Genomic DNA, 57671 nt, shown 5'->3' on the forward strand with positions numbered 1-57671 from the left:
GGCCAACTGTCAGTACCGGCGGGGAAATTACAGGCTTTTCATCCGGACAGCCGTACACCGTTTCCGCAACAAGTACCGGCGGATGTACTTCGGAAATTTCGGCTCAGTTTACGGTTGAAGGCCCCCCGGATGCACCTTCTGCTCCAAACCTAAACCTTACACAGCCTACCTGTGATGTGCCAACCGGAACTATTATGATATCCTCACCAACAGGAGCAGGGTTCACTTACAGTATCAACGGTACAGACTTCCAATCCTCGGCAACATTCAGCGGGGTGGTTCCCGGGACTTATGATGTTATCGTAAAAAATGCAGATGAATGTGTTTCCACAGCAACACAGGCGGTTATAGAAGAACAGTTAGTACCAAATGCACCAACCATCAATGTTTCAAATGAATGCGGCCAAACAGTTTTAACTGCTTCAAATTATACTGGTTCTCTTGCATGGAGTACGGGAGAAACCACCGAAAGTATTATGGTAACAGAAGCCGGAGATTATTCAGTTACTCAAACTGTGGGTGATTGCACCAGCGACCCTGCTAATGCCACGGCTGCTCCCAAAGCTATACCTATCATATCAGTAGTAGAAAACGACCCATTGTTTTGTCTGTTACCGGGTTCACTTGATTTTACATTTATAAATGTACCAAACGGAATATCCTATACAATCAATTATGATGCAGGAAGTTTTTCACCAGTTCTTGTTCTGAATAACGAGGCCAGCGTAGTTACTTCTGCAGGAACATACAATAATTTAAGAATTACAATCGATGGGTGTACTTCTGCTAACGGTGTAAACGCAACATTAAATGATCCCAATGCTCCGAATGCACCAGAAATTGATATTACAGATGAATGCGGAGAGTCTTTGTTGACTGCAATAAATTATGAAGAAGGCGCAACATTGGAATGGAGTACAGGAGAAACAACAGAAAGTATTACTGTCAACGAATCAAAAACATATTCTTTAACGCAAGAATTAAATGGTTGTATTAGTGACGCGGCTACTGCGATGGCCGTTCCAAAAACAATACCTGCCAAACCTGATTTTTTAGTTACCAATAACTGCGACGGGACTTCAATTCTGGAAGCAATCGACTTTGATGAATCTGCTGATTTGAAATGGAGTACAAATGAAACAACAAACATCATAACAGTAAATGAAGCAAAAAATTATTCGCTAATCCAATTGATTGACGGATGTGCAAGTGATACTGCATTCCACAGTGCAGCGCCAAAAACAGCGCCCACTATTACGGCATTTGAAAATAATCCGGAGGAATGCGGAAGTTTTGGAAGCATTGATTTTCTTTTCACCGATGTGCCCGATGGAATTTATACCATCTCGTATGATGAAGGCATTTTTGAAAATGTAGAAATATCTGACGATACTGCTTCGGTTGAAACTTCTGCGGGCTCGTACAGTAACCTGACCATCACGGTTGACGATTGTATATCTGCTCTGGGAATTAGTGCTATTCTTTCAGAACCCAATGCGCCAGAAACTCCAGGTGTAGTTATAGACGACAGATGCGGTGAATCACTGCTGACTGTTACCACTTTCAATCCAAACGCCTCATTACTTTGGAGCACAGGCGATACTACACAAACGATCACAGTAGAAAATGCCGGAACCTATTCGGTTGTTCAGACACTTGCCGGATGCACAAGTGATGCTCGTTCAGTTACCGCGTTACCTAAACCGATTCCCGAAACTCCGAACTTTACCATAACAGATAACTGTGACGGGACTTCAACATTGTCTGTGACAGACTTTGCTAATAACACAACATTATTATGGAGTACAGGAGAAACAAGTGAATTGATAAGCGTCACCGAACCGGGAAATTATTCACTTACTCAGGTTTTAGATGGCTGTGAAAGTAATTCTGTAACCAAAACGGCTGCGCCCAAAACCGCTCCGACGATTGTAGCCGAAGCTATTTCTCCGGAAAATTGTGGAGGAAAAGGAAGTATTGCTTTTACTTTCACCGGCGTTCCGGATGGAATATACAATATTTTATATGACAATGGCAGCTTCCCCGACGTCACGATTTCAGGTAATAAAACGACGGTTGAAACCACCGTAGGAACCTACAACAATCTTAAAATTAGTATAAATGAATGCATCTCGGCTGAAGGTATTAATGTTACGCTGTCTGAGCCAAATGCACCTAATCCTCCAACCATAACTGTAGAAAACGACTGCAATAATTCTATATTAACAGTTTCCAACTATGACGAATCGGCTACATTACTTTGGAGTACCGGAAATACAACCCCTGTCCTGACTGTTTCCTCCCCCGGTACATATTCTGTTACACAAAAATTGAACGGATGTACAAGCGATGCAGCATCAGCTGTTGCTGAGCCCAAAATTACTAAAGGTGAACCAGAGATTGAAGTATACGACAATTGCGGAGAATCGATAATAAAAATGAATAATTTACCATCCGAGACGTGGTTTACCTGGCAATACAATAATGTTGCAGACAGCACCCGGGAAGATAGTATTATAGTAAATGAACCCGGAGAATATACGATATACCAGCAGGTCGGTCAATGTATTGGCGAAACTACTACAGTTTCGGCCAATCCAATGGAAATTCCTATTCCTCCGATTAGCCACGGTGATGTTTTGGTTTGTATGGAAGAAAACACCGAAGTAACTGCAGAAGCCAGTGTTGTTGATGAAAATACAATTTTAGTGTGGTACGATGCAGAAACAGGGGGCCAGATAGTACAATCGCCTGTGTTAAATTCATTCGGATCGGTAACCTATTATGCAGAATCTGAGAATATAAACACCGGATGTAAAAGTTTAAACAGAACGCCCGTTACTTTAACCGTCTTACAATCAGCCGAATCATTTATTTTGGACTCTGCCATTATTGGGAAACCGGAAAATAATGTTGCTGTACTCATATTTCCTGAAAATGTAGCCAGATACCAGTGGTATCTCAATAATACACAGATAGACGGAGCGACAGGGCAGTATTATTATGTTCCTGATTCTGAACGAAAAAATGAAAATATATTTTCAGTAGAAGTTGAGATATCAAATGGATGTAAAGCAAAATACAGTTACTCCTATGCTGATATTTTGAGCAGCGCAATACTTACCGGAACAAATGATTTTAAACATATAAACGCTCCGGCTTTTACCATTTATCCAAACCCGGCAAACGAAAAATTGCATATATCGCTCGATGTGTCAATGATAATAAACGAACCCAAAATAAAAGGTAAAATTTTCTCAGGCAACGGAATTTGTGTATCTGAATTTATCGTAAACAACCCAATTGAAACAATTAATACACAAAAACTTAGTCCTGGAATATATTCCGTCGTTTTGTATGGAGAACAAGGTAATTTTTATACCAAAAAGCTCATTGTTTCTCATTAATTGATTTACCCATTGTGGAAATATCGAAAACATATATAGTAGAAATTAAATGATTACATGTTCTGAAAAAATATTTATATGAAAAAAACAATAACTTTAATTTGGCTGTTGTTTGCTTATTTTGTTGCATTTCCCATAACGCCAGAGAAAAAAGAAAAAGAAAAACCAATTGAAATTTCCTCCAATCTGTCGCCGGGAGATTTAAGCTTGGATAACAGATTTATTTATCCTGCATGGGGATTTTATTTTGAGGCTTCCCCGGGCTTAACCAATATAAAAAACAACAATTTATCTTCTGAAATATGGGATTCAAAAAAAGGACTGGGGTATACATTTAACGTTGGATATTTCCAATCGCTTGGACCTTGGTTCAAAATAAAAACCGGTATTGGTATATCAAGTTATAATAATACATTAAACGCTAATGGCGATCTTCCCACGCAAACTTTAAGCGACATAGACAATGATACCTATACCGAAACACTTACCCTGACAAATGTTGAAAAAACAACAAATCCAATGTATTTATCTGTTCCGTTAATTTTTGAATTTGGAAATCCGAACATTGAAAGAATAGGATTTTATGCTGACCTTGGTTTGAAATACTCCTTTCTTTTAAACGAAAGCTACACTTCATCCGGCACTTATTCAACAAAAGGAAGATACGAACAGTGGGAAGTAACCCTGGAAAATGTTCCTGAGCTGGGATTTTATAACAACAAAAACCTGGCAACAAATGCTGCTTTAAAAAACAGTAATATATCAATAGTAGCCGGAGCAGGAATTTTTGTTCCCCTTTCAACTGTTGTCATCTTTAAAGGAGGAGTAGTTACCAATTTTGGGGTTGCTGATATTGGAAATAACAAAACTGAAAATACAAATTCGAACGTTATAAACAACCAGGTGCATGAATACCGATCGCCATACATAGACAACAGTTTGGCTGTTGTAAAAGGAAGCCGCACTTTTCATTTGGGTCTTGAATTTGGATTATACATAAGTCATCGTTTGAAATAATAAATTTTAAATGCAATAGTTTCATTTTTAATTGATTTACAAAAAATTTAAAATCTATTTTATACATTGCACATTACTAAATTAAATAGCATTAAGGGAATAGTAAGAATGAATAAAGTATTATATATCTTTTTGATTTTGTCTCTTTCTTTTCATTCACTAGTTTTAAAGGGAAAAGAAAAACCGGGTAAGTCAATTCTTTTTGAAAAAATAGCAATAAGCTCTTCAAAAACGGTTACCCAAAACATTCAACAAGAGGTGAAAGACAATGAATCAGACAATATTCTTTCAGAATTTAAAACATATACCATTGGAAAAGATGCACTGAAAGGGACAATAACGGTTGAAGATTCAATTGTAGAAATTATTGCCAGTGGAAAAGATATTTGGGGGACAGAAGACGAAGGATATTTTGTTTTTAAACAAATAAAAGGGGATTTTGAAGTAAGCGTCAGATTTCATAATCTCTCCCCCAGCGATTTGTACACTAAAGCGGGAATAATGGCACGAAACGATTTGAGTGACAATGCAAAACACGTATTTTTTCTTGTTTTTCCCGATAACCAGGAAAGAAATAATAACAACGGGGGATGCGAGTTTCAGTATCGGAAAAAAAGAGGACGTGAATCAAAAGCAATATATCCCAACCAGCAAACCGAGGGAGAAGCGTTCGACGTAAATTTTCCCGATACATGGATAAAGCTCAAACGGGAGAAAAATACGTTTTCCGCATTTATCAGCAGCAATGCAGAGAACTGGTATCAATATTCTTCATACGAACAGAAAATGCCCCGAAAACTGCTTATTGGATTAGCGGTTACGTCGCATAATCCGCAAGGGTATACCAGGGCCGAATTTTCTGAACTTCAAATTAAAACCTATTAGCTACATAAACCATATTTTCCAAAATTCATTTCTATCCTCTTATTTTTGTTAAGTTCCTCATGCTGGTAATTCATTCATTTTGTTGATAATCTGATATTTATTATACCAAATTATTTTTAATTTTGTAAAATAAGTAAAACTAAAAGCATTCAATTTCGACAAGCTTTGTGCTTGCTGTTTGAATATTGCTTATATCAACAACCATGTCAAAAGTTTTAATGCTCGGGTTTGCAATTTCTCTGTTATTCCTACCGGATATGCAGATAATCTTTGGACAGAAGTTTCTGGGAGTGGAAAATATGTCTGCCAAAACGTATCAAACTTATCTCGATTCAATCATGTCTGGAGATTGGGAAACTGCCCCCGAAAAAGAATATTATCAATGGCTGGAAGACAATAGTGAATCTATTCTGAACACTAAAAATATTTTTTTAAGATCGTTTTTTTGGGTTGAAAAAGCGATGGCTGCGGAAGCTACCAATAACGATTCTGTAGCCTATAAATGCGTCAACGAAGCTTTTACAGTATTATCCAAAACCAATCATCCAAACATCAAGCTTAGTATATTAAAAATAGGGGTATTACTATCAACCCGGGGGTTCGATTATTTTACAAAAATTCATTTTTTAAAAAAAATTGAAAACTCCGGAATCTTAATATCTGATTCGACTGAACTTACAGATATAATGCTTCAAATTGCAGATTTATACTGGCACTTGCATCAATACGACCACTCAATCGAGTATTGTAAAAAAGCGCTACACCTATCCGGATTACAAAATTACAAAAAGGGAAAAATCAGAGCCCTTCTTACAATGTATACAAACTCCCATTTTATTTCAACCGACAAATCGTATCAGTTTTATCTTGAGGAAGCACTCCGGAATGCACTTTCTTTAGGTGATTCGTCGCTGATTGCAGAAGTTTATTTTAATACCGGGCTTTCATTTTACAGAAATGAAAATCAGCAGGAAGCAATTAAATATTACCAGCTCTCGCGCTCGTTTGAAAAAGAAAGAGGTTCTCAGTCCGATTTATACACCTGTGCACATCTGCAATTGAGTTATACGATTGCAGATAGTATTGAAGCAGTCGGAAAAATTGCAGATTTTTTTATGCGTGAATCTGTCAAACAAAATTTTTATTCCTACCTGAGTAACGCATATCGGGGAAAAGCTTGGTATTTTGCCAAAACAGGCAAGCGTGACTCTTCTGTTTTTTATCTCGACAAGGCCTTTGAAAACAGGCAATCGCTTCCCGAAAAAAAAAATGCATCGCCGGGGTTTTACTACAATTTGTATGTTGTTGCTGATATGTTAAGTGATAAAAACAGAGGCTTAAAATACTTAAGCCTTGCTCATGAACAATATGTAAAGGCAAACAGGGAATCAAACAAAGAACAGTTAAACAGTATTCGGGCCAGTTTCGATTATGAACTTCAGGAAGAAAAGATAAACAACCTAAGCCTTCAGAATGAACTTACTAAGGAAAAAAATACCAGACAAAAAATATTTATCAGCGCCGTTACTGCTCTGCTCATTCTCACATTATCATTTATTGTTTATATGAGAAAAAAATACAGGCAATTGCGGGATTCATACAAAGAACTGATTCGAAAAAATCTGGAACTTGATAAACTCCACTCACGAATTTCTAAAACAGAGGAAAAAGTTAACCATCAAAAAAACGGAAATGGAATAAAAAACGAAGATGAAATCTACAAGCGTATAAAGGAACTATTTGAAAAAGAAAAAATTTATAAACAGGCAGACATTTCAATCATAAATCTGGCTAAAATATTAAATACAAATACTTCCTATTTATCTTCAATTATTAACAATCATTTTGAAGAACCTTTTAAAACCATAGTTAATAAATACAGGATAGATGAAGCGCGGAGGTTACTTGGCTCTTCAGAATACACAAATTACAGCATTGAAGGGATTGCTGAAGAAGTAGGATACAAATCAAGGTCAACATTTTATCAATCGTTTAAACAAATTACCGGATTAACTCCCACTCAATACATAGAAAATGTGCGGCTTCTTTCTGATTCAAATTCAAATAAGGACAAATCTGATTGAAGTAAAAAAAACAGTTTATGCTGTCCTGTTTTATAAAACAGTACAAGCAAATTTTGTTGAAAAAATACGATTGTACTTATTTTATTCTTAGCCAAAAACTATTTCTTTTATTCTTAACCAAAAACTATCTCTATGAAAACCTTTTTAGCGCTGTTACTGTCACTTATGCTGATAAACTCATCGTCAGCTCAGAAAATTAATCTTCCCTTTTTTGATGATTTTAGTAACAATTATGAAAATTGGATATCTTATTCTTTAACCGGCGACGAGCAATGGCATTTAAGTGGCGACGATGGGATTGATGGCGGAAAATGTGCCCGCTTTTATATCATGACTGATCCGCCACAAGCGAATGACGACTGGTTGGTTTCAAAAGCTTTCAACACGGAAGGCGTTTCAAATATTGCCATCGAATTCAAATTTTTATTTCATGGAGAAGGGATCAAACCAGAATTTTACTATTCAACTTCTTTTAACGGCGACGTTTCGGCAACTGACTGGACAGAACTTGACAATCATTTCTGGAAAAATGAATGGTCATGGAGCGATGCCAGAATAGAAATCGAAACCCCTGGAAATTCTTTAATATTTGCGATCCGATATCAGTCTGCTACTGAAAATTCAAACTATATTTTGATTGACAATTTCAGGATTAAAGCTTTTGAACCGGTTGTTGTTGAAAAAGCCGGCGAAACCAACCATTTTGAATTCTACAGCGACACCCCGGAAAATACTGATTACTGGATTGTGATAAAAGATGAGCTTGAAGAACAATATGAAAAATATGCCAGTTACTGGAATATTCCCGGGCTAAATGATTTTATCGCGGAGAATACAAAAACCAAAATTTATCTATTTGACCGGGAGAATATTAAACTCATCAATGAAGATACACCAGACTGGAAAATGGGGTTTTTTGACTATGAATCAAAAAGTATTTATCTCGACAATTCGATCATGCAGACTTTTTCTGCCGATAACAATCGGTATTATGACGGGCTTAAGGGATTAGCAATTCATTCTTACGCTGGTTATGCTATTCAGTTGCGACTGGATCGCGATGGTTCTGGGAATAGTTTACCGGATTATTTTGCTGAAGGATTTGGACTTTATGAACAAGGGTATCGTCCTAACCGTGATTCAATAATCGCATTTAAAGAAAAACATCCGGAACCGTTAAATGGCAATAAACTTTCAGCTTTTAACAGCCTTACAAATACATCGGAAAAAGATATATCTGTAGCGTATATCGAATATCAGATTCTTTTATGTGGAGGCTACCGCAATTGTAACATGTGGTACTACGGCCCGCTGTCAGATACATGGAAAAATTTCCTCATATACTTTTATACTACTGACAACGAAGATGTTCAAATAAAAAAGTACGATGAAAGTGAAAATTTCGATATTTATTGTTCTTCGCGGGATACAATGTTTATCGACAGTATGAAAATCTGGCTTGAAAGGACACGAACTTTTTATATTGATTCCTTTGAAATGGACATCAATGTGAAGTTTCCATTAGTTGTTGTTTATGACGAAAAAACCGGAATGGATTTAACGGGCTATGATGATTTTAACGGTGGCTCAGGGGGAATAAATATTTCTCCGCATCACTTTTGGGGCGGATTTGACGATGGCTACGATTGGCTTCTAGGGCATGAATTCGGGCATGTCTTTAACGAATTAATGTATTCTGCCATGCCTTCAGGGTTTTATCACGAAGGGATGGCAAATTTTTCCGGATATAATGTTGCAGGTGGCGAACATCTGGATGATCTGTGGAAAATTGAATATGTATTTAATTATTACCAGAATAATTACAAGCGAACACCTACGTTAGAAGAAATTATTACAAATCCGGACGTAGGGAAAACGGGACTTGAATATGGAATTGACTGTTACTTTTTTGGTTTTGAATTTTTCAGGTACCTAAAAAAGGAAGAAGGTTATCCGAAAATCAAGGAATTTTTTGCTAACGGAATGGACTTTTCCGTTTTTAATAATTCCTATGGCAACCTGGAAGAAGGATATATTGAGTACCTCAAATATCTGCATTCCTTAAGAGATTACAATGAACCATCGTTAACGGTAAATAACGGAATAAGTCTCGATCGCGGAGGTTCTTCTGTAATATACTCATCAAATCTGGATGCAACAGATCAGGAAGTTTCTGATGATAAATTATATTTCAAAATCACAACAAAACCAACCTACGGGCATCTTGAAAATATTGAAAATCCAGGTTTTGCTATTTCAAAATTTACCGAGAAGGATATTAAATCCGGCGTTATCAAATATACAAACGACAGTACTTTTGCCACGTCGGATTGTTTCATCTTCACCTTAACAGATGAAACATGGTTTGTCGACAATAAGCGGTTCAATATTACATTATCAACACCAACTGCAATAAATGAATTTCAATCAGATACACAAAACAAGTTCAGTATTTACCCAAATCCATTGACGAGCGAATCCGTCATTTCTTTCCAAACTAAAACCAGTGGAAAAGTAAACTTGTCAATTTTTGATTTACAGGGAAGAAAAATAGCCACTTTACTCAACAAAAACCTTAATTCAGGAATACACTTGGTTTCCGTTTCAAATTCGCTACCGGCCTGTGGCGTATATTTCTGTAAACTGCAAACGAAGGCAGGTATATTAACTGAAAAAGTAATTATTGGCATTAATAAAAACTAAAATGAGAAAATATTTACCTGTACTAATCGCATTTCTGCTTATAAATGTAATAAATGCGCAGGAACTTCCTTTTTCTGACAATTTTGAAAATGATATTGACGGCTGGACCTTACAAAATACAATTTCTAATACACAGTGGTACTGGAATAACGAAGAAGGTTTCGAAGGCACGAACAGTGCAAGTTTTACCTTAAATTTAATAAAACCATACGACGTTAATGATGCTTGGTTTGTGACATCTGAAATAAATACTGATGCAAGTTCACACGTAAAAATTAAATTCAAATATATGCGTTGGGGCGATTATTTAAGCCCTCAACTTTATTATACCTATAATTTTACCGGTGATGTGGAAACAACTGAATGGAATGAAATTCAGGGTATTCCATGGGGGACCGATGTGCTTGATTATTATGATATTCCGGCGCTGGAAATTGAGACGCCCGGAAACAAATTCTGGTTTGCCTTCCGATATCAGACAACTGAAGATAAGGCGGCAGCATTTTATGTCGATAATTTTAGCATTGGCAGTTACATTCCTCCGGCACCTTTCATTTTGGTGGGTGAAGCAGAACATTTTGAGTTTTACACAAATATTTCAGGTGAGGAAGATTTCTATTTAACGATTCAGGACAATCTTGAAGAACAATATGATAAGCTAAGTTCTCTTTGGAACAGGCCTGGTATTGAGGACATTTTTAAAGAATCTGACAAAATCAAGGTATATTATTCAGCAAAAAATGATATTTATTTAGCAGAAGAAGAAACTCCCGGTTGGAAAAGCGGTTTTCATAACCCCGAAAATCTTGAGCTCTTTTTATCGCCGTTAACAAATTCAAGTCAGTTAGATTATTACAGTACTCTTGCAGGTCTGGCTGTAAATGAATTTTCGCAATTAGCCGTATCAAAAAAACTTCTAAGAGATAATTGGTCAGACCTGCCCTCTTATTTTTTAGAAGGATTTGGGTTGTACGAAACAGGCTTTCGTCCACGAAGGGACTCGATTACAAAATACATCGACGAAAACCCAGCAACAAACTTTGATTTCGCAACAGATACTTCTGGTATAAGTAATACTCTCAAAAAGGATTTTATTGTCAGCTGTGTTGAGGGGCCCTTACTTTCAGGGGGGAGTTATCTGGGTATTGGTCCGGTGCATTCATCCTGGCTTCATAATCAACTTTCCATATACCTAAAATATTTTTATACCGAACCAGAGAATCAAAGAATAAAGTTACAGCTCACTACACCCGATTTCGATTTTTACGGTGCAACATCGGATTCCAGTCATTTTTCCGAGCTTGTATCTTATTTTGAAGATGCATATTCATTTTATATTACCAATTACAATTTTAAACCCAAACATCGTTTCAAAGTAGTCATTGTACCAACAGAACCAATTGGAATGGATATACTGAATTACGACGACTATTTTAACGGTGGCGTAGGTTGCGGAGGAGATTTAGTCATTCAGCTTTCTCCTAATTATAATTTCGATCAGGAAACATATGATAAGTATTACGCCAATACCAGTTCTCATGAGTTTTTTCATGTTTATTACAATCATTTTATGTGGGAAATCCCCGGTGGTTTTTGGGCTGAAGGAAGTGCTGATTTTAGTGCAAGACATGCTCTGGAGGCAGATATACACCGCGAGCGTTTTTGGATGATTGAATGGACATTCGATAAATATGCAAAAAAATACAATGTTGAACTCGATCTGGAACATATTAGTACAAATCCGAACCTTGAACTTGATATTTATTATTTAGGAGACTTGTTTTTTGAGTTTCTATACCAAAACTATGGAGGATATGAAAATATTAAAAAATTCTTTAATCAGGGAATGGATTATTCAGTTTTTGGCACTACTTATGAGGAAATCGATACCGGATATATTAACTATTTAAAATCGCTGGCCGGAATTGCAACAAAGACAGATTTAGCCAAAAATTCATCTTCAAACAATCTCAGCTTAATTTTAACAGATGAATTTCACCTATCCTTTCAAATCCCAACAAGTGGAAGGGTTAATCTCTCCGTTTTTGATATTCAGGGGCGAAAAATTTGTACTTTAATTGATAAAAAACTCAGTGCAGGAAAACATATCGTATCGCCCAACAACCCAATGATTGTCAATGGAACATATATATACAAACTAACAACTTCGAAAAACAGTTCGGTATTAAAATTTATAAAAAACTAACTTTTAACAAAAAGGCCCGGAACCATCTCTTTGGTTCCGGGCCTTTTGTTGGCATTAAGTACTATCCAATTATCGATCATTGCCAGATCTCCATGAACTTCCAGAGTGGCTATGACTATTATTATTCTTTTGGTCAGATTTCCATGGTCCCTTTGACCGTTGTTGATTTTGGTGGTAATACTGTTGCTGATAATTGTTACTGGTCCGCCCTCTTTTGGCAGAAGGGGAACAAGCCTGCGCTTTTTGACTATTCATTAAAATCATCATTGTTGTTGCAGACGCGGCAATTAATCCTGTTTTTTTGATGGCTTCCTTTCGAGAAATCTTTTTTCCCTCCAAAAGTTCGCCTTCATTTTCTACTAAACCTTCATTTTTCTCTTTCATAATTTTTACGTTTTTAAATTAACATTTATAAACTGATAATACTAAGTACGAAGTATTTTGATATATTTATATCGTTGCGAATTCCGTTAGAATCTCTGAGTTAACTCTTCTTTCTACTATAGAAGAAGCTATATTGCATCCAAAATATTTGTAATTAAACAAAACTGCGGTTTGTATCGGTCCACACCAAATAAAAATTCGCTGTTAAAAACTGATTGGGTTAGCTTGCATAAAAAAGGAAAAAATAGGATTGATGAGAGTAGAGGTATCCCCTTAGTCACCCACATAAATGTGACGATAACAGATTCTAAAATTCCAATGCCGAAAATTTACAAATAATTAAGTTTTCTCACAAAAGAAAAAGAAGTATATTTAACAATAATCAACAGGAGCCAATCATTTACAACGTCAAAATACTACTGTTTTACAACAACTTACCATTCAAAATAAAACATCTATTTTTTTAAACATATTCTCAATTTGAGAAAAATTTTCCACAAACAGGACAGTGTTTCTAAATAAAAAATTAATGGGAGATATTTTCAAAAAATATAAATAAAGCCACTGTGTTTTAAAAAAAAAGCCTCTAATCCGTTAAGTATTTCTGAAAAGTAAATGAAAAGTCCTAAAACGTCAACGAGCCATACAAACCATAAATAACTCCAAAATTCTAATTATAGAAATAGAAATAAATATTTTTCTGAAATGCACAAATATTCCATTTAAATTCTGTATACGAAATCAAACCCGGAATTCGACAGAACAAAAATACCGTCTTTCTGGTTTTATTTATTTAACAAAAGCCTTTGGCTAAATTAGGATCTGACAAATAATTTATATATTTAATAAATCTGTTTTTTGTAATTACTTAGAATACCTTCAATGACCAACGTTCAGTTTGTAAAAAAGAAAATCGGGACATCCTATCTTATATGGTTTAAAGAAAGCAACTTGTACTACCAATTTGAAGAACCGGTCTGGTATGTTTTTGAAAGGTTGGTAAAAAATAATACAACCCGGGAAATTGCAAGCGGATTCTCAGAACAATATGATTTAAACTTTGAAGAAAGTTTAACTTTTGTAAACGATGTGCAAACTAAAATCAGCGAACTCAACCAAAAAGATATTTCGCTGGAAAACAACTTACCCCTGCTGCCGAACTTAAACGGATTCAAATATAAAGCTTACGTAACACACAATTATATAATAGGAGATAAACCGCTTCGGTTTTCTTTCGAGACCGACTGGCTCGAAAATTATGTACACCCGCTAATAGAACATCTAAAAGAGGAAACAGGGGAAGCTTATTCGAATCATTTTGAACTTTTCACGTTCGACGACCGAGTTGTATTCCGTCACAATGGGATAGTAAAAGGAAATTGGAATGATAATGAAAGTCATTTAACAAAAGGAAAAGTTTTTATGACCTTGGTAAACACCATTTATGACAAAACGGATACTGACTGGCTAATGACAGTTCACGCATCAGCCCTGACCAATGGAAAAAAAACGATATTGTTTTCAGCACCTCCCAACAGTGGCAAAACTACGATAGCAGCCTTGCTGCATACAAGAGGTCTGAAGTTAATTTCTGACGATTTTGTTGCAGTAGACCGGGATTCCTTCAACGCATATCCATTTCCTTCGGCCATGTCCGTTAAAGAGAAATCAACCGATTTATTAAAACCCTTTTTCCCGTTGTTGGAAGACAAAAAACTCAACTATATTACCGAGGAAAAAAGTGTCAGGTATCTGCCACTGGAAAATAATACTTCGATGATATTTCCGGTAAAAGAATTTGTATTTGTGAAATACGACAAGGAAGTTGAATTCGAATGGAATAAAATGGATACACTGGATGCAATAAAACTGTTGCTTGAACAAACCTGGGTAGCTCCAACATTTCGAAATGCAGAAATACTTTTTGACAGGGTAGAAAAATCTTCTTTTTTTCAGCTTACATACAGTAACAATGAAAAAGCGCTTCAAACCATAAAACAACTATTTGATTATGAACAATAAAGAGTTGTTTTATTTTGCAGGACGATGTTTAGCTCTTGACAAAAATCCGGAATCGAGGCAATACATTATTAACAAATGCACCGATGAGCACTTCGACTGGCAGGCATTTATACATCTCTGCAGTGACCAATTAATACTTCCTCCTGTGTGGGTAAAGTTTCAAAATCATAAAATAATCGAATATGTACCTGATGAAGTAAAAGATCATCTTTTTGAGATTTATAAATTAAACAGGCTGCGGAATGAGAATATTATTCATCAAATTATAGAAATAACAAGGGTACTAAATGAAAACGGAATTCAACCTTTGTTTTTAAAAGGTGCAGCAAATTTACTCGATAACATTTACATGGATATTGGAGAACGGATTTTGGCTGACATTGATTTTTTAATTCATGAAAAAGAATTTCTAACCGCTGCAAAAATTTTGGAAGAGGCAGGTTACTCGATTGTAGAAGATACCACTGATTATTCAGAATATGAAGAAATTACCGAATTAAAACATTATCCCAAGCTTCTGCACCCGGATTTTGATGCTGTCATTGAAATCCATCGCATACCTGTTGAAGAAAAATATTCAGACTGGTTTAATTCCGGGATGATATTTAAAAAGAAAAAAAAGCAGGAAAGTGCAGCAGGTTATTTTGTACCTTCTGACGATCACAAAATCATACATAATTTTATCCACAGTCAACTTTCCGACGAAGGTTATTTGTACGGGATCATATCTCTTCGGGAAAGTTACGATTTACTCCTGCTCTCCAATAGATGTCCTGTTGATACTACTTTATCAGAAATAAAAAAGAAAAAAACCGCAACTGCGTATTTCACGATGGCTTTTATCATTCTGGGGATAAACCAATCATTTTCATTTCCCTCAAAAAGAGATATTGCATTTTGGTTACTTTGGTGTAAACACACCTTGAATCTAAAATCTGCAACATTCTACCATATTCTCAGAAGTTCCATTTTTATAGGCCAGAGAATATTTAAAGGTTATCTCGGCCGACCTGTCAGAGCAATATATAGTAAAAGTGAAAGAAAGGCTTTTACAAATCGTTTACGGAGTCCTCAATGGCTGCAAAATCATTTGTCGTTATACACCCATTTTTTTAAAATTGGGAAAAAAAATTCGAAGATCAACTAATACGCCCTGAAAACACCGTTTACCTAACTGTAATTTTATTCATTCTACAATTTCCATTTCTTCAAGCAGATAACCTGCTCCGGCAAATTTTTCGATAATAAAAAGTGCATAACGAATGTCAAGTGTAATGTTGCGACACATTTCCGGATCATACATAATATCACTCATTGTTCCCTCCCAGCAACGATCGAAATTTAAACCAATCAGCTCTCCCTTTGCATTAATAACAGGGCTTCCTGAATTTCCGCCTGATGTATGATTGGAAGCCGTAAAACAAACGGGCACATCGCCATTTACTTCGTATTTGCCAAAATCTTTCTCCCTAAATAATTCTTTTAGTCTCTCAGGGACATCGTAGTCATAAATCTCCGGATTATCTTTTTTCATAATCCCGGAAAGTGTTGTGCAATATTTGTATTTAACTCCATCGAAAGGTTCGTAACCTTCTACTTTTCCGTAAGTAACCCGCAATGTAAGATTAGCATCCGGATACAAAGGTTTGTTACTTTGCATTTCCATAATGCCAGCCATATAAATTTTCATATTCCTGTCGATGTTCTCCTTCAGCGTATCGACAATAGGTTTTATTTTGACATTATAATAAAAATTCAGCGTTCTTGCCATCGTTATCAGAGGGTCTTTCCGCAGTTTTAACAGCTGTTTTTCGTTTCCTGTGGCAAGTAACTCTGCCAACGTTTCCTTTTCAGTAAGTATTGATTTCCGGTATACCTTTTTAAGCAATTTTTCTTTGTCATTTTTATTCATCAATTTCTGAAAATCATAAGGCAGGAATTCCGGATCCAATTCGTCTTTTAAAAGTGGTAGTAATTCACTAAACAATTTTTCATCAACAGTCTGATTAAAATCTTTGAAAAAAGAATCGAGACTCTTCTCCATATCCAATTTCAAACTTTCAACACGTTCAGGTTGGTCACTTTCAATGTTATTAACAATAGCGTTTGCCATTGTTGCCAGTTTAAAAATGTCGGGACCGCGCAAAACAATTTCAGAATAATAATCCGACGCTTTTATAAACCGTTGATACTGATCATAAAGCACCTCGAAATCATTAAAAACAGGCTGATACATCGTTTGCCATGTTGAATTTTTCTCAGCCCAGTTTTTAAATTCTTCTTCAAATTCCATTTTTTTATGTACAGCATCCAAACGTTGCAGTCCTTTTATTTCTCCCTGCCATTTTTTCCATGCATTACTAATACCCTGATATTTGGCTGAATACTGAATTCGAACTTTGGGGTCCTTTTCCATGGCTGCCCCTATAATTTGCAGCTTTATATCTCTCAACTTTATTCGATCGGGGTCCCGCTGATTCATAATAATATCAACTTCCTGATGCGGAACGTATTGCTGCGTGCTTCCGGGATTTCCAAAAACCATGGTAAAATCACCGGGCTGAATTCCTTTTATCGAAATCGGCAAAAACTTTTTAGGCTTGAAAGGAACATTATCCTGAGAGTATTCTGCCGGTTCGTTGTTCGCGTCGGCATAAATCCGGAACACAGAAAAATCGCCGGTATGGCGAGGCCACATCCAATTGTCGGTATCACCTCCAAATTTGCCAATAGCCGAAGGTGGTGCGCCTACCAAACGAACATCAGTGTAAGTTTTGTATACGTACAAAAAATACTGATTGCCATAGAAAAGAGGTTTTACCTGTGCACGGTACTTGTTTTCCCCGGAAGCATCTGTTTCGATTCGGCCACAATTTCGCTGAATAACTTCAACTTTTTTTTCTTCAGAAAGGCCTTCTGTATTTTCTAATACTTCGTCAGTAACATCTTTCATATATTCCAGAAAACGAACAGTCAACCCAGGATTGGGCAGTTCTTCGCCTTTGTTCATAGCCCAAAAACCGTTGGTTAAAATATCATTTTCCACGGAACTGTGTGATTGAATTTGACGGTATCCGCAGTGATGATTGGTAATTAGCAAACCTTCCTCCGAGATTAATTCGCCAGTACAACCACTGCCAAAAATAACTACAGCATCTTTCATGCTGGCATGGTTCACATCGTATATATCCTGTGCAGTGAGTTTAAATCCCATTTGCTGCATTTCTTCAATATTGTACTTTCCGAGCAATGTAGGAATCCACATTCCTTCTTTTGCTGAACCAATCAGGGAGATAAAAAGAAATAAGAAAACAAAACCGAATAACTTCCTCATAAATAAAACTGTTGATTTTAACGGTTTACAAATTGAAAAAAATCCTAAATAATAAACTATGATTTTAAACAAGATCCTGAACCTTATTTTAAATAGGATGATGTCAGTTGATTAAATAACTCAATACTCCCCCACTCCTTATTTGGTTTTTGTCCCATTTCCAGTTTAAGCTCGCCGCCATTTACAACGTCATCATGAGTAATCCACGGACCTTCCAGTGGTTTTCCGTTTAACCACGCTTTTTGAATATAAATGTGGTTTTCAGCATAATTTTCGGTTACAACTTTGAAATCATTTCCATTATCGAGGTGGATGGTTACTTTCTCAAAAACGGGGCTGCCAATAGTATAAATAGGCAAACCGGGAACAACCGGATAAAATCCCATAAAAGAAAACACGACAAATGCGGTCATTCCACCACCATCTTCATCACCGGGAATTCCAAAAATATTGTCAGGATACCAGGCATTCAGCAACATTCGAATTTTTTTCTGGGTTTTCCAGGGTGAATCCGTAAAATTATAAAGGTACGGAATGTGAAAACTGGGTTCATTGCCCATGGAAAACTGACCTACAATTCCGGTAAAATCGGGAAATTTCGCCCAATTGGCGTATTTACTTCGCCCTAAATCTTCCCGAAAAAGCTGGTCGAGGCGAGCTTCAAATATTTCCCTTCCCCCCATTAAATTCATCAATCCATCTACGTCGTGTTGTACCTGCCACAAATAGGTCCAGCCATTGTTTTCATCGTAATAATCACGGCCGCCCATACCACCTGCCCATTTAGGGTCGATGTCAATCCATTTTCCGGAAGCATCTTTGGGCATAAAAAATCCTTTTTCTTCCCAATACAAATTTTTATAATTGTTGGCTTTTTCTGAAAACAACCTATAATCATCTTCCTTCCCCAACTCTTTTGCCAACTGGCCCAGTGCCCAGTCATCATAACTATGCCCCAGAGTAACAGCAACTGCCTGTCGTTTTTCAAAGGAATGAACCATGGGTTCCGTTTCTTCTTCGTCCGGGTGCAGGGCTGGATAATACCCGTTCTCGTGATAAAATGTATCCAGCGAACAGGCCGCACCATTTCGCCAGGGTAACATGGTTCCTTCCAAAGCATTTTTTTTCATCCCTTCATAGGCTTTTTCAAGGTCGAAATCCAGTACGTTTTTCCGAAAACCATCCAGGAAAGATACTGTTGAGTGAAAGCCATTCATACAGGGATTCTCTCCCCACAGCAAACAAAACTGAGGTAACCAGCCACTTTGCTCATACATTCTAACGTACGAACTCATCATATCATTTTCAATATCCGGGTCAAGCAAAGCACGCAAAGGATGATGTGCCAGATAAGTATCCCAAATCCAGTCGTCAATATAAAAAGCCTGCTCGTCCTCATGTACTTTACCGTCGTAATTGCTGTAATATTTCCCGTCTTCGGTGATATTAACCATACGTTCGTATGTGCGATAAAAAGCGGTATAAAAGGTTCTCTTTTGCGCTTCTGTTCCGCCTTCCACTTCTATCTGGCTTAAACTTTCCGCCCAGGCCAAACGAGCATTTTCTTTTAATTTGTCAAAATCCCAGGCTGCAATTTCATTCTGAAGATTCTTTTTTGCCTGCTCCAAACTGATATAGGAAATCGCATATTTAAAATTTAAAGATTGATTATTTTCCGAAAATGCAAGAACAAGCTGTTTTCCATCTTCCAAAGTTTCCGAGGAATTTATTTTAGCATTAAATTCTCCGTAAACAAAGGCACTCATTCCATTAAAAGATTCTACTCCGGAAACAGCATTTCCACCTTCAAGTTTGAATGTTCCATTGTTGGCTATTGTATAATTTATCTTTGCTATTTCTGAATCCGGAAATTTTATTCTGAAAAAACCTGCTTTGGCTCCCGGCACAAACTCAAGTGTTGTGTTGTAATCCATCAACCAAACCGAATAATAATAAGGAGTTGCAGTTTCGTTTTGTTTTCCCCATTCTGACACCGGATTTGTTGTTTCTCCGGTAAACGGCATCAACCTGAAAAGTTGCCCGTTCCGGTGAGAAATCATCGATAAAGGGAATGAAGTTATCTGGTCATCCAAATAATCTTCCCGGTTTGGATACATACGAATGGGCTGGTTTGGCAACTGCACGGTTGGCCGGGTTGGCTGTAAAATATGTCCTACTCCGCCAATATTCGGATCTACATATTTGACAGGATCAAAATGTTCTCCTGTTTGTTTTGTACACGAAAAAACAGAAAAAAGAATCATCAGAACAATTAAGAATTGTCCTGACTTAACATTCAATTGGTTCATTGTATTTTTAATTTATAAGCTTTCCAATTCAGGCCTATAAATCTAATACAAAAACATGAAATGATTCGGCTTCGATACTAATTTTCGGTGATTTTGAATCTAATGCAACTTCCTTTTCAACCGGTTTTACCAAAAACGGCTCGTCCAGTGTATTCTCATCATCAAGATTCGCTTTTAATGTAATCTGTTTTCCTTTTAAAACACTCGGTAGTTCTTTTAATTTGAAATCAAGTTCGACTTCCTTTTCCGATTTTCCCGTATTTGAAATTTTTAGAATGAGCTGGTCATTATCTTTATCAGTAACCACACTGGCATAAATTCCATCCTGGCCAACTACATTTTCTCCATTCATTTTTACGTTTTGTACCGTTGTACCTTTGTATTTGCTATACAACTGCTGGACATAATAATTGGCTGATTTTACCGAACGCAGATTATCAAACCAAATCATGTCGGGTTTCCATTGCCATGCATCAACATGTGCAAAAAGCGGAGCGTAAGTTGCTAAACGTACCACATCTGAATTTCTTTCAATTCCAGTTAAAAAGGAAGCTTCACAAAGCGCTGCATAGAATGAATTTTTCTTTTCGGGCTGAACATGGCAAGCATATTCCCCGGCAAAAACTTTTGGTCCTTTACGGCTATAATCATCATAGCGATCTGCGTTTTGCAAAAACCAGTCTGGGTCTTTATAGTAATGCTCATCTACCAAATCAACGTCCATTTTTTTCATTTCGCCCCATAAATAATCAAATTGCTCACCATCGGCAGAGGGCCCTGAAGAGCCAATAATTTGGATTTCCGGGTATTTCTCGTCCAATGCTTTTTGAAAAGCTTCAAGATGTTTTGGAAAAACCTCGCCCCATTGTTCATTTCCAATTCCGATGTATCTTAATCCGAAAGATTCCGGGTGTCCCATTTCTGCTCTCACTTTTCCCCATTTTGATGTTACCGGGCCATTGGCGAATTCGACTAAATCCAACGCGTCCTGAATATAAGGATCCAAATCGTCGACTGGGACACATTCATCGGTTATAAACTGGCATGCCATTCCGCAACTCACTACCGGAAGTGCATCGGCCCCAAAATCTTCGCAAAGCTGAAAATATTCAAAAAATCCCAAACCGTAAGACTGAAAATAATCAGGCGTAAAACGATGTTGAAATACGTAATTCCAACGATTTTCGTTCACCGGACGATTTTCAACCGGACCAACTGAATTTTTCCATTGATAACGGGTTTCCAGATTATTGCCTTCGATAATGCAACCCCCGGGAAACCGAAAAACTCCGGGTTTTAATTCGGCCAAAGCCTGTGCCAAATCCTTTCGCATACCATTTTCACGGTTCCTCCATGTTTCCGCCGGAAATAATGAAACATGTTCAATATCCAGTTCTCCCTGCGAAATCAAATCAACTCGCAGTTTAGCGTGTGCACATGTCTCCTTTGCTTGCAGTTCCAGTTTGTATTTTTCCCAGTTTCCTGAATTTATCTCTACTTCGCCACTTGCAATAATCTCATTGGCTGCTGAAATAATCTCGATTTTCAATTTATTTTCATCCTTATTCACATTTTTAGCGTATAAACTCAGGTTATATTTCTTGTTTTTCTCAACTCCAATTCCACGAAAACCTTCATTTAACAATCCTGTTCCGGTAAGCAAACCGTCATTCAATAAGCGTGCATAATGCGGATTGCGGGAAAAAGGAGCTCCTTCAGTTTGAACAGATACTTTTCCATAAGTGAGCCACCCCATAAAGGGTGAGTTTGGGAAATCGAACGAACGGTTTTTAATCAATTCGGCGTACAAACCTCCATCGGCAGCAAAATTTATATCTTCAAAGAAAATACCATACATATTCGGTGCAACCGTTGTTTCAGCCTTTTGTTGTTCGACTGTAATTTTTGCAGGTACCTGAGCAACCGACCAAATAGAAAAAAATAGAAAAGCAGGAATTAGGAATGATTTAGTTTTCATAATGAAATATTTTTTTTCTTCACTTTAAAGTCTGTTAAGTTAAAATGCTTTTTTCAAAAATATCGGATTATTTTTATTTTCCAACTGGTTTAATGTAAAAAGTACACTTTATATAAAACGATATTTAAAATCTCCAAGTATCATCGCTCTATTCGTAACAATCATTAGACAACTTTTAATCCACCTTCTACATAAATTGATTTGTAAGCGGTAAAATATTTTCGGTTAAAATTCATACGGATACAAAAAAGCGAAAAGAGTCCAAACTCTTTTCGCTAAATCTCAATCAATCAATTAAGCAATTTTGAAATCACTATCTTAAATTTTTATAAGGATCTTCCTTCATACACTCTTGAATTTTCTGCAGTAACAAGGTCTCCGTCGAAAGTTAATCGCCCCGAACGCAATCCGGTCAATCTTGCCAGAGTTCCTCCTGAAGGGCCGATTGTCATGTTAACGTCGTAAATACCGATTGGCGTCATAACGTTCATGCTTAGATAAAAAGCATTTCTCTTTTTATCTTCTTTTAAAACCCATTTGGTAATTTTTCCTTTTGCCGTTACACCACCAACTCCGTTTGGCCCGTAGCCCCAGGGCGAACCAATTTGTATAATTGCCGTTGAGGAATCCACTTTAACAAAATTCAAATTTGAACTAACAGGATAAGTCACGCCTCGTCTACTTTTCAGAAAATCCGATTCCAAAACAAAGTTCTTATTTTCAAGTAATTTTTTTGTCTCTTTGTACTGCTGCTCAGTTTTGGCTTTACGCTTTTCTTTTTTGGTCATTGTTGGCGCATCATTTTCAACCTGGGCAAAAACTAAATTTGAAAAAACCGCTAAAAAAACTATCAAAACATACTTTTTCATCTTTTTATCTCCTTTCAATAAAAAGATAACAAGTACTGTTCCATTTTTTATTTCAAAAGAACACTTTAAAATACATTAGCACGATTTAACAGATTTTAAATATACACCATAACAAAATGGCAACCAGATGCTTCTCCATTAATATCCGGGAGATGTTTGAAAAAAAGTAAAAAATTAACCGGTAAAATTTCCAATTAAAAACTAATTATAAACTACAGCACCCACAAACTAATAAGCCAAACTGCAGTTGCAGACATAATCCCCATGGCCAGTGTGCCAAGGGTTTGAAGCTTGTATCCCTGTCTGACATTCATCCCGGTCATTTGAGTAACAACCCAGAAGTAACTGTCGTTGGCATGACTGGCAATAATTGAACCGGCTCCGATTGCTGTAACAACCAGGGCTCTTGCTGTTGGAGAATCCATTCCCAGCGAAGCTAAAAGCGGCGCCATTAAACTGGCAGTTGTAATAATGGCAACGGTACTCGATCCCTGTGCTATTTTAAGCGACAAGGCGATTATTACCGGTAACCAAATTCCTAAAGTCTGTGCACCTGAAAGATTGTTTTGGATAACCTCAGCAATTCCGGATGCCTGCAAAACTTTACCAAACGCACCACCACTGCCGGTAACAATAATAATACTTGCGGCTGCAATTATCCCCTGTCCCAACCAACCGGTTGTTGACAGCATTTCTTTTGTAAGTTTTTTAGGAAGTAAAAAGGATAAGCCCACTCCTATGAGCAGGGCTACAGACGGCTGACCAATAAAATTTAAAATTTCAAACAAGTTCCCTTCTCCAAACGGAATTGAAGGCAAGATGCTGACGGACCGAATTACGATTAAAATAATGGGGACAAAAACCGGCAATAACGATTTTACCAGCGAAGGGCTGTTTTTATCATCAAATACTTGTTCTTTTTCGTCTTGTCCGCTATCCGTTTCTATTTGATGTTTTGAAGCTATTTTCAACGAAAACAGCCAGCCTGTGACTAACCCAATTAAACTAACCGGCAAACCGTAGAAAATAACCATTCCCAAATCGGCCTGTAAAATTCCAGCTGCTGCTACCGGACCGGGTGTAGGAGGAATCAACGAGTGAGTTACATACAAGCCCAGACTCAGGGCGATGGCAAGCATGGCAAGTGATATTTTTAATTTTTTTGAAATTGCTTTTGCCAGTGGAGAAAGAACAATAAACGCCGAATCGCAAAAAACCGGGATACTCACAATATAGCCTACAATACTCATTGCCAAAGGAACTTTTTTCTTTCCAACCAGTTTTAGTGCGCCACCCGCCAGCTTAAAGGCGCCCCCCGACATTTCCAAAAATTTTCCGATAATTGAGCCGGCCAGGATAACAATTCCGATGTAGCCAATTGTGCTTCCAAAACCATCATTTACTGTTTCAACAACTTCTGTTAATGTCATTTTCCCCGACAAAACTCCAAAGCCAAAAGCTACTAAAATCAGAGATAAAAACGGGTGCCATTTCAAAACGGAGGTTGAAATAATGATAAAAACAATAGACAAAAGCAAAAGAATAATCAGCCACATAACAAAGAAATTTGGTTTAGCAATTTTTGAACTGTTCAAATATACGTTAAACCAAAGGTTTTATGCTATCTTGACGAGACAAATACACTTCCAGATTACTAAAATGCTTCCCTGTTTTCATAAATTTTTGTAACGGCATTTACAATATCATCCATATCGTGTTTATTGCCAAGCAACATTCTCTGAGAAAAAATTACTGCCTCATCTGCCAGTTGGTCATTCCCGGGCAAAACATTTTCTTCCCGCCACTGTTTCAGTCGCTGTTCAGAGAACAAGCGTTTGTAGCCCTTTGAATTGAATGCTTCTTCAATGAGCCCGTCGTAATTTTGTCTGCCATAGCCCACTGAACAATGTACTCCCTCGGCACGTAATGCTTTAATAAATTGGTCGCGCGATACTTTTCCAAATTCTTCAGAAACAAAACGAAATGGATAAAGGTGATAAGCAGAACGGGCATCTTCAGTAACCAGTTTATACGGAACAATACCGGGAATTTCAGCCAGTCTCTCATCCAGATATTTTGCATTCTCCAGGCGGATGTCGGCATCTCTTTTAATACGTTTCATCTGCGACAATAACATCAATGCCTGAATTTGCTGCATTCTGCGATTACTACCCCGAATCGGATAATCGGAAGTACGTTCCACTCGTCCAAATGGTCGTCCACAGTTGTGGAATGAATAACACCGATCCATAATTTCATCGTCGTTTCCAACAATGGCACCACCTTCTCCGGTGGGTAGATTTTTAGAATTTTGAAAACTAAAGCAGCCTAAATCACCTAAAGTCCCTAGTTTTTTTCCTTTATACTCTCCCAGCCAGGCCTGGCACGCGTCTTCTATTACCTTTAAATCGTTTTTTTGAGCCACTTTATTTACTTCATCCATGTCAACCGGCAAACCATAGATATGAACCGGTAGAATGGCAGAAGTTCGATCAGTTATCTTCTCCTCAATCTTCGAAGGGTCTATCAGGAAAGTTTGCGGATCGGTGTCAACAAATACCGGAAGTGCTTTATTCATAAAAATAACATTATACGTGGCAATAAAAGTATAAGGAGAAACAAGCACTTCATCTCCGGCATCTACACCCAAAACATGGGTAGCTACTAAAAGTGCTGTGGTACCACTTGCTGTAGCCAAACAACGTTTTGTCCCCATCATCTGGGCATATTTTTGTTCAAACTCCTCAACATGTTCGCCACTACCGCGCCACCAACGCCCGCTTCGCAACATCTCGACGATACCATCTTCAGCAGTTTTATCCCATACGGGCCACTCCGACCAGGCTCCTTTTCTTGCTTTTTCTCCGCCATACAGCGCAAGCTTCTTTGAACTTTCAAAACCATAAGAAGAAAATGGAGCCGACAACATTCCCAGCGTGCCGGCAGATGCTGTTACTATCGCTTTCCGGCGGCTAATTCTGTAGTTTTTCATAAGGCTCGATTATTGAGATTCCTATTTTTCTCAAGTTACGGAAAATTTAGGATCAAGCAAATGCGAGAAAAAAACAAACCTTAGTATTTCCAAACTACATTTATTTTCAAACAAATAAATCTAATTTACATAAATAGAGAAACAACCACCAGGATTTGTATTTCAAGGTAAATAATAAGAAATTTAAAAAGAAAAAACAGTGATGAATAATTGGTGCGACCAGAAAAAAACAAAATTTTTTCCATTGTTGATTTTTGCAGCTTCTATGGGATTTTTAGAGGCAATTGTAGTGGTTTACCTGAGGGAGTTATATTACCCGGATGGTTTCAAATTTCCTTTACAAATTTTTCCTCAATGGCTGATGGGAGTCGAAATTGTGCGCGAGTTCAGTACCCTTTTTATGCTTTTTGCTTTAGCCTGGGTAGCTGGCAAAAACTTTTTACAGCGACTTTCTGTATTTCTTTTTATTTTTGGAATTTGGGATATCTTTTATTACGTGGCGTTAAAATTATTTCTTAACTGGCCTGAATCATTGCTAACCTGGGATATACTTTTTTTAATTCCGATAACCTGGCTCGGACCTGTACTTGCGCCAGTTATTTGTTCGACAACAATGATTTTAATGACCTTTATTTTTGAATATTTCAGGCTGAAAAATAATTCGCACAAAATTAACCGGAGTGAATTGGGATTGATGATTGCAGGGGCGACAATTATTTTTTTCACTTTTATATATGACCTTGGAAAAATAATTTTAAAGGATGATTATTTTCATTCTTTATTAAACGTAACAAAAAATGAAAATTTTATTCAAGAATTTTCAGAATATGTCCCGGTCAATTTCCTATGGGGCATTTTTACTGCCGGATTACTGGTTATTTTTGCAGGAATATTTATATATATAAAACGAAATTTATACGCTAAATATTAAGGATTCGAAGGTAATACCAAACGAATATTAAAGAATCGAATTATATCGATATATATAACTTCCAAATTATTAACACAAATTAAACAAGGCATTTTTATTTTTCTGCTAAATTTGCATCTTACTGAATAAGTCGGACGAAGTTGTGCGTTATTTTTAAGTGATGGTTTATCATTTTACAATAGACAGTTTAATTGAATTTATGACTGCTGTAGCAGCAGTGATTGCAATAATATTTCTTTGGGAAAAACGCAAATCACAAGAAGTAAAATATATCATATTACTTGAAATATTAGTTGCGGTCTGGGCCATTACTTATGCTTTTGAATTTGCAACCTACGATCTTCAAACCAAAATTATGTGGTCGAAATTATCGTATTTTGGCATTGCATTTCTACCTGTGTTGTATTTTTTATTCACGACAGCGTTTAGCCAAAAAACAAAAATAATTACCAAACGGAACATTTTTCTTTTGTCGATAATACCTGCCATTACAATCGGATTAATTCTGACCAACGATACCCACAAATTAGTCTGGACCGATGTAACCCAGGATCCGATTTTAAATGTAGCCCACTATCACCATGGAGTCTGGTTTTGGATATACTGGGGTTATGCGATGCTACTATTTGTGTCAGGACTTTATAATTTGGTATATTCTATTTACAAGTTTACAGCATATTACAAGTCTCAAATCACTGTGCTTCTCCTGGCATCTGTTATTCCCATTTTGGGGAACCTGATGTATGTTACCGGTATAAATCCTTTCCCGGGCTTTGACTGGACTCCTGTTTCTTTTGTACTTACCGGCTTAATTATTGCTTTTGGTATAGCAAGATATAAAATGTTTGATCTGGTCCCCTTTGCCCGGAATAAACTCATCGATACAATGGATGACGGCGCCATTGTTGTTAATCCTGATGGTTATATAGAAGATTGTAATTCTTCGGTTTACAAGATTTTTTCGCTCAATAAAACTTCAATAATCAACAAAAGTTTTAAAGACATTTTTTTCGACTATAAAACGCTTTCTTTAGCATTGTACAGCAAGGGAGTAGAAAGAGTTCAGGTTGAAATTGACAAAAGATATTATCAGGTGCAAATTTCTCCCATTTATTATAGAAAAAGAGATTACTCAGGAAGTCTTTTATTGTTACATGATATTACCAGTATTAAACATGCAGAGGACGAGTTAAAGGAAGCAAACAAAAAATTAATGGCTGAAATTGAGATTCGTGAGAAACTAATTGAAGATTTGGATTCGTTTGCACATACGGTTGCTCATGATTTAAAAAATACTCTTGGCACGATCGTCGCTTCAAGCGAAATTCTGGAAGAAAGTGTAAATATTAAAGACACAAAACATTCTGCAAGACTGGCCTCTTTAATAAAAAATTCAGCAGACAAATCAATGCGAATTACGCAGGAGCTTCTAATCCTGGCTCGTTCAAGCCGAACTGATATTGAAAAAAGCAGCCTGGATATGAAAACTATTTTTGCTGAAGCCACCGAACAACTAAACGAACTGATTCAAAAGGAAAAGGCTGAAATTAAATTTCCTTCTAAGTGGCTAACTTCCAGCGGATATGCCCCTTGGGTGGAAGAAGTTTGGGTAAATTATCTCAGCAATGCGATTAAATATGGTGGCCATCCGCCCAAAATTGAAGTTGGTTCGGAACTAACCGAGGAAAATATGGTAAAATACTGGATAAAAGATAATGGCAAAGGACTAACAGAAGAAGAACAATCACAACTATTTCACAAATACGTACGCCTTTCTTCAGGAAGTATTGATGGACAAGGGCTTGGCCTTAGTATTGTAAAACGGATTATTGATAAGCTGGGAGGCAATGTTGGCGTTGAGCCCGCAAAGAACTTCAACGAAGGCTCTGTTTTCTATTTTACATTACCGGCAATTTAAACTTCTGGAATAATTACAATCCCGCCATCTTTTGCGGATCTACCCATTTTTCAAAATCTTCAGCCGTCAAAAACCCAAGAGAAACTCCCGCCTCTTTAAGTGTTATATTTTCGGCATAGGCTTTTTTAGCAATTTCAGCCGCTTTGTTATATCCGATATGTGCATTCAGGCTCGTAACCAGCATCAATGAATTTTCAAGATGCTTTTGAATCACCTGAATATTGGGTTCTATACCTGCCAGACAATTGGTACTAAAACTAAAACAAGCATCACCAATCAACTGTGCACTTTGTAAAATATTGGCAGCTATTAGCGGTTTAAAAACATTCAGTTCAAACTGACCGTTGCTGCCCCCTACTCCAACCGCAACATCATTTCCCATAACCTGTGCCGCTACCATTGTCAGTGCTTCAGCTTGCGTAGGATTTACTTTACCCGGCATAATACTTGAACCAGGTTCGTTTGCAGGTAATTTCAACTCGCCAATTCCGCACCGAGGCCCACTGCCCAGCATACGAATATCGTTACCAATTTTCATCAGGCTAACCGCCACACGTCTAAAGGCGCCACTAAGTTCAACCATTGCATCGTGAGCTGCCAGCGCCTCAAATTTATTCGGTGCTGAAATAAAAGGAAAACCAGTTAATTTGGCAATTTTTTGAGCAACGGCTTTTGAATATCCTTTGGGACTGTTTAGCCCGGTGCCTACTGCTGTTCCTCCTAAAGCAATTTCCCCTACTCCTTTTAACGCATTTTTTATGGCAAAAATTCCTTTATCAAGTTGTTGCACATAAGCACTAAATTCCTGACCAAGTGTCAGCGGCGTAGCATCCATAAAATGAGTCCGGCCTGTTTTTACAATGTTTTCGAATTTATTTGCTTTTTCGGAAAGTGTATCCCTTAATCCAGTTATTCCCGGAATGGTAATTTCCATCGTCATCTTAAAAGCGGCGATGTGCATCGCTGTGGGGAATGTATCGTTACTACTTTGGCTTTTGTTCACATCATCATTCGGATGAAGATTTTTTTTTTCATCCTTTAAACTACCGCCCTTTAACTCATGAGCCCGGTTGGTAATTACTTCGTTTATATTCATATTACTTTGCGTACCACTACCGGTTTGCCACACAACCAGCGGAAACTGGTTGTCGTGCCTGCCGGTGAGAATCTCATCGCAAACAGTGGCAATTAATTCGGCTTTTTCTTTTTCAAGCACACCCAAATCGTAATTGGTGAGTGCTGCCGCTTTTTTCAAAATAGCAAAAGCATGAATAATTTCGATGGGCATACTTGCCTGTGGCCCAATTTTAAAATTATTACGGCTGCGTTCGGTTTGGGCCCCCCAGTATTTATCGGCAGGGACTTTTATTTCGCCCATGGTATCTTTTTCGATCCGGAATTCCATAGTTCGTTATTTAAATCTGCAAAATCAACTGTTCTATAATCGATAACAAAATCAAGGAAAATTTGATTAAGAAAATTCGTATAACTTATCTTCAATCTAAATTTCTATATTTATAATTCTACAAAAGTTTATTTTAGCAAAAACGAAATTTATGGAAACTATTCTAACTAAAACAATCATTTCCGGCGTTCTCTTTTTACTGTTAATTATTAGCGGAGTTTGGCTAAGGAAGAATGGCGAGCCTTATAGAACAGCGATTTTCACCATTCATAAATTCACAATTGTTGCCCTGACAATTTTTGTGATGTTAATTTATATCAACCATTTAAAAACATTCAGTTTTAACAGAACGGGCTTTATTCTTTTTATCACTTCCGACGTTATTTTCCTTGTAGCATTTATTAGCGGAGCTCTGCTAAGCTTTGAAAAAATAGTTTCCTATCAGTTAAAAATTGTTCACAGGCTTGTATCCTGGATAACCATTTTGTTTGTTCCCACTATTTGGTTGGTCTGCCATTAAAAGGTGAAAATGATTTCAAATTTTTTTAATTCGATTTTTTCCTACCTTTATGAGCCTGCTAAATCAACAAAAAATTACGAACGAATGAAAAATAGTTTTACCATTTTATTTATATTCTTATTTGCCGGAAGTATAGGTGCGCAAAACTCATACAGACCAGGCCTCTTTTTTCGTGAAGACTGGAAAGAAACACCGGCTGAAATACCACTTTCGCAAAAACACGTTGACAATTCTGATTTGATTGTGCAATTATACGGACCGGGACAGGACAGTCTGAAAAAAAGTAACCACGAGCAACCGGTTGATGATCCGTATTATGTATGGTCAGGACTGTGTCTTGAAAACTGGATGGTAACCTTAAAACACAAAACGCAGAATGTGGATTTAACCGGATTTGCAAAAATTCGGTGGCGTACAAAACAGTATGGATTCAGGTTGTTACGCATCACTTTAAAACTCGCCGATGAAACCTGGCTGGTAAGCAACCTGTTTGACGGGCCATCCAACGACTGGCGAATAAAAGAATTCAACCTGCAGGATATTGAATGGCATATTTTGGATGCTCAACGAATCGCAGAAGTTGGCGTGGCAAAAAATCCTGACCTTTCAAATGTGGAAGAAATTGGTTTTACCGATTTAATGCCAGGTGGAAAATCAGCTGCTTGCTCCCGGCTCGACTGGATTGAAGTGGACGGAAAGCCTGTAATACGTTAAAAAAAAATACTACCGGGAATTAAATTTCCGATGTGTTAGGGTACGACAACCTCGCTTGTTTCTTCAAGCCCAAACAAATCAAATGGCGGTTGAACAAATGTGTCGTTAAATAAAATTACAGTTAAAACAATAAAACCCACAAATGCCAGAACTACCAACAATTGGGAAAATGAAGTCTTCTGGATGTCGTGTCTTGATTTTACGTCGCATACCTCGCCAGGGCAATATTGTACTTTATCTTTAAAAAACAAAGGGTAGAACTTACAACCGAGGCAAATTCCAAAAGCCGATTCAAAGAATAGAAAAATCAGGCAAACAAAACATATTAAACCGGTTACAGGACTATATGAATTGACCACGACAACAAGTGTAAACATTGTTATAGCGAGGGCAAAACCAATTTTCCATGCAAACTTTTTTTGCCGTGCACCAACATACTCGGGTGTTTGGTTGCGCACAACCAAACGTCCTAAAATAAGTGTTGGTGCAAACTTTGGATTGATAAAAACACGAATGGAGATATCGGTTAAAAAAACGATAATGGCATATTTCAACAAGGTAAAATCACCCTTCATTATTACCGTTAAAATGGCAGTAAACATAAAAAGAAAAAGCATTCCTGCCGCTGCTCTGATTTCACGTTCGTTTAAAACAGGAATTGTATAACCCTCAACGTCTTCCCCAAATTTTACTATTTTGCTCATTGTTTAATAGTTTTTATAATGATTTTTTTGATAAAGAAATAACAATAAAAAGCGGTGCCGGTTTACACAAAATTGTTAAATATTTCAATTTTACGGTCAGGACTTTCTTTTCTTTTTTGCCGCTACATTAACTGGTTCATATGAAAATACATCTTGTAAAGGCGTATGAAACACCAAAGCAATTTTAAAAGCGAGTTCAAGCGAAGGTGAATAGTTTCCTTTTTCAATAGCAACAATGGTTTGCCGTGAAACTCCAACTTTGTCTGCCAATTGTTGCTGGGTCATTTCATCCGCGTCAAAACGTAATCTTCTTATGTTGTTCTGAATATTTCTGGTTGGCATTTTAAACTCCTTTCCGGTAATAATAAATTTGCGAACCGTTATCAATCAGCTCCGAAACAACACCGCTAACAACAAATACAATAAAAATGGAATAACTTGGTAATCCAACTGCCAGTGCAATTATAGCAAGCATAAAACCGCCCACAAACGAATAATGGGAATTCCTAAGCGCTTTCAATTTAATGAGTTTGTCCCTTTCATCTTCCGGAGGGATTTCTCTGTTATGGGTTGCTTCTGTATTATGCGTTACAATGGCATTAATAATGTGAAAAACGATGTAAATAATGATACGGGCTACAACAGAAATTCCAGCATAAACCAAAAACAGTTTTCCCCAGGCCTGGAAGTCATCGACTAAATCGATTCTTCCTTCAAGGTGGCGTTGATAAACAAACCAGGCATAAATTGCAGTGATTATCAAACCACTAAAGATGTTAATAATGTTTTCTTTTTCTCTGTACGACATGACTTCTTAGTTTTTGTATAAATAATTTTACAATTAGTTAAAAATACATGACACAAAGATAATTATTTTTTACACAATGTAAAATATTTTTTACATCAAGTGTGTTTTTTTTTACTAAATAGTTTAACCAGGTATATTAAACTCATTGATTTTAGAGGTAACGCAAAAAGATTTACATTTGAAATATTATTGCAGTTGGAAAACTAAATTTTATGGAAACAGCTTCACTCAGCGAAATTAAAAAGGAACTAAAAGTACTTTCCCCTCAGCAATTGCAGGAAATTCTTTTACGATTGGCCAAATACAAAAAAGAAAATAAGGAATTGCTGAGTTACCTTCTTTTTGAGGCGTTTAATCAGCAAGCATATATTGAAAATGTGAAAGGGGAAATTGATGAACAATTTAAAAACCTTAACCAAAGCAGTTTTTACCTCGCTAAAAAAACATTACGAAAAGTCCTTCGCACAACAAAAAAGTATATTCGTTTTTCAGGTTCAAAGGAAGTTGAAATTGAATTGCTGATTTATTTCTGCCTGAAAATACGAAAATCCGGACTTCGAATAAATTCGAGTCGTGTAGTTATGAATATGTATATCAATCAGGTAAAACGAATCAGAAAAGTGCTGTCCATGCTGCATGAGGATATCCGGCTTGACTACGAAGAGGCGCTGAACAGATTGTAATTGGTTTCGCTCAATAAAAAATACATCAAAATTTATTATTTTCACTTTTCGTTCTATCGACCAGCGCAAAAAACTGATAATAATGAATTTAGTTGAAAAAATAAAAAAGTTTTACAAGCTCACGGAAAAAGAATTGGAGGCATCGGCACATGCTTTTAAACCGGCTGCCATTCCGGCAAAAACCTATTTTATGGAAGAAGGGAAAGTGGCCAACCATGTTGGTTTTATTGAACGCGGTTTATTTCGCTCTTTTTTCTACGACGACAATGCCAATGACATAACAACCCATTTTTTTCAGCCCGGAACGGTACTTATTTCCATGAAAAGTTTTAATGACCAGGTTCCGGCCCGGGAAAACATCGTCGCTTTGGAAGATTCAGAAATTTATGTAATCAACCACGAAGAAATGATGGAGCTATATAAAAGAGTACCTGCCTGGCGTCAAATTACAAAGGATGTAGACGAGATGAAATACAACGATTTAATGAATCGGTCCATTCAGCTCCAGACTTTAACTGCAAAAGAAAGATACGAATTGTTTTGCCAAAATTATCCTGAGATTATCAAAAGGGTTGCCCTGCGTCATATTGCCTCTTACCTGGGCATTGACATTGCCACATTAAGCAGAATAAGAAAAAAATTGTAGTTCTTTTTTTGACTTTTGTCAAACAATCCAATCGGAGGATTGATTCATATTTGCATCAGAAACAACAGTCAAAAACTAATTCAATGAAAGTAATAGCAATTATAGGCAGTGCAAGAAAAAAGCACACTTATGAAAGCACCGAAGGATTTCTAAAAAAACTTCAGGCCTGTGGAAATATTGACTACGAAATGGTCAGATTGAGTGAATATCAACTCGGTGTTTGTAATGGCTGCAAACTTTGCCTGGATAAAGGTGAAGAATTGTGCCCGATAAAAGACGACAGAAACCTGTTGCTGGAAAAAATTAAAAATTCAGATGGTGTTGTTTTTGCATCACCTAATTATTCCTTTCATGTTTCGGCGCTGATGAAACAATTCCTCGATCGTTTGGCTTTTATTTTTCACCGCCCGCAATTCTTTGGAAAAACCTGTACATGTATTGTAACACAAGGTGTTTACGGCGGAGCCAAAATTGTAAAATATTTCAATTTTATCGGCAAGGCGCTCGGTTTTAACGTAGTTAAAGGCATTTGTGTTACCAACCTGGAGCCGGTTTCTGAAAAAGCTGTGGCAAAAAACGAACAGAAAATCGAAAAGCTTGCCGACAGGTTTTACAAACAGCTCATAAAAAATGAGTTACCGCAACCTTCGTTGTTTGATTTGTTTATTTTCAGAATGTCGAGAACCAGTATGAAAATGAAACTGGATGAAAATTTTAAAGATTTTAAATATTATACTCAAAAAGGCTGGTTCAACTCCGACTTTTTCTACCCGGTAAAATTATCTCCTGCGAAAAAAATTCTGGGCAGATTATTTGACAAACTGGCCATAAAAACAGTTTGAACCAACTCTCCGAACTTTATTCAATTTAAGCCGATTACCGGATTATTGTATTAAACAGCAATTTAAAAGTAGCGTCGGTTTGGTTTCGGTGTTGTGTACGAAAACCGATCAGCACAACTTCACCCTCGCCGTATTTGACACTCAGCATGGCCTGTTTTTTTGCTACAGTCTTCTCCCCGATCAACCATCCGCTTTTCAGCAAACTTTTATCTTTATAGCGCACAATGGTAGTATAATCATCATTATGTCTTCCGGGAACTACTTCAAATGCCGGACTTGAGAAATTAAGAACCACTCCTTCATCGGGCATTCCATATGCCAGAGGCTGCGTATTATCAAAATCTACTTTTAAAGTTGAGCCAGGGCAAAACCACTCTATTGATTTTAAACCGTTTGTAACATCCGTAACTTTTAAATTAAACGCGTCAGCGGCAAACTCAAACGAATTCCCAAAAGCAACAAGAGTTCCTCCGTTTTTTACATACTCCTTCAAAGCCTCGGTACCTTCTTTATCAATTCCGCTTCTGTATTTTTCGGGATATTCCTCTGCCTCCTGTTTATTTTGTCCTTTCAAATCTCCGGTAATGGCTTCTGCCCTGTCGTTGGGCAAAACAATTACATCGTACTTTTTATTCAGGCTACCTTCTTTAATCTCTTCGCTCATCAATGTTGTGTAGTCAAACCCAAAATTTTCAAAACACAAACGGGTCCAGCCTTCATCCATATTTCCGCCGTAATAACGTTGAAATAAGCCTGTTCTTCCCCGCTTCACCGTATGTATCTTTTCCTGTTCAATTTTGTTAAGCGGTAAAAAGCTAAGACCTGCTTTTTCTGCTATTTCATTTAATTTTTCTGCGGGTGCTTTTTCAATAATAAAATCTCCGGGATGCAATCCTTCAAATGCTTTATCTACTCTTTTTATCTGAATTTTTTCGTTTTGTAATAAGTTAACTACCAGAAAAGCCGCATTTTGTTTCCCGTCAATCCAGTATCCTGAATTTCCTTTTTCCACTGTCCCAGGAACATTTTCCAGTTCCTGCAAAATGGGAAAATCTGATATTAAATCGGAATGCAAGCCCTCTACATTTACCCCCATAAATTCGTACATGGTATGTGTGGCCAAATCGTATGGCCGGTAAGGAACTCCATTTTCACTTCGTGTCCATGAGTTATCAGCGTAATGTGTTTCGGTCAACAGATTTTTGATAAGTCCCATCTTTGGTTGTGCCAGTGAAATAACATAAGATCCCGCTCCAAAAACACGATTTTCGGCTACAAATTGTTTGTTTGCCTTTTTTATCTCCAAACCGGATTGTAGCAATTTGTTGATCATTTTCGTTGCCGTCAGATAATCATGTTGTTCAGCCGGAATCACCAGGGTTTTGACATTATCTTCAGCCCCTCGTTTTGTTTGATTCTGCGCTTTTATAACTGCCGTTTTTAATACGGTTTCTTTGTTTCTCGCCGCTAAATCAAGAATAGACCAGGCCGATGATTTTTGTTGCGCAACAATATTACGCAAATGCCACCAGCCACCGGGCCATGGGTTTGGAAAAGTAGACTGGGCTTCATATTCAGGGAATCCGCGTGTATTGGCTCTCAACTGCTCAGGATGCACATAAACAGGTGTAGCATAATTTGCTGTCGCCGATTCAGTAAGCATTCCGGCGATATTATGAAACGGAGTTATCCAGTGCCAGCCAAAATGTCCCCAGCCTGCGTACTGTGCAGCGTTCAACACTCCCTGAAAACCATCCTCTTCCAGTTTGTAAGCAATGTGCGCGCCATACCAGCTTAATTCCCTCCAAACCAGCGGATCAGCATAAGGACGAATCGGGTCGCAATAAGGCGGCACATAAAACCGTGCCCCGTATGAACCCATATGATGATGATCCACATATGCCTGCGGTTGCCAGTCGACATACATAGCCTTTGCCATATACCTTGATTCCTGCAGGTTTAAATAGTCTCCGTCGCGGTTATTATCATGGCCGCAATATTTGTGATAAAGATAAGGCATACTCAACCCTTCATACTCCGTTCCCACGGTTTCATTGTACCAGTCGGTAATCATCACCTGTCCGTCGGGGTTAAAACAGGGAACCATAAAAAACAACACATTATCTAAAATCCGTTGGGTTTCTTCATCATCCTTTGTAAGCAAATCATAAGCCAGTTCAGGACTCATTTGCGTCCCTCCCACTTCGCTGGCATGTAAACTCATCGATTCAAAAATAACAGCCTTCCCTTCTTTTATATATGTTTTCAGCGAATCCTCAGAAACACCTCGCGGATCGCTTATCTTTTTGTTGATGGTTTGCAGTCTGTCAAGGTTTGTCATGTTTTTAGATGAAGAGATCAGCAAAAGTAAAAACGGGTGTCCTTCGGAAGATGGCCCTAGATTTGTCACTTTTATTTTGTCGCTCTGTTTCTCCAGCTCGTAAAAATAATTCACAATTTTATCCCAACGGGCCAGCTTATAATCAGCTCCCATCTGAAAGCCAAAAAATTCCTCTGGCGAAGTAATTTTATTTTGCGCAATTGCACTAAAAGTATTCAGCACAAAAACAAAAATTAGAAATAAAAAGACTGGCGTTTTTAAATGATTTTTCATAATGATGGATTTTAGAGAAGCTGATTTGGTATAAAAATAAACATATTTCTGAAAACCTTGTAAAATCCTTTCTTTCTTTAATAAGCTGTTAACATCGTTTAAAATCAATATTCAGCTTCGAAAAAAAATCGTAACTTACTGACAACTAATAAAAATACAATGAAGAGTATTTTCCTAACATTTTATATCCTATCCATTTATTCAATATCTGTTTGCGGTCAACAATCCCGCAACAATTCCGGAAAAACCTTTAATAACACGGTCAACTCAAGCTATAACGGAATTAATGATTCGGTCAACTATAAATCGGCTCATTTTAAAAATAACAGCTATTTTACTTCAACAAAATTCAATGCCCCTGTAGATTTCTCTTTTTCTAATTTTGATTCAATCGCAAATTTTGAAAAAGCTGAATTTTATTCACCTGTAACTTTTCGTAGCATTGACTTTCACTCAATCGTCAAATTCAATCAGGCCAAATTTTATAAAACAACGGCTGAATTCACCTTTTCAGATTTTAGGAAAACGGCTTATTTTACGGGTGTCACATTCAATTCTCCTGCTAAATTTAGCAGTGCAATATTTCATTCTGATGTCCATTTTGATTACACTGATTTTAATTCAACAGCTGATTTTTCTGATACAAAATTCGACTCAACCCTAAATTTTATTAACGTCAACTTTGATTCAATTGCAAATTTTAATCAGGCCGTTTTTGGCTCAGTCGTCAATTTTTCAAATGCAAGGTTACCATCAATGCTGTATTTAAATGATGTAAAATATATAAATGATGAAATTGATTTAACCTATTCATTAACCAACAACAAATTTAAGGTCTGCAAAATATGCCTGAATAACTCGGACATAGATAAAATCAAATTCAGGTATTCGAGATTTGAACTCTACTTTCCCGACACTACTGATGTTGACATCAAAACCAGTGTTTATGAAAAACTCCTGGCGAAACAAAAAAAAGAAGGATTTATTTCAAGCGTGGAAAAACTAGATAAGGAATATATGGAATTCAAATATTTAAAAAATGGTGATTACAGTAAAATTTGGGGGTATTTTTTAAACTTCATTGACAAAATTTGGTGGGGATATGGCTATAACAAGGAATATATTATTAGAAACACCTTGGCAGTTTTTTTATTTTTCCTGCTACTTAACGGACTACTGATTAAATACTTAAGCACACACATATATATAATCGACAAACTTGAGCCATTAAAAGCCAGAGGCAAAATCTTCTATTTCTATTTCACCGTTCTTTACACCGGCCTTATATTTTTTGGTTTAAAAATATCGTTACAAAACTTGCAACTGAAAGATATGCCAGCATCCAGAGTATTTGGTTTTATTTATTTCTTTCTAATGTATTTATCAGGATTGATTTGTCTGGCATACTCGGCCAATTATATAATAACAAATTAAGCGTCTTTAATTGATATTTCGTCCTCTTTTTGTTTAGTACCCCAAATGATTTTTAAGGCAGCACCCTTAAGCTGCTACTCCCACTATTTTAGATTCCGCTTACCTTCATCAATAGAGTCAGTTTACTTGCCGGCTGATTAACAGTAAGTATATATACGCCGTTGTATTATATTACATTCTGTAAGCTTATATTTCTTAGTATATCATAAATCTGTAGTATTTTTGCAAAAAAATAAAACACTTTACAAATGAACGACGATAAAAAGATTATTTTTTCAATGTATAAGGTGAGTAAAATTTACCCACCCAACAAAACTGTTATAAAAGATATCTCCCTTTCATTTTTTCTGGGTGCCAAAATTGGCATCATCGGGTTAAACGGTTCAGGTAAATCAACGCTGTTACGAATTATTGCCGGACAAGACAAAGCCTTTAACGGTGAACTGGTTTTTGCTCCCGGCTATTCGGTAGGTCTGCTGGAACAAGAGCCCAGGTTGGATGAATCAAAAACCGTAATTGATGTGGTAAAAGAAGGAATGCAGGAAACGGTGGATGTTCTGAACCGCTACGAGGAAATCAACCAGCTTTTTGGCTTACCGGAGGTATACGAAAATCCGGATGAAATGGATAAGTTGATGGGAGAACAGGCACAACTTCAGGAAAAAATTGACCAGTTGGATGCCTGGAACCTCGACAGCAAACTGGAACGCGCTATGGATGCATTGCAATGTCCTCCGGATGATCAGCCCATAGGCGAACTTTCCGGTGGAGAACGTCGGCGGGTAGCGCTGTGCCGGTTGTTGCTGAAAGAACCTGATGTATTGCTCCTCGATGAACCCACTAACCACCTGGATGCCGAGAGTATTCAGTGGCTGGAAATGCACCTTGCACAATATTCAGGAACAGTGATCTGCATCACCCACGATCGGTATTTTCTGGATAATGTAGCCGGATGGATACTCGAACTCGACCGCGGACAGGGAATTCCATGGAAAGGAAATTATACTTCGTGGCTGGAACAAAAATCAAAACGTTTGGAACAGGAAGAAAAGGGCAGCCAAAAACGAAAAAAGACGCTGGAACGTGAACTGGAATGGGTACGCATGGCACCGAAGGCACGTCATGCAAAATCAAAAGCCCGTTTAAGTGCTTATGATAAAATGTTAAATGAAGATGTAAAACAAAAAGAGGAAAAGCTTGAAATCTTTATTCCCAACGGGCCACGACTGGGAGATAAAGTTATTGAAATGGAAGGCGTAAAAAAAGGTTATGGCAACCGCATTTTGTTTGACGATCTGAATTTCAAACTGCCGCCTGCAGGAATTATCGGAATAATTGGGCCCAATGGAGCGGGAAAAACTACGCTGTTTAAACTGATTATGAAACAACTGGAAGCCGATGCCGGAAAAATTGAGATTGGCGACACCGTCAAAATCAGCTATGTAGACCAGACACATGCAGCCATTGATCCAAACAAATCGGTTTTTGAAGTTATCTCCGGAGGAACTGAAACCATGATGCTGGGGACCCGGCAGGTCAATTCACGGGCCTATGTTGCACGCTTCAATTTTACAGGTTCCGACCAGGAAAAAAAATGCGGTGTACTTTCCGGTGGAGAAAGAAACCGACTGCATCTGGCTCTGGCGCTTAAAGCCGAAGGAAATGTGCTGCTGCTTGACGAACCAACCAACGATATTGATGTAAATACTTTGCGTGCACTGGAAGAAGGTTTGGATAATTTTGCAGGCTGTGCCGTTGTGGTTTCCCACGACCGCTGGTTTCTCGATAGAATTGCTACTCACATTCTGGCTTTTGAAGGGGATGGAAATGTGTATTATTTTGAAGGTTCATATACGGAATACGAAGAAAACCGCAAAAAACGCCTCGGCGATGAAGGCCCCAAACGGATAAAATATAAAAAACTAAAAGAGTAGTTAAAAAAAGCAGAGGAGTAGCTGAGAAAAGACTTTAAAATAAATAACTCACGATAGATTATAAAAATGCGTCTGGAAATATACATCTTCCGGGCACATTTTTACCAGCAACTTTTCATGATCGGTTCACTCCTCTGTACCACTAAATAGCGAGGTAATCAAAAACAAAAATTTTCTCTTTACAAAGAGAATCACGAATTATTCTTTCACTTAAATTTGCGCGTTATTTTTAACTCACATAAATGAATGTTTTAAGCAAAGTACGTGCTGTTGAAAGGTTATATAAAGTGCTTGAAAAAGATATTCGGGAACTGCAGGCACAAACAGGAATCAATTGCGTGGTAAACTGCATAAAATGTTGCACTACTTCGCATATTATGGCAACGGCTCTCGAATTTTATCCAATGGCCTATCATTTATACCAAACCGGTGAGGCCGATAATTTTCTGGAAAAAATAACGCAAATAAATAACTCAGGCATTTGCCCTGCATTAAACTATTTTAATACGGAGAATACTCGTCCTGGGTGCACACAATATCCATACAGAGGGCTCATTTGCCGTTTATTTACGTACAACTACAGTACTGATAAATACGGTGTACGAAGACTTGCTGCCTGCAAAACCATTCGGCTCACACAAGCCGAAGAGCTGGAAAAAGCAAACCACTTGTTAAAGTTAAAACCTATCGGTCCCAAAGCAACCGATTTTTACTCGCGTTTGCAGGTTATCGATTTTAACGAGGCACAACGGTTGTACCCCATCGGCGATGCCATTCGAATTGCTATCGAAACCATCATTACGAATCAGCATTACCGGGGAAAACGAGCCATGTAGTTTATTGCTTCATTAGAAAGTGGCAACTATTGTAAAGAATCAATTTCGATTATTTTTAATAATTTTCACAAATCAGTTTCTATTCTTTGCCCGATACACATATCTAAAATTCAATTATTTCGGCTGGTTTAAAGAACTGCAGTTACATACCATCATTTTTCACCTGTTTACATTTTCATTTATCTTTAAGGTGAAAATACCAAATACAACGTTTTAGATTATGAGTTAACAATGTTTCACCTGTAGTCACATTTCGATGAAAATCATAAAAAAACCAAATAAGATCAATGAAAATAGAATTCTGTTTGGATAAAATTGATGGTTTTTTACCATCGATTGCCCGGCAGCTAGGGCTTCAAATTAAAAACAATTCGTTCGCTTTGCCCGATAAACTGGGAAAAGGTTTCTTTAGTCAGGCAGTATTTAACTGTAATCTGGCTATCACCTATTACGAAATTAATTTAGACATTCCGAGCACTATAATACGGCACAAAAGCGCCAACAGTGATATTTTACCAATTGTATTCTGGTTGTCAAATGCCGGCGTTACACAGGAATTAAATACAGAAACAAAAATAATAGGCAAAAATACGCCAAACGGTATCTTTTTCCCGTCAAATAATATAGAGACCAATTACACTTTTCCGGCTGGAATCCCGATTAAAAATATTGCTGTGTATATTCACAAAACATGGTTTAAAAAATTCCTAAATCCCCAAAATGATTACATCAATAATTACATTTTAAGGCAAAACAAATATTTTCTGTTTGAAGAGATAAACTTTGCCATGGAAGAAGTAATAACAGATATAGAGGCCATTTTCAAAACAAAAATAAATGATACGCTTGCACCACTCAACCTTTATATAGATACTTTAAAACTTTCCAATCTGTTCTTTGAAAAAATTTTACAACGAAAATCAGAAAATACTTTTGTAAATATCAAACCGTACGATATTCAAAACTTATTCAAGATAAAGGGGATCATCAGTGATAACTATATCGATTTTCCCACGATGGATTTTCTTTCAAAAGAATCGCACATGAACGAAAGAAAATTGCAAAAGTTATTTAAGCAGGTGTTTGGAAAAAGCATATATCAGTTTGCTTTATCACTGAAAATGAGAGAAGCAAAACGTTTGCTGCAAAGTAAAAGTCATTCTGTTTCCGAGGTTGGGTATCTGGTTGGATATTCCAACCTCAGTCATTTTAGCCAAAAATTTAGAGAACATGTTGGTATTACCCCCAAACAATATCTGACATCGCTGTAGTTCATAGTTCAGGCCTCCTGAAAAACGAGTTTTCATCAACCCAAAAGTCGGTTTTCGGGTATTTATTATCGTTTTACGGTTATTTTTTCTTCTTAAGACACAATACTTTTGTTTCATAATTAAAAACTTAAAAATGAAACAATTATGAATCTTTTAAAAAACATTCTGCTGGCCCCCGTTTTAAAGCAGGGTTACAAAAGAAACCTGGTATCAGGTCCTGAGGTAATTAATTTGGAGAAAAAAAGCTGTATCGGATATTCAATCACGACTTCGCTTAAAAGAAACCGAAAAAAAAAGGAAATTCCTCCCTTTTTTCACGACATTTATGACAATAATAAACTAAACAGTTTATGGGAGCAAAATGAACAAAATATGTATTGTATTTTTGATATGCATCCAAACAGCCAGAATTTTGATTATTACATTGCTACTGACAAAAAAGCGATGCACCACAGTATGAAATACGCTGAAATCACTCTTCCAAAAGGGAAATATGTAAGGGTAGAATTAATGAAAAGAAATCATTCGGCAGTTAGTAATATAATGATGTACCTGCGCGCAATTTGGCTTGAAGCAAATGGCTACAAAGCTGCAAACAGCCCGGCTTTTATTTTATACGACGAAAGATTCCATTCAAATTACAAACAACACGGCTGCATTGATGGAAATTATCCGGGGAAACCAATTGCTTCATTTTTTATACCACTGGAAGATGAAAAAACTATTTCTGCATAAATAAAAACATGAAAGATTATAGTATAAAACCTTTTAAGCAGGGAAACGAGAAAGCTGTTCATCAACTCGTAAAAGCAGTTTACGATGAGTTTGTTCGACATGAAAATACAGAAGAAGGCAACTTGCTTTTTTATGATTGGATAATGCCTCAAAAGATAGCCGCCCGGCAAAAACAGCAAAATAACTTATGGTTGGCTTGGAGCAGCAATAAAATTATTGGTATGATAGAAATAAGAGACAATCAAAATATCACCTTGCTTTTTATAGATAAAAATTACCAAAAGCGAGGAATAGCGAGGAACCTGTTTCAAACTGCGTTAAACGAATATAAAAAAAGAGAATTTAATTTGGATAAATTCTATGTCCACGCTTCGTTGTCATCGGTACCGGTATATAAAAGTTTGGGATTTTATGTTGTCAGTAAAGCACGAAAAGAAAACGGTATTTATTATGTACCAATGGAAACAGACATTTTATAAAAACGAATTAACTCGAGCAAAAATCGATAAACAAAACATGATGCTTTCTAAAAATAAATCAATTATTGTTTTTATCAGAAAAAAGAATGTGACAAGTTTTGTATAGCTTTACCGGCAAAAATCAATGAAAGAACGATGGCCTTTTATTACCGGATTTATTCTTTTGACTTTGGGAATACTGGCTAAAGTGCTAACAGAAATTCGTATTGTCCCAATTGTTTTAATACTTTCAGGAGTATCGCTCAAAATTTATTTTATATTTCAAAAAGCAAAAAAAACAAAATACCATCCGGGAATTGAAATCTCCTTTCTTTTGGCGGGATTAGCACTCTTCTTTTTCGGAATGTATTTTCTGCCAGAGGATACATTTGTCTCTCCCGATTTATTTATTGGAGCGGGGATTGGATTGAAGATAATTTTTATTATTATGTTTATAAAAAAAACAGGAAAAAAGTAAAGCTATACATTTGCTTTAATGAACAATTTCAAAAATCAAAAGGCTGAAAAAATACATACCAGGATTATCCGATAATGAATAGTTAAAATATTTTTTTCTTTTGTAAGCCGGCTGCCAACAATTGCATAAGAAGTAAAATACTTACAAACAAAAAAATACGGGCTATAAAGTCGCCATACTTTACATAAAAAGTAATTTTATTATTGGTATTTAGTCGTCCGGCAACCGAAGCCGGCTCCCACCACTGTGTATGCAGAACAACATCGCCCCGCTGGTTTATAAATCCGGAAATACCTGTATTTGCAGTTCTCGCGATGCTCCTCCTGGTTTCAATCGCTCGTAGTCGGGCAAACGAAAAATGTTGTTTATATCCCGGAGAATTTCGCCACCAACCGTCGTTGGTAATAATAAAAATCAGCTCTGCACCTTTTTTTACAAACTGCGTTAAGTAATCTCCAAAAACCGATTCATAACAAATAACGGGAGCAAGCTTTGTGCTGTCCTTTGCAAAAAAAAGCGAAGGCTCGTCCTGGCTTCCCAAATTTCCGCTGGTACCTCCCAAATCAATAAATACATTTTTTAAAAATCCGAAATATTTAAGAAAAGGCACCTTTTCTACTCCACTTACTAAAATTGATTTGTGGTAAAGCTGGTAGTCACCACTTTTCTGAAGAAAAACGGCTGTGTTAAAAACATCAAAATATTTTCCTTCTCGGTATCTTGCTGTTTCTGAAGCTTCTTGTTCTTTATAAATTTTACTTGAGGAGACTCCAAACATCAATTCAGTATTCGGATAATGATTTTGAAAGCTTTTAAGCATCTTATATTGCTGACTATTCTGTATCCTATCAACATTCCAGTTTTTATAGTTTTCTACAATCGTTTCCGGGCCAACAATAAAATCGGTTTGCCGGTTTGCCTTTTCACCGGCAAGTTGTATAAATTTCTCCAACTTCGCATTTTCAGCCTTCCGGCTATAATCTTCCAAATAAGGATCTATATTGGGTTGAACAAGAATAATATTTTTAGGATTGTTTACTTCCTTATAGTTGTTGTACATTTTTAAGGATATTAATACCGGAGCAGCAATCAAAAAAAGGATAAAAAATGCCGGTTTAATCACATGGGACAAAACCTTTTCTCTAATTCCTTCAAAAAACTTTAGCACCAATATATTAATAAGCAAAACCCATAAAGTACCACCAAAAACACCCGTAAATTCATACCATTGAATGATTTTTACATTATTGGCAAACCCATTTCCCAAAGTTAGCCACGGCCATTCAATATCCCAATGAAAATGAAAATATTCAAACGAAATCCAAAGCCCAGCCAGGGCAATATAGCCAAGTGCATGTTTTAAATTTCGGCGGGCAAAATGTGCTAACCACAAAACCAGCGACATTACAAATGAATTTACGGCGATAGCCATTAAAGCTCCGGCAAAAGTTGCATAAGCAATCCACCAGGTAGTAACTCCATTCCAGACGAAAGTTACAATAAAAGCATGCCCCCAAAATGAAACACCGGGGTATTGTTCCTTGTTTTCAACAAAATATTTATCAAGAATGAACAGCGGAAATAAAGCGAAAAAGAGTATCCATCCGGGCAACCCAAGCCAGGGAAGACTTAATAATAATCCCGAGAAAACCGACAACAGAATCCTTTGGGTCCGTTTCATTTTTATGTATCCTGATTGTTGGTAAATATTGCTTTTTTCTTTTTACTTGAACGCTCAAAAACAAAATCAATTTTCCCAATTACCAAACCACCCCACCATGCCTGGTTGATAATCACTTCGTTTCCCATTTTATTCCTTTTTACAATGGGTTCTTCCAGATAAATACTGTGATTATGTCCACCAAGTATCAAGTCAGTCATCGATGTATATTCCACCAGTTTGGTATCACATATTTTATCATCCTCACCTTCGTACATCACCCCGAGATGAGACAAACAAACCACCAGGTCGCACTTCTGTTCCTGTTTTAAAAATTGTTCCATTTCTACTGCAACTTTCACAGGATCCAGGAATTTTGTATTCCCATAGTTTTGTTTACCGACAAGCCCTTCCAATTCAATACCTAAACCATAAACGCCAATTTTGATTCCGTCACGGTCAAAAATTTTAAATCGTGGAAATTTACCGGCAAGAATCGTATCAGAAAAGTCGTAGTTTGAACATATAATAGGAAATGTAGCATTGGGCAGCGGTTCCAAAATACCTTCCAGTCCGTTATCAAATTCATGATTTCCAATTGTTCCTGCATCATAACCGGCCTGGCTCATAACTTTCAATATCAGTTCGCCTTTAAAATAATTAAAATATGGTGTTCCCTGGAACATATCTCCGGCATCGAAAAGAAACGTATTAGGATTTTTCTTTTTTTGCTCTTTTACAAATTCCGAAATTCTGGCCATTCCTCCTTTTCCATTATACTTCTCATCTGAGCCGGTAAACGGTTCGATATGGCAATGTAAATCATTGGTGTGCAAAATTGTAATTGTAACAAAATCGTTGTTGGCCAAAAGTCCTTTGGGAAATATTCCAAAACTTATACCAAGTGTCCCGGCAGAAATATTTCGTAAAAAAATTCTCCTATTCATAACTTATCCTCCCATCAGTTTTTGCCGTAAGTTTTTCACCTATTTCCTGCTTATCTTCAAGATGTTTGATAATTACATTCCGAATCTTTTTGTGGGTGTTTATCATTTTTAACCGTTGAGTAAAAACTTGCATGCTACTTCCACCGTTGGCCACATAATCATTGGTTACCAACCAATATTTTTCATTTAAATTTAAAGGTTTTCCTGCCACTAAAATTCTCTCAGCTTTTCCTTCTGATATTTTAAACCGCACACCTCCAACACTATCACCTCCGCTCGACGCAACAATATCGAGGAATATTTTTATCTGTTCGCCCGTTAACTGAAGGAAAACCATTTCGTTTTCAAAAGGCATCAGTTCAAATATATTTTCAACTGTTATTTTACCTTCAGGAATATTAGAAAGAATCCCAAAATAATTATAAAATGAAATTTCAGGCTGAAAATCCAATCCTTCAAGAATAGCTTCTTTTTTACCTTCTTCAATTAACAAATCAGCAAGAAAATTGGTTAAAATACTCTCAGGTTTATCTTTTTCCATTTCAATATTTGAAACTGAAATCACCCGGTTCATATCTTTTTCAAGAATATTCTTATATGGTAAATATAACTGAACAACCTCATTGTCAAGACTGTTCAAACTTTCAGAAACTGTTAAGTTTTCAGTTTCATAAGAAACTTTAGAATAATGCGTTTTACATGAACCAAGGAGTAAAACACAAGTTATCAACAACGTATAGGTGATAGTTTGTTGCATAGATAAAAAATAGTTTTAAAACTTACTCTTATTTTAGCATGAATAAGGTTAAAATGAAAACGATTTCAATAACAATATGTTCGATTCAAACTTACATATAAAAAATTTGACGAAGGTAATTTTGGTGCTATTTCTGGTATTGAATTTTCACCCAATCCATATTAAGGCGCAAACAAAGGAGGTGATAGCACAAAAGGGAGATGGTATTTATCGTTTGTTGACAAGAAACGGGCTTCCTGTTTCAGACTACATGACAGCATTTATCGAGTTGAATAAGAATTTATTGGGAAAGAACAACACACTCGTTGCGGGAGTAAAATACAAATTGCCCGATAGCGGGCTTGTTAATGAGTCTCCAGCAGGTTCCGGAGGAGCTTTTAGCACGTATTCTATTTTTGGGAAAGACTACGAGAGAGTTGAAATTTTGGATAATACACTCAAAGGAGCAGTTTATTATCTGGTTGCGGGTCATGGTGGCCCCGACCCCGGAGCAGTTGGGAAATACGGAAATCATAGTTTATGTGAAGATGAATACGCGTATGATGTAACATTGCGACTTGCCAGAAGGTTGATTGAACATGGCGCTTCAGTTTATATGATAACCCGCGACCCGAACGACGGAATCAGGAATGACAGCTATCTCAAAGCAGATAAAGATGAACGTTGCTACCCCAACCAAAGCATTCCGCTTAACCAGGTAAAAAGATTAAGGCAACGCACCGATGCGGTTAATAACTTGTATCTCAAAAATAAAACGGCCTTTCAGCGGATGATTGCTATCCATGTTGATTCCAGGAGCCGGGGCGAAAACATTGATGTTTTCTTCTACCATGACAAGCGAAGCGATACCGGAAACAAAGCGGCCGATATTCTTTTAAAAACATTTCAGGATAAATACAACCAGCACCAACCAGGGAGAGGTTATAAGGGAAGTGTATCTTCAAGAAATTTATATGTGGTAAAAAACACCTATCCGGTAGCGGTTTATATAGAACTTGGAAACATTAACCATACCCGTGATCAACAGCGTTTTATCCGGGTTGACAACCGACAGGCAGTTGCAAACTGGCTTGCTGAAGGATTAATTACCGATTTCAAAACAAATAAATAACAAATATCGCCGATTATTGAAGCAATATAGAATTTCAATTATATGAATGGTTTTATTTTCACTGGGCAAATTTAAAAAACCACTAAATTCTCATGTATCCTTCCCGAAACAATTTTAATCTAGTGGTAGAAGCAAGTAAAATGTACTTCCCTTCCCGAGTGTACTTTCTACTTGAATAGTCCCTCCCTGAAGCTCAGCAAACTCTTTACACAAAATCAGTCCCAATCCATTTCCTTTCTCAGCCCCGGTCCCCGGTGTTGATTGATTTTTACCAGGCTCAAACAGCGAATTCATTTTCCCGGCAGAAATTCCAATTCCTGAATCCCTGACTCCTATTTTTACAAAATCGCCACTTTCGTTCTTTTCAACTTCCGAAGTAATCGAGATCTCTCCTCCCGTATTGGTAAATTTTACAGCATTCGACAAAAGGTTCCTAAAAACAACTTCGGTAAGATTTGCATCAGTCTTTATCATCAGCCGGGGCTGTAATAAATTTTTAAACCTTATATTTTTAATCTCAGCCTGCATACTGAAATTTTTCAGTACCCCGGCAAATCGTTTTCCAAAATCGATTTCTTCCGGCTTTACCTCTATCCTGCCCGACTGTGCCATCGACCATTTCAGTAAATTTTCCAAAAGAATATAAACATGATGTGAAGACTCTTTTAAACTCACCAACAGTTCTTTTTTTTCTTCTGTTGAAATATTATCGTATTCCTGCAGGATAAGATCAACCAGACTCTTCTGACTTGCTAAAGGACTGCGCAAATCATGCGCAATAATTGAAAAGAATCTGTCTTTTGTCTCATTCAATTTTTTTAACTGATTTTCAGACTCTTCAACACACTTCTCCTTTCGCTTTGAAGCGGTAATATCATAAGCATTGTAAATGATAGTGTTTTCGCTTTTGTAACTAATTCTTGCAGAAAACCAATGCTCTTCTCCATCAATTTCAAGGTTGTAATCTATAACGACCAATTTTTTTGTATCCAGACATTTTTTTATGGCCTTCTTAAAAAAGTCAGATTTTTCTTTATCAAAAATATCTTCAAGGCTTTTGCCAATTAATTCTTCGGCAGGGAGGTAAAGTAACTCCCTGTTTTGAGAAGCAACTTTGAGATACTTTCCTTCTCTGCTAAATTCAATAATTAAACTATCAAGAGAAGCAAAAATAGCTTTTAATTCTCTTTCACTTTGCCTCAACTGGATTAAAGCCCGTGAGAACATGGCGACCAGAATACTAATGATTAGCGCACTGACCGTAAGCAGAAGAAACAACACTTTATCCTGATCCCCGTATGATTTCCATCCCTTTTCCGGCACAGCTGCCAGTACCCATGTTCCATTTGGCAAATCGATATTAACTTTTACCGGATTTTCCTCAAAAATTGTATCATTACCCCAAAAGACTTCCCCATTTTCTCCGGTGCCGTTATACCCTTTTAATGCAAAAACATAATCTTTATCGTACAATTCCAATTTCGCCTCATTGAACAGTGCATTCATTTTGATAACAATATCAGTTACTCCCCAGAATTTTTCATTACCGGGGCTCGTTTTATCAAATATGGGCGTGTAACTAATAAATGCAATTCCTCCTTCCACCAGTTCCGTCGGGCCTGCAACAAAAGTCTTGTGTGTTTCTATGGTTTTTTCAACAATGATTTTTCTTTCAGGGTGTTCGAGCAAATTTAATCCTAAAGCAGCCTCGTGTTCTTCCAGAGGATAGATAGCGTTTAAAATGCAGTTTTTTGAAAGAGCCATAGAGCTGATAACGGTATCATTCCGAATATATTCCTTGGCTAGTTCGTAATAATCGTCGTTACTAATCCCCGGATTTAAAGCTACATAAGCTGCCACTCCACGTGTATAATAAATCCTTGAGTACAAAGCTTTTTCAAGCTTCGATTTTTTACTGGTCATATAATCCAGCATTCGCGCGCGAATGTCTTTCTCCCATTGCCCTGTCTTAAAACGGGTATAGCCGACTGTTGCGCCAACTAAAATAAAAAGTACAATCAGGCCAACAAAAGCAGGCTTCAATTTTTTTAATAATGGTTCGTTTGGTTCCATAAGCAACTAAACATAAAATGAAGAATTTGGGAAATCAAAAATTCGTAAATATTAAGTTTTACGAGCTACAAAAATAGTAGAATTATAAAATATAAAAAAGACAGAAAACTAAATTTATTTAAAAACAATAACAAGAAGAGATAGCCCAATAAAATATAAAACATATGTGAAAAATAAGTATTTATCAAGTAACACAAAAAAAGGAAATAACTACCTTTGCCCGGAAACAAAACAACTCCTTTTAAAATATGATATCGCCTTTATTCAGTCAATTGTTAATACCGTTCATCATTGCCATGTTTTTGGCTATAACAATGGGTGGAAGCGGCACAGCACCTGCTTTTTCTGCCGCATACGGCGCAAATGCAGTACGTAAAAGTATTATTCCCGGCCTTTTTGGAATTATGGTTTTCGTGGGAGCAATTGTAGCAGGCAAAGGTACGGCCACAACAATGGGTAAAGGTTTACTTGCTCCGGAAATGATGACTTTCTCAACCGTTTCGATTATTCTTTTTTCAGTAGCAATTTCTCTGTTAATAGCCAATCTTGCCGGAATTCCTCAGTCAACAAGCCAGGCAACGGTACTGGCAGTAGTTGCCCCGGCACTGTACTACCAGGAGCTTAACACCGAAAAATTGTTTATGGAAATCATCCCAACCTGGTTTATCCTGCCTGTGATTTCATTCTTTATAAGCCTTTTTCTCGGAAAATATATTTACCGCCCAATGCGCAGAAGAGGATACACAATGTCGAGAGCTTATAATCAAAACCTCAAACCGGTATGGAATGGTATTATTTTAATCATGTCGATGTATGTTGCATTTTCTATCGGAGCAAACAATGTAGCTAATGCTGCTGGCCCGATTGCTTCAATGACAGCCAATGAATTAAACATATCGATTGACACAAACTTTACTTTAATAATGATTTTATCGACCTTAATTGTAGCACCAAGTTTTGGTATTGGAAGCTCAATTTTCGGGCACAAAGTTGTTCAGAATACAGGAAAGGAAATTGTTTTATTTGGAAAATTTGAAGCTGTAATTATAGCTTTTGTTTCTTCAAGTTTATTACTTTCGGCGTCGTTAATTAAAGGAATTCCGACGTCGCTGGTTCAACTCAATGTAGCTTCTATCCTCGGAATTGGAGTTGCAAAACTGGGGCCAAAAAACATATTCAAAAAAACAGAAGTAAAAAAATTCTTTTTGATGTGGATTATTGCTCCAACCATTGCATTTTTACTTTCATTGCTGCTTATCTGGTTGACAGATATTTACCTGAACTAAAAAATTTTTATTCAACTTTTACCGGCGGTGCAATTTCTACGGGTTGGCACCATGAATCTCTCCCGTTATAAACCCCGTTGTATAGATGTGTAATATGTTGATTATCGATTAGTAATTGAGGCCGTTCCCGCCTTATACAAAACAAGGTATCTCCGTTTTCAAAAATTATATCGTGATCATAAACCACAACCGGTTCAAATTTTTGCCAGTTATCCACACCATTTTCCGATACTAAATGAGCTCCCCATCTTTCGTGCCCGGTTAATTGTCCAACATTGTCTTCACAAATCATATGATATTTCCCATCTTTCTTATAAAAATAAAAATCTTCGATTTTTGCTGTAGGCCAAACATTTTTATTAACAACTTTATATGGCCCCCGAAAATTATCGGCGCTCGCAATTTTAACCAGTAATTCCGCATCCCGGTACATTAATTTTACACTTCCGTCATTTTCTACAAACAAGGCAGGATTGTTTGATTCTTCATCTAATACAGGAAGCTCGCTTCTTTTCCACGGACCGTTAATATTTTTTGCAGTGGCATACCCCACCCGGCGTATTAAACGATTACTTTCTTCCCGCAATGTAGTAAAATCAGAACCAATATAAAACAAAACAAACTCGTCGCCAATTTTATGAATAGTTGGATTATGAGCCATATTCGAATCCCAGAAAATACTGTCTCTTTCGCCGATCACAACACGCTGGAAATCAAAAGGCCCCTTTGCTGAATTTGATGTTGCATGTACAATTTCTGATTCGACAAAATAATCATCCGGAAATTTATTCTTCCTGGGCCACCGGGAGGCAAACATATGAAATGTAGAGTCAACTTTTACAACTGAACCTCCCCAAACCCAGTAGGCATCCATTTTGAAACCACTATTCTCCGGGACTGGCTGCAGAGAATCAAAAAATGTCTTTTCCTTTTCCACGCAGGAAAAAAAGTAAAAAACAAAAACAAACAGGGATAAACGTAAAATTCTTGTAACCATTCTTTTGTAGTTTAGCTTCGTATTCAATAAAACTAATGATTAAATTCATTTAATATGTAAAAAATGAGGTGGAAAATTTTTTCCAAATTCTGGCAGCAATTCAGGCTTTTTGATAAAAAGAAACAAAATTCAGGTTTTGATAAATAAAAAAAATGTATTTTCCAACCAAATTTAATTACAACTTGGAACAAAAACATCAAATTAAATAACATAATGCAACTAAAACACACCAAATTTATTCTTTAAATATTTTTAATATAATGAAAAAACTACGCTATTTTTGTATCGCCTGTTGTTTGTGGATACTGGGGATGCCGCTTTTTGCACAACCCCTCATCTCGTTTGACAAATACCACACGACGACAGAAGTTCAGCAAATGCTGAAAAAATTGCAGCAATCGGAGCCGGTAAAAACCCAACTTCATACGATTGCCACCAGTCCGGGGGGTACACCAGTTTCCGTTTTAGAAATAGGAAAAAATCTGGAAGATGTTCCGGCAATTTTTGTTGGAGCTAATTTTGAAGGAAATGTGCCAATCTCTACCGAAGGAGCGCTTGCTTTTGCAAAAATGCTGCTTGACTCCGCAAAATACACCGAAAAAATAAAATGGTATGTAATGCCGCTTCCTAATCCGGATGCTGCCAAAGGATATTTTGAAGGAATAAAGTTTGGGCGATCGGTTAACGATTTTGAAGTAAACAACGATATGGACGATCTACCCAACGAAGATGGGCCGGATGATTTAAATGGCGATGGTATTATTACTCAAATGCGTTATAAGGATCTGGAAGGTTCGTTTGTTATTTCCGGCAAGGATTCGCGAATAATGACCAAAGCCGACAAAGAAAAAGGTGAACGCGGCGAGTACAAAATTATGGAAGAAGGAATTGACAACGATGGAGATGGAAAATATAATGAAGACGGAATTGGCGGAATCAATATTGGAATATCATTCCCTCATCTATTTCCTTTTGAGAAAAAAGAAGCGGGGAAATGGGCAGGACAATCACCGGAATCATATGAAATAATGCGATTTATTTTTGATCGTCCAAACATTGCAATGGTTTATACGCTTGGAAGCTCAGGCTTTTGTATCGTTCCGCCCAAAGGCGGACGAAAAGGTGGAGCCAATCTGAGTAATATAAAAATTCCCGGCCGTTATGCCAGAATGTTAAATGCGGATCCTCAGAAATCTTATAGTATGGACGAAGTGATTGCTCTGGTAAAAGAAAATTTTGGAGGAGAGATGGAAATCACCCCATCAATGATTGCAGGAATGCTCGGACTGGGTGCCGCTGTTAATCCACTGGATGAAGATTTAAAATTTTACACCAAATTTTCAGAAGACTACAAAGAATATTTAAAAGGAAAAAACTTTAATACAGAACGGCTGGACCCGACACCAGCAAAAGATGGCTCATTTGAATTGTGGGCCTATTACCACCTTGGAGTTCCTTCATTTAGTATGAATTTGTTTACGGTTCCAAAAGTAAAAGAGGAAAAGAAAGCTGTGGAAGGAGAGCTTTCGCTGGACGATGTTGAAAAAATGAGCGCCAAAGAGTTTACGGCATTGGGAGAAGAAAAAATCAATGCTTTCTTAAAAGCAAACAACGCACCCGACAGATTTTCAGCTAAAGGTATTTCGGATATGATGAGTTCGGGAAAATTTACACCTAAACAAATGGTGGAAATGATGAAAAAAATGCCAAAACCAAAGAAGGAAGGAGAACTTAGCGAGAAAGACAAAGCATTACTGGCCTGGTCGGACAGCGAATGGGACGGTAAAGGTTTTGTTGCATGGGAGACTGTAAAACATCCCGAATATGGAGAAATTGAAGTAGGCGGTTTTGTGCCTTATATAGAATCAACACCAAAACCCGAAGCTATCGACTCATTACTTCAAAAACAACTCCCATGGCTACTGCAATTGTCTGAAAAAATTCCTTCTGTTTTATTTGCTGATGAAAAAATTACCGATTTAGGAGGAGGTGTTTATAAACTGGAAATATACATTGAGAATAAAGGGTATTTGTCCTACCCAATTGCAATGGGGGAAAGAAATAGCCAACCTGCACCTGTTGTAATTACTCTCGACGGAGAGGTTGATTTTCTGGAAGGAATCAGCAGAACTCCGCTTGGAAGCATTGGAGGAAATCAGGTAAAAAAACTTACCTGGCTGATAAAAACAGACAAAAAACCAACCATCACTGCCAAAATTGAGTCGGCAGTTTTTGGAACGGATGTAAAACAAATTAAGATTGGAGGTTAATTATGAAACGATATATATTTTTTATACTGTTCACTGCAATTTTCCAGTTAGGTTATGCCAGTGGAGTAAAAAGTAAAATTGAAGTTCCTTTACGTTTCGACAGGTACTACAATTACGAAGAAGTAACAGAAGCATTAAAAGTTTTACACAATGCCTATCCGGAAATGACACACCTGGATGTGATTGGAAAAAGTGAAGAAGGCCGCGAAATTTACGCATTGACTATCAACAACAAAAAAACAGGAGAAGAACTCAGTAAACCCGGCGTTTATGTCGATGGAAATATTCATGGAAATGAAATTCAGGCTGGAGAAGTTTGTTTGTATTATGCGAACATGCTGTTAACCAAGTATGGAGAAAATGAAAAAATAAGCAAAATCGTTGACAAAAATGTACATTATATCATTCCTGTGGTAAACGTTGACGGGCGTGCACATTTTTTTGACGATGCACATACGATGCACTCAAGTCGCAGTATTCGCGTTCCCAAGGATGATGATAACGATGGACTATTTGATGAAGATGCCCCCAACGATTTAGATGGTGACGGAAGTATTACTCAGATGAGGATAAAAGATCCATACGGCCAATATAAACTTGATCCGGACGACAGCCGAATACTGGTTCGTTGCAAACCGGGTGAAAAAGGAGAATATTCGTTGATTGGATCCGAAGGGATTGACGACGACGGAGATGGAAGATTAAACGAAGATGCTGAAGGCTATCTTGATCCAAACAGAAACTGGGGATACGACTGGGAACCTCCCTATGTACAAAGAGGTGCCGGAAATTTCCCGTTTTCCGGAGTAGGGTTGAAAGCCATCAATGAATGGATTACAAAAAGACCAAATATTATCATTGGTTTTGCCTTTCATAACAACGGTGGAATGTGGCTCCGTCCACCGGCAGACAATAAAACACGAATCCCGGCAGCCGATATTGCAGCGTTTGATGTTATTGGAAAAAATGCAAAAAAAATAACCCCCGGATATGTTTATATGCCTTCGGTTGATTTGTATCCAACTTTCGGAGATTTTGATTCCCACCTCTATTTTATTCATGGCATATTTTCATTTGTAGGTGAACTTTATCCTGATGGAGCAGAAACTTATCACGATGACGAAACCAAACCTAAAAAGGAAAGTGAAGGTTCCGGCTACAGAGGAGATAATACTGAAGAAACACGTGAACGTCTGAAATTCAACGACAATATCACACAAGGAGAACTATACAAAGATTGGAAACCCTATAAACACCCTGTTTACGGAGATATTGAAATTGGAGGTTGGGTAAAAATGAGTTCAAGACTCCCCCACCCTTTTATGTTAAACGAACTGGTTCACAGAAACGCATCAGTTGTGCTGCTGGCCGCTGAAAACACGCCGGAAATTTCGATGGAAATTATAGACGTAAAAAAAGTGGGTAATAATTTAAATCGCATTCGTGTAA

43 protein-coding genes (1 of these 43 running past the window's edge) are annotated in these 57671 nt (G+C 37.1%); 26 read left to right on the top strand and 17 right to left on the bottom strand.

What is annotated here, in order from left to right; all coding sequences use genetic code 11:
- From K5G00_RS08950 to K5G00_RS08975, 6 genes are all read left to right on the top strand, one after another.
- Nucleotides 1-3407: T9SS type A sorting domain-containing protein (locus K5G00_RS08950; protein ID WP_238765800.1), on the top strand; the 3407-nt coding region annotated here is incomplete at its 5' end.
- A gap of 78 nt (nt 3408-3485) precedes the next feature.
- A complete protein-coding gene (locus K5G00_RS08955) occupies nt 3486-4424 on the top strand; it encodes a porin family protein (RefSeq protein WP_238765801.1) in 939 nt (312 codons plus the stop codon).
- A 108-nt stretch (nt 4425-4532) separates the two neighbouring features.
- Nucleotides 4533-5309, top strand: a complete 777-nt coding sequence (locus K5G00_RS08960; RefSeq protein WP_238765802.1) for a DUF1349 domain-containing protein — start codon at nt 4533-4535, stop codon at nt 5307-5309.
- A 203-nt stretch (nt 5310-5512) separates the two neighbouring features.
- Nucleotides 5513-7393 carry a helix-turn-helix domain-containing protein gene (locus K5G00_RS08965; protein WP_238765803.1) on the top strand — a complete coding sequence of 627 codons (1881 nt, stop codon included), beginning with the start codon at nt 5513-5515 and terminating at the stop codon, nt 7391-7393.
- 132 nt (nt 7394-7525) lie between these two features.
- Nucleotides 7526-10096, top strand: a complete 2571-nt coding sequence (locus K5G00_RS08970; protein WP_238765804.1) for a cadherin-like domain-containing protein — start codon at nt 7526-7528, stop codon at nt 10094-10096.
- A 1-nt stretch (nt 10097) separates the two neighbouring features.
- Nucleotides 10098-12302 carry a T9SS type A sorting domain-containing protein gene (locus tag K5G00_RS08975; protein WP_238765805.1) on the top strand — a complete coding sequence of 735 codons (2205 nt, stop codon included), beginning with the start codon at nt 10098-10100 and terminating at the stop codon, nt 12300-12302.
- A gap of 69 nt (nt 12303-12371) precedes the next feature.
- On the opposite strand, the gene K5G00_RS08980 is transcribed toward K5G00_RS08975, so the two are convergent.
- The gene (locus K5G00_RS08980) at nt 12372-12686 is read right to left on the bottom strand and encodes a hypothetical protein (RefSeq protein WP_238765806.1); all 315 of its coding nucleotides are present in this window, start codon (nt 12684-12686) and stop codon (nt 12372-12374) included.
- A gap of 882 nt (nt 12687-13568) precedes the next feature.
- Here K5G00_RS08980 and K5G00_RS08985 point away from each other — a divergent pair.
- Nucleotides 13569-14708, top strand: a complete 1140-nt coding sequence (locus K5G00_RS08985; protein WP_238765807.1) for a phosphoenolpyruvate carboxykinase (ATP) — start codon at nt 13569-13571, stop codon at nt 14706-14708.
- Nucleotides 14698-15855, top strand: coding sequence for a nucleotidyltransferase family protein (locus tag K5G00_RS08990; RefSeq protein WP_238765808.1), 1158 nt, complete (start codon nt 14698-14700; stop codon nt 15853-15855). The genes K5G00_RS08985 and K5G00_RS08990 overlap by 11 nt, the downstream gene beginning before the upstream one ends.
- A gap of 39 nt (nt 15856-15894) precedes the next feature.
- Here K5G00_RS08990 and K5G00_RS08995 read toward each other — a convergent pair whose 3' ends face one another.
- The 6 genes from K5G00_RS08995 to K5G00_RS09020 form a co-directional block, all read right to left on the bottom strand.
- Nucleotides 15895-18042, bottom strand: a complete 2148-nt coding sequence (locus tag K5G00_RS08995) for a S46 family peptidase (protein ID WP_238765809.1) — start codon at nt 18040-18042, stop codon at nt 15895-15897.
- Between the two features lie 83 nt (nt 18043-18125).
- Nucleotides 18126-20351, bottom strand: coding sequence for a GH92 family glycosyl hydrolase (locus K5G00_RS09000; RefSeq protein ID WP_238765810.1), 2226 nt, complete (start codon nt 20349-20351; stop codon nt 18126-18128).
- 34 nt (nt 20352-20385) lie between these two features.
- A complete protein-coding gene (locus tag K5G00_RS09005; protein WP_238765811.1) occupies nt 20386-22329 on the bottom strand; it encodes an alpha-L-arabinofuranosidase C-terminal domain-containing protein in 1944 nt (647 codons plus the stop codon).
- A 326-nt stretch (nt 22330-22655) separates the two neighbouring features.
- On the bottom strand, nt 22656-23198 hold the full coding sequence (locus K5G00_RS09010; protein WP_238765812.1) for a DUF4251 domain-containing protein: 543 nt from the start codon (nt 23196-23198) through the stop codon (nt 22656-22658).
- A gap of 212 nt (nt 23199-23410) precedes the next feature.
- The gene (locus tag K5G00_RS09015) at nt 23411-24754 is read right to left on the bottom strand and encodes a GntP family permease (protein ID WP_238765813.1); all 1344 of its coding nucleotides are present in this window, start codon (nt 24752-24754) and stop codon (nt 23411-23413) included.
- A 98-nt stretch (nt 24755-24852) separates the two neighbouring features.
- A complete protein-coding gene (locus K5G00_RS09020) occupies nt 24853-26190 on the bottom strand; it encodes a DegT/DnrJ/EryC1/StrS family aminotransferase (RefSeq protein ID WP_238765814.1) in 1338 nt (445 codons plus the stop codon).
- 199 nt (nt 26191-26389) lie between these two features.
- Here K5G00_RS09020 and K5G00_RS09025 point away from each other — a divergent pair, with 199 nt between their 5' ends.
- Entirely contained in the window at nt 26390-27121 is a 732-nt protein-coding gene (locus K5G00_RS09025) for a hypothetical protein (protein WP_238765815.1), read from the top strand.
- 199 nt (nt 27122-27320) lie between these two features.
- Complete coding sequence (locus K5G00_RS09030; RefSeq protein WP_238765816.1) at nt 27321-29039, top strand: histidine kinase N-terminal 7TM domain-containing protein; 1719 nt, start codon at nt 27321-27323, stop codon at nt 29037-29039.
- 13 nt (nt 29040-29052) lie between these two features.
- On the opposite strand, the gene fumC is transcribed toward K5G00_RS09030, so the two are convergent.
- Complete coding sequence (gene fumC / locus K5G00_RS09035) at nt 29053-30444, bottom strand: class II fumarate hydratase (protein ID WP_238765817.1); 1392 nt, start codon at nt 30442-30444, stop codon at nt 29053-29055.
- 151 nt (nt 30445-30595) lie between these two features.
- Between fumC and K5G00_RS09040 the strand changes: the two genes are divergently transcribed.
- Together K5G00_RS09040 and K5G00_RS09045 are read left to right on the top strand one after the other, a co-directional pair.
- On the top strand, nt 30596-30964 hold the full coding sequence (locus tag K5G00_RS09040) for a hypothetical protein (protein ID WP_238765818.1): 369 nt from the start codon (nt 30596-30598) through the stop codon (nt 30962-30964).
- Nucleotides 30965-31048: 84 nt separating this feature from the next.
- Nucleotides 31049-31678 (top strand): hypothetical protein, encoded by a 630-nt coding sequence (locus K5G00_RS09045; RefSeq protein WP_238765819.1) that lies wholly within the window; start codon nt 31049-31051, stop codon nt 31676-31678.
- Between the two features lie 35 nt (nt 31679-31713).
- Here K5G00_RS09045 and K5G00_RS09050 read toward each other — a convergent pair whose 3' ends face one another.
- From K5G00_RS09050 to K5G00_RS09060, 3 genes are all read right to left on the bottom strand, one after another.
- Complete coding sequence (locus tag K5G00_RS09050; RefSeq protein ID WP_238765820.1) at nt 31714-32382, bottom strand: DUF4395 domain-containing protein; 669 nt, start codon at nt 32380-32382, stop codon at nt 31714-31716.
- Nucleotides 32383-32478: 96 nt separating this feature from the next.
- Nucleotides 32479-32724, bottom strand: coding sequence for a helix-turn-helix transcriptional regulator (locus tag K5G00_RS09055; protein WP_262921315.1), 246 nt, complete (start codon nt 32722-32724; stop codon nt 32479-32481).
- Nucleotide 32725: 1 nt separating this feature from the next.
- A complete protein-coding gene (locus K5G00_RS09060; RefSeq protein ID WP_238765821.1) occupies nt 32726-33190 on the bottom strand; it encodes a hypothetical protein in 465 nt (154 codons plus the stop codon).
- Nucleotides 33191-33402: 212 nt separating this feature from the next.
- Here K5G00_RS09060 and K5G00_RS09065 point away from each other — a divergent pair, with 212 nt between their 5' ends.
- The 3 genes from K5G00_RS09065 to K5G00_RS09075 all read left to right on the top strand — a co-directional run bounded on the left by K5G00_RS09065 (nt 33403) and on the right by K5G00_RS09075 (nt 35361).
- On the top strand, nt 33403-33873 hold the full coding sequence (locus tag K5G00_RS09065; RefSeq protein ID WP_238765822.1) for a hypothetical protein: 471 nt from the start codon (nt 33403-33405) through the stop codon (nt 33871-33873).
- Nucleotides 33874-33955: 82 nt separating this feature from the next.
- Nucleotides 33956-34519, top strand: coding sequence for a Crp/Fnr family transcriptional regulator (locus K5G00_RS09070; RefSeq protein WP_238765823.1), 564 nt, complete (start codon nt 33956-33958; stop codon nt 34517-34519).
- An 83-nt stretch (nt 34520-34602) separates the two neighbouring features.
- Nucleotides 34603-35361 carry a flavodoxin family protein gene (locus tag K5G00_RS09075; RefSeq protein WP_238765824.1) on the top strand — a complete coding sequence of 253 codons (759 nt, stop codon included), beginning with the start codon at nt 34603-34605 and terminating at the stop codon, nt 35359-35361.
- A 34-nt stretch (nt 35362-35395) separates the two neighbouring features.
- Here K5G00_RS09075 and K5G00_RS09080 read toward each other — a convergent pair whose 3' ends face one another.
- Complete coding sequence (locus K5G00_RS09080; protein WP_238765825.1) at nt 35396-37975, bottom strand: M14 family metallopeptidase; 2580 nt, start codon at nt 37973-37975, stop codon at nt 35396-35398.
- Nucleotides 37976-38134: 159 nt separating this feature from the next.
- Here K5G00_RS09080 and K5G00_RS09085 point away from each other — a divergent pair, with 159 nt between their 5' ends.
- The 7 genes from K5G00_RS09085 (at nt 38135) to K5G00_RS09115 (ending at nt 45121) form a co-directional block, all read left to right on the top strand.
- Nucleotides 38135-39409 carry a pentapeptide repeat-containing protein gene (locus K5G00_RS09085; protein WP_238765826.1) on the top strand — a complete coding sequence of 425 codons (1275 nt, stop codon included), beginning with the start codon at nt 38135-38137 and terminating at the stop codon, nt 39407-39409.
- A 248-nt stretch (nt 39410-39657) separates the two neighbouring features.
- Nucleotides 39658-41343, top strand: coding sequence for an energy-dependent translational throttle protein EttA (gene ettA, locus K5G00_RS09090; RefSeq protein WP_238765827.1), 1686 nt, complete (start codon nt 39658-39660; stop codon nt 41341-41343).
- A gap of 242 nt (nt 41344-41585) precedes the next feature.
- Nucleotides 41586-42179 (top strand): YkgJ family cysteine cluster protein, encoded by a 594-nt coding sequence (locus K5G00_RS09095; protein WP_238765829.1) that lies wholly within the window; start codon nt 41586-41588, stop codon nt 42177-42179.
- 287 nt (nt 42180-42466) lie between these two features.
- On the top strand, nt 42467-43450 hold the full coding sequence (locus tag K5G00_RS09100) for a helix-turn-helix domain-containing protein (RefSeq protein WP_238765830.1): 984 nt from the start codon (nt 42467-42469) through the stop codon (nt 43448-43450).
- Nucleotides 43451-43594: 144 nt separating this feature from the next.
- The gene (locus tag K5G00_RS09105) at nt 43595-44185 is read left to right on the top strand and encodes a GyrI-like domain-containing protein (protein WP_238765831.1); all 591 of its coding nucleotides are present in this window, start codon (nt 43595-43597) and stop codon (nt 44183-44185) included.
- An 8-nt stretch (nt 44186-44193) separates the two neighbouring features.
- Nucleotides 44194-44664: a GNAT family N-acetyltransferase gene (locus K5G00_RS09110; protein ID WP_238765832.1), complete on the top strand. Its 471-nt coding sequence runs from the start codon at nt 44194-44196 to the stop codon at nt 44662-44664.
- Between the two features lie 124 nt (nt 44665-44788).
- The gene (locus K5G00_RS09115; protein WP_238765833.1) at nt 44789-45121 is read left to right on the top strand and encodes a hypothetical protein; all 333 of its coding nucleotides are present in this window, start codon (nt 44789-44791) and stop codon (nt 45119-45121) included.
- 82 nt (nt 45122-45203) lie between these two features.
- Here K5G00_RS09115 and lnt read toward each other — a convergent pair whose 3' ends face one another.
- From lnt to K5G00_RS09130, 3 genes are read right to left on the bottom strand one after another with little or no spacing between them, the layout of a single operon-like run.
- The gene (lnt, locus tag K5G00_RS09120; RefSeq protein WP_238765834.1) at nt 45204-46802 is read right to left on the bottom strand and encodes an apolipoprotein N-acyltransferase; all 1599 of its coding nucleotides are present in this window, start codon (nt 46800-46802) and stop codon (nt 45204-45206) included.
- A gap of 2 nt (nt 46803-46804) precedes the next feature.
- Nucleotides 46805-47728 carry a bifunctional metallophosphatase/5'-nucleotidase gene (locus K5G00_RS09125; protein WP_238765835.1) on the bottom strand — a complete coding sequence of 308 codons (924 nt, stop codon included), beginning with the start codon at nt 47726-47728 and terminating at the stop codon, nt 46805-46807.
- Nucleotides 47721-48485: a 5'-nucleotidase C-terminal domain-containing protein gene (locus K5G00_RS09130; RefSeq protein ID WP_238765837.1), complete on the bottom strand. Its 765-nt coding sequence runs from the start codon at nt 48483-48485 to the stop codon at nt 47721-47723. The genes K5G00_RS09125 and K5G00_RS09130 overlap by 8 nt, the downstream gene beginning before the upstream one ends.
- Before the next feature lie 106 nt (nt 48486-48591).
- On the opposite strand from K5G00_RS09130, the gene K5G00_RS09135 reads away from it, so the two are divergent.
- Complete coding sequence (locus K5G00_RS09135; RefSeq protein ID WP_238765838.1) at nt 48592-49596, top strand: N-acetylmuramoyl-L-alanine amidase family protein; 1005 nt, start codon at nt 48592-48594, stop codon at nt 49594-49596.
- 114 nt (nt 49597-49710) lie between these two features.
- Here the strand turns inward: K5G00_RS09135 and K5G00_RS09140 are convergent, their stop codons facing one another.
- Nucleotides 49711-51669, bottom strand: a complete 1959-nt coding sequence (locus tag K5G00_RS09140) for a sensor histidine kinase (protein WP_238765839.1) — start codon at nt 51667-51669, stop codon at nt 49711-49713.
- Between the two features lie 248 nt (nt 51670-51917).
- On the opposite strand from K5G00_RS09140, the gene K5G00_RS09145 reads away from it, so the two are divergent.
- Entirely contained in the window at nt 51918-52955 is a 1038-nt protein-coding gene (locus K5G00_RS09145) for an inorganic phosphate transporter (RefSeq protein WP_238765841.1), read from the top strand.
- Between the two features lie 7 nt (nt 52956-52962).
- Here the strand turns inward: K5G00_RS09145 and K5G00_RS09150 are convergent, their stop codons facing one another.
- Nucleotides 52963-53952, bottom strand: coding sequence for a glycoside hydrolase family protein (locus K5G00_RS09150; protein WP_238765842.1), 990 nt, complete (start codon nt 53950-53952; stop codon nt 52963-52965).
- A gap of 260 nt (nt 53953-54212) precedes the next feature.
- Between K5G00_RS09150 and K5G00_RS09155 the strand changes: the two genes are divergently transcribed.
- Together K5G00_RS09155 and K5G00_RS09160 are read left to right on the top strand one after the other, a co-directional pair.
- Nucleotides 54213-56222 (top strand): M14 family metallopeptidase, encoded by a 2010-nt coding sequence (locus K5G00_RS09155; RefSeq protein WP_238765843.1) that lies wholly within the window; start codon nt 54213-54215, stop codon nt 56220-56222.
- A gap of 2 nt (nt 56223-56224) precedes the next feature.
- Nucleotides 56225-57671, top strand: the 5' portion of a protein-coding gene (locus K5G00_RS09160) for a M14 family metallopeptidase (RefSeq protein ID WP_238765844.1). 293 nt of this gene lie beyond the right edge of the window; 1447 of the gene's 1740 nt are visible here — the first part of the coding sequence; the start codon lies at nt 56225-56227; its stop codon lies beyond the right edge, outside the window.

The sequence above is a fragment of the Maribellus maritimus genome (genome assembly GCF_022267315.1).
Taxonomy (GTDB): Bacteria; Bacteroidota; Bacteroidia; order Bacteroidales; family Prolixibacteraceae; genus Draconibacterium; species Draconibacterium maritimum.

What these genes read in the sequence shown, in the direction of transcription:
- K5G00_RS08955 (WP_238765801.1), top strand. Translation starts at nt 3,486, where the DNA reads ATGAAAAAAACAATAACTTTAATTTGGCTGTTGTTTGCTTATTTTGTT.
- K5G00_RS08960 (WP_238765802.1), top strand. Translation starts at nt 4,533, where the DNA reads ATGAATAAAGTATTATATATCTTTTTGATTTTGTCTCTTTCTTTTCAT.
- K5G00_RS08965 (WP_238765803.1), top strand. Translation starts at nt 5,513, where the DNA reads ATGTCAAAAGTTTTAATGCTCGGGTTTGCAATTTCTCTGTTATTCCTA.
- K5G00_RS08970 (WP_238765804.1), top strand. Translation starts at nt 7,526, where the DNA reads ATGAAAACCTTTTTAGCGCTGTTACTGTCACTTATGCTGATAAACTCA.
- K5G00_RS08975 (WP_238765805.1), top strand. Translation starts at nt 10,098, where the DNA reads ATGAGAAAATATTTACCTGTACTAATCGCATTTCTGCTTATAAATGTA.
- K5G00_RS08980 (WP_238765806.1), bottom strand. Translation starts at nt 12,686, where the DNA reads ATGAAAGAGAAAAATGAAGGTTTAGTAGAAAATGAAGGCGAACTTTTG.
- K5G00_RS08985 (WP_238765807.1), top strand. Translation starts at nt 13,569, where the DNA reads ATGACCAACGTTCAGTTTGTAAAAAAGAAAATCGGGACATCCTATCTT.
- K5G00_RS08990 (WP_238765808.1), top strand. Translation starts at nt 14,698, where the DNA reads ATGAACAATAAAGAGTTGTTTTATTTTGCAGGACGATGTTTAGCTCTT.
- K5G00_RS08995 (WP_238765809.1), bottom strand. Translation starts at nt 18,042, where the DNA reads ATGAGGAAGTTATTCGGTTTTGTTTTCTTATTTCTTTTTATCTCCCTG.
- K5G00_RS09000 (WP_238765810.1), bottom strand. Translation starts at nt 20,351, where the DNA reads ATGAACCAATTGAATGTTAAGTCAGGACAATTCTTAATTGTTCTGATG.
- K5G00_RS09005 (WP_238765811.1), bottom strand. Translation starts at nt 22,329, where the DNA reads ATGAAAACTAAATCATTCCTAATTCCTGCTTTTCTATTTTTTTCTATT.
- K5G00_RS09010 (WP_238765812.1), bottom strand. Translation starts at nt 23,198, where the DNA reads ATGAAAAAGTATGTTTTGATAGTTTTTTTAGCGGTTTTTTCAAATTTA.
- K5G00_RS09015 (WP_238765813.1), bottom strand. Translation starts at nt 24,754, where the DNA reads ATGTGGCTGATTATTCTTTTGCTTTTGTCTATTGTTTTTATCATTATT.
- K5G00_RS09020 (WP_238765814.1), bottom strand. Translation starts at nt 26,190, where the DNA reads ATGAAAAACTACAGAATTAGCCGCCGGAAAGCGATAGTAACAGCATCT.
- K5G00_RS09030 (WP_238765816.1), top strand. Translation starts at nt 27,321, where the DNA reads ATGACTGCTGTAGCAGCAGTGATTGCAATAATATTTCTTTGGGAAAAA.
- fumC (WP_238765817.1), bottom strand. Translation starts at nt 30,444, where the DNA reads ATGGAATTCCGGATCGAAAAAGATACCATGGGCGAAATAAAAGTCCCT.
- K5G00_RS09040 (WP_238765818.1), top strand. Translation starts at nt 30,596, where the DNA reads ATGGAAACTATTCTAACTAAAACAATCATTTCCGGCGTTCTCTTTTTA.
- K5G00_RS09045 (WP_238765819.1), top strand. Translation starts at nt 31,049, where the DNA reads ATGAAAAATAGTTTTACCATTTTATTTATATTCTTATTTGCCGGAAGT.
- K5G00_RS09050 (WP_238765820.1), bottom strand. Translation starts at nt 32,382, where the DNA reads ATGAGCAAAATAGTAAAATTTGGGGAAGACGTTGAGGGTTATACAATT.
- K5G00_RS09055 (WP_262921315.1), bottom strand. Translation starts at nt 32,724, where the DNA reads ATGCCAACCAGAAATATTCAGAACAACATAAGAAGATTACGTTTTGAC.
- K5G00_RS09060 (WP_238765821.1), bottom strand. Translation starts at nt 33,190, where the DNA reads ATGTCGTACAGAGAAAAAGAAAACATTATTAACATCTTTAGTGGTTTG.
- K5G00_RS09065 (WP_238765822.1), top strand. Translation starts at nt 33,403, where the DNA reads ATGGAAACAGCTTCACTCAGCGAAATTAAAAAGGAACTAAAAGTACTT.
- K5G00_RS09070 (WP_238765823.1), top strand. Translation starts at nt 33,956, where the DNA reads ATGAATTTAGTTGAAAAAATAAAAAAGTTTTACAAGCTCACGGAAAAA.
- K5G00_RS09075 (WP_238765824.1), top strand. Translation starts at nt 34,603, where the DNA reads ATGAAAGTAATAGCAATTATAGGCAGTGCAAGAAAAAAGCACACTTAT.
- K5G00_RS09080 (WP_238765825.1), bottom strand. Translation starts at nt 37,975, where the DNA reads ATGAAAAATCATTTAAAAACGCCAGTCTTTTTATTTCTAATTTTTGTT.
- K5G00_RS09085 (WP_238765826.1), top strand. Translation starts at nt 38,135, where the DNA reads ATGAAGAGTATTTTCCTAACATTTTATATCCTATCCATTTATTCAATA.
- ettA (WP_238765827.1), top strand. Translation starts at nt 39,658, where the DNA reads ATGAACGACGATAAAAAGATTATTTTTTCAATGTATAAGGTGAGTAAA.
- K5G00_RS09095 (WP_238765829.1), top strand. Translation starts at nt 41,586, where the DNA reads ATGAATGTTTTAAGCAAAGTACGTGCTGTTGAAAGGTTATATAAAGTG.
- K5G00_RS09100 (WP_238765830.1), top strand. Translation starts at nt 42,467, where the DNA reads ATGAAAATAGAATTCTGTTTGGATAAAATTGATGGTTTTTTACCATCG.
- K5G00_RS09105 (WP_238765831.1), top strand. Translation starts at nt 43,595, where the DNA reads ATGAATCTTTTAAAAAACATTCTGCTGGCCCCCGTTTTAAAGCAGGGT.
- K5G00_RS09110 (WP_238765832.1), top strand. Translation starts at nt 44,194, where the DNA reads ATGAAAGATTATAGTATAAAACCTTTTAAGCAGGGAAACGAGAAAGCT.
- K5G00_RS09115 (WP_238765833.1), top strand. Translation starts at nt 44,789, where the DNA reads ATGAAAGAACGATGGCCTTTTATTACCGGATTTATTCTTTTGACTTTG.
- lnt (WP_238765834.1), bottom strand. Translation starts at nt 46,802, where the DNA reads ATGAAACGGACCCAAAGGATTCTGTTGTCGGTTTTCTCGGGATTATTA.
- K5G00_RS09125 (WP_238765835.1), bottom strand. Translation starts at nt 47,728, where the DNA reads ATGAATAGGAGAATTTTTTTACGAAATATTTCTGCCGGGACACTTGGT.
- K5G00_RS09130 (WP_238765837.1), bottom strand. Translation starts at nt 48,485, where the DNA reads ATGCAACAAACTATCACCTATACGTTGTTGATAACTTGTGTTTTACTC.
- K5G00_RS09140 (WP_238765839.1), bottom strand. Translation starts at nt 51,669, where the DNA reads ATGGAACCAAACGAACCATTATTAAAAAAATTGAAGCCTGCTTTTGTT.
- K5G00_RS09145 (WP_238765841.1), top strand. Translation starts at nt 51,918, where the DNA reads ATGATATCGCCTTTATTCAGTCAATTGTTAATACCGTTCATCATTGCC.
- K5G00_RS09150 (WP_238765842.1), bottom strand. Translation starts at nt 53,952, where the DNA reads ATGGTTACAAGAATTTTACGTTTATCCCTGTTTGTTTTTGTTTTTTAC.
- K5G00_RS09155 (WP_238765843.1), top strand. Translation starts at nt 54,213, where the DNA reads ATGAAAAAACTACGCTATTTTTGTATCGCCTGTTGTTTGTGGATACTG.